Source organism: Clostridioides sp. LIBA-6622, from assembly GCF_056716095.1.
Genome location: NZ_CP196998.1, coordinates 824,900 through 882,570, shown reverse-complemented (window position 1 = coordinate 882,570; position 57,671 = coordinate 824,900). Strand labels below are relative to the sequence as shown.

The following is a 57,671-nucleotide window of genomic DNA, read 5'->3' as shown; positions in this document are numbered from 1 at the left end:
TTTCTAATTCTTTAATACCAGCGTTAACAAGACCATCAATAATTTTTAGTTTTTTATCTGTATCTAGGAATTCTTTCAGATTTTGAAATCCATCTCTTGGACCAACTTCAAGTATATTTATTTTACTCATCTCTTTGCCCCCTTTATTTACAGTAACATAACAAGCTAGCATTGTTATGTTATTGCTTAACTTTGCTTAATATTCACTTATTATAAGCTTATTTAAGCACATTATAATCTTATATGTTCAGTTTTGTCAACACAATAAACACATTTTAATATTTATTTATTTTCACTTATTAGGATTTGTATATTGTAGAATATTGTTCTTTGATTAGATGTATGCTAAGATAATAAATGTAAGCAAGTTTAAGCAACTATTCAAGGAGGATTTTTATTATGGCAACAATCAAAGATATTGCAAAAGATTGTGGTCTTTCTTCAGCAACAGTCTCCTATGTTTTAAGTGGTAAAGGAAATGAACGAAGAATTCCACTACATACACAAGATATAGTTTTAAATTCAGCAGATAAGCTCGGATATAAACGCTCTACTCCTAAAGCTCATAATCATATTCAAATAGCGTTTTATTGGCAAGATGCTGGTTTTGAATTGGCCTCAACGAATATATTTCAAGCAATAAACCATGTCATTTCTTTAGAACATTTAGATGTAAACATTATAATACGACCTTATACTGTTGGTCATTTATGTGATGACGAATATCTTTTTTCAAATAATTATTATGATGGTGTTGTTTTGACAGGTATCAATGCTGATGATATAGAATACCTATTGAAAAATAAACCCAAAATTCCTGTAGTTGTTGTAAATCGTGAAATAGAAGGTTTTTCAAGTGTATCTATTGATAATGAAGAGACTGGTCGCATAGCAGCCCTACATGCTATTAAAAATGGGAAAAATGACATAGCTGTTGTATTTAATCCATCTTCATTTACATGTATGACTTTACGAGGTAAATCCTTTTTAAATACATGTGAAGAACATGGAATATATTTACCAGATTCCATATATTATTGTTCTAATAAAATAGATAGTGGATATGATATCGCTCAAAAAATGATTGCAAGAAACTCAATAAAAAAAGTAATCTTTTGTAACCATGATGTAGTCGCTCTTGGTATGATGAACGCATTTAATGAATCAGGAATTGCAATTGGAAATGATGTTCAGATATTTGCAGCAAGCAATGGGCCTTCAAGACTAATGGCAAGAAGTACACCACCATTAACAGTTATAGACTTAAAAATGGAGGAAACAGCAGAACGTAGTCTTCGAATGATTATTGATATTGTTACTGGCAGAATAAGTGGTATTCAACGTCAAGTAATATACCCATCAATCATCTATAGACAATCAAGTCCTGTTCAAGACCTATTATAATATTATTAGTTTTGCAAGATATATTTTTAGTATTTGTAAAACAGTTTTTATAAATATAAAAACACCTCTAAACCATATTTACATATTATTATGCAAACGTGGTTTAGAGGTGTATACATTTCTAAGGCATTAGAATATTTACTCTTCTATTTCCCAGTTATGATATATATCTTGAACATCATCATCTTCTTCAAGCATATCAACTAATTTATTCATCATTTTTAAATGTGCTTCTTCAGTTAATACAGTTGTAGTTTGAGGTATCATCTTTACATCAGCAGATATAAACTCATACCCTTTAGCTTTCAACTCATCACGAACACTAGAAAAATCTTCTGGTGTAGTTATTATTTCATAACCATCTTCTTCTGTTATAAAATCTTCAGCTCCTGCTTCTAATGCAATATCCATCAATTCTTCTTCTGAAATTCCATCTCCTGAACCAACTAATATCTGTCCCTTTTTATCAAACATAAAAGACACACATCCACTAGTTCCTAAGTTTCCTCCATTTTTGTCGAAGTAATATCTTACATTACCAGCAGTTCTGTTTTTGTTGTCAGTTAAAGTTTCTACTATAACTGCAACTCCACCAGGACCATAACCTTCATAAACTATAGTTTCATAGTCATCACCAGCACCTGCTCCAGCACCTTTAGCGATAGCTCTATCTATATTATCATTTGGCATATTATCTGCCTTAGCTTTTTCTATAGCTGTCTTTAAAGCTGCATTATACTCTGGGTCTGCTCCACTTTCTTTAGCAGCAACTGCTATTGCTCTAGCATGTTTAGTAAATATTTTTGCTCTTTGAGCATCTTGTTTACCTTTTCTATTAATTATATTACCTATACGTCCCATATTTCCACTCCTTAATACGTACAATTAGTTATTCTAATTTTTATCACTTGTAAATTTTATCACAAATCTTTAAAATAGTAAATTAGAACTTAGGAGGTTGTGCAGGCGTTTTTCTCTTATGTTCACTTATTCTATGAAGTCTTTCAATTATCTCTTGGTCTCTTTGAGGAACTTCATCTAATTTCCCTTGTAATACAGCATCTATCATATTGTAAGTAGTTCCCATTTCGTTTTCATCTGTTTGACCTTCCCAAAGACCTGCAGAAGGAGCTTTATTTATTAAATCTTCATGAACACCAAGTTCTTTTGCCCAGTCATACACTTCTCCTTTAGTTAAATTTGCAATTGGTAAAATATCAACTCCACCATCACCAAATTTAGTAAAGTATCCTGTGTGTATTTCTGCAGCATTATCTGTACCAACAACTAGATATCCTAGATTGTTAGCAATTGTATAAATAGTACTCATTCTTACTCTGGCTCTTAAATTTGCATCTGTCATCTTTAAATATTCTGCTCTATATAAATGTTTCTCTTTTAAATTTCCTACTACCATGTCTAATATAGCACTTTGTGGCTCTATAAGGTCTAAGTCAAGATATTCTATATCACAACCTTCTATAACCTTAAGTGCATCTTCTCTATCTTGAGGATTACTTTTTATGCTCATTATAACTCCCATAGAGTTTTCTGGAAATGCCTTTTTAATTAAATTAGCAACTACTGCTGAATCAATTCCCCCAGATACACCGACAATTAATCCTTTTGCATTTGCCTCATTAACCTTATTTATAAGCCATTCTACAGTTTTGTCTATTTGTATTTTTATATTTGACATTGTTATCTCCTCTCAAATTTGCTACTTTGTTTTAATATATTATACCATATATTAATATGTTGTTTTAATATGTTTTTTTTTATGCAAAATTAAGTAAACATGAAATATTATATTTAATCTTATTTTATATAAATATAATTTGCCTGTTTTGGTAAAACTATTTCAGAAGGTGATTTTTATGAAAAAAACTGATGATTTAAAGAAAAAATATTTTGATTTTAATTTAAAAAATACGATAATTGGAGTTTTTACAGGATTTATAAATGGAGTTTTTGGTTCTGGAGGAGGTACTCTTTTGGTTCCAATATTAAATGACATCGTTAAGGTAGAAGAACATAAATCTCATGCAACTGCTCTTTCTATAATAATTTTCTTAACGACAGCAAGTTCTGTTTTATATGTATCTAAAGGTACTTATGACGTTAATTTGACAATAAAAGTTGCAGTTGGAAGCATTCTTGGTGGTATCATAGGAGCAAAACTACTAAATAAGGTTACTGGAAAGTTTCTTAGAATTTCTTTTGGAATAATCATGATAATTGCAGCATTAAGGATGGTGTTCTAATGTTATTTGCTTTAATTGGATTTTTTGCAGGGATTATTGGAGGAATGGGAATGGGTGGAGGAACCATCCTTATACCTGCACTCGTTTTACTTGCTGGTATAGACACCAAAATAGCTCAAAGTGTAAATTTACTTTCATCTATACCTATGACACTTATAGCATTGGCTATACATATAAAAAATAAAAATGTAGTTTTTAAATTAGTTATACCCATAGCTGTATTTGGGGTCTTAGGTGCTATATTTGGTTCATTATTAGCTAATTATCTATCTTCAGATATATTAAAAAGAATATTTGGGATATTTCTGCTTTTAGTTGGATTATTTGAAGTAAAAAAAGGATTCTGTGCAAAATCTAATAAAAAGCCATTAAATTGATTTAGATTAAAACAATTTAATGGCTTTTCATTTTAGGATTTCATTTTAAAATAAAAATTTACTATTTAATATAATTCACTCTTTTAATAGTTTTAGATTACAATAAGATTGCTCCATTTTGTTCAGACAAATAAAATTCTTCTCCTAAAATTATTTTTCCTGTTCCATTTGTTATATCAATCATTTTTTCTGATAAGTTTTCCACATCTTCTAACTTTGAATATACTATTATCTCAACATTATCTTCATATATGGTATCTTTTATAAAATACCCCAAATTCATTAATTCATTTTGTACTTTTCCAAGTTGAGTGTAATCTATTTTAATCTTAACTTCTTGATACATTACCTTATAAATTATCTTCCCTGCTTCCAATCCCAACTTAGCACCTTTTGTATAAGCTCTAACTAGACCACCTGCACCTAATTTTGTGCCTCCAAAATACCTGGTAACAACAACTGCTACATCTCTTAAATCTTCTTTTTTTATAACCTCTAGTGTAGGTATACCTGCTGTTCCTTGTGGTTCTCCATCATCACTGTATCTTTGTATATTCATATTTTGACCAACTGTATAAGCCCATACATTATGAGTTGCGTCTTTATGCTTTTTCTTTATTTCATTTATAAATTCTAATGCTTCCTCTTCACTCTTTATAGGCTTAGCATATCCAATAAAAACAGACTTTTCAATTGTTATTTCGTCAGTTCCAAATTCATGTAATGTCCTGTAATTGCTCATTATAATTCCTCCTATTTTAATCATTTTCTAAGAAATACATCAAATATGTATTTATATATAAAATTGCTCTACTAAAAAACAAATAGATTTTTATCATTTCTTTAATCAACATTATAAAACAATTATATAATAAAATTGTACAATTTTTAATTTTTATTTCAAATATAAGTTACTAATTTTAGATATAAAGCACTAAAAATTTAGATTTTTAAATCACAATCTAAACAAACCATATAATTCATGTTTAAAATATTTTCAATTAAAAAAGGAAGGGGCTAACCCTTCCTCAGAATTCTCTAAATTCACTATTAATTTGCTGGAACATCATCGCCCTCTGAAACTAATTTTTTTAATTCTTTAAACTTTTTATAAGATACTTCTACTAAAGCTTGTTCTTTGTGATGTGACAACATTTCTAAAGCATCCTTTACTTTATAAAATCCACCTTCTTGGAATTCAGGAGCAAGTACACAATCAGTGTTACAAGCTTCCATAACATACCACATTATTGCATTACAAACCTCTTGTTGTCTACTTCTTGAGAAAAATTCATACATAGTATCGCCAGCTACATCTATCATTTTAGCATCTATGCCAGTTTCTACTTTAACTCTTTGAACAGCACTCTCATATGGAAGTCCTCCTCCAAGTATCTTTCCTTTTGGAAGTGTCCATTCACCTCTATCATTTTTTACAATAAGTACTTTATTAGCATAAAAAACTACTCCACCTGCACAACGTCTTACTATCATTTGAAACCCCTCCCATTAATTTATTTATTACCTTGTTAAACTCTAGAAATACATCATTAAGTAAACAAATTGCTTTAATAAAAAATTACTTTTTCAAATTTTTCGCATCTTCCAATGCTTTAATGGCTTCGTCATAAGCTCTAAGCACATACTCTTTTTCAAAATTCTTATTCTTGTCTTTCAACTGCTGTAAAATCTTTAAACTGTTTTTATCTCCTAATTTTGAAAGAGCTTTTGCACAATACTGCCTAGTTTGTGCATTTTTATCGTAGAGACCCTTTTGTAATACTTCTCTACTAATTGGTGATTCAATCTTTCTGATTGCTGAATAAGTTATCCTTCTAATATCTGAGTGTCTGTGGTTTGTGAGCTGATGAAGTAGCTTTAAGAATCTATCATCCTTTAGCTCACCTGTCGCCCAGATTAAAACAATTAAATCTTCAGCATTTTTTTCCACAAGGATTCTTTTGAAAACCTTTCTCTTAAAGTATACCATTTTTTCGTCATCTAAGCTATCCATAAAATCAAGTCTCTTAATTTTATCTAACTCTAAAAATTTATCCAAAATATCCTTAGATGCCTCAAAATCCTCTTTTTGCATTTCTTTTATTTTCAATTTTGCTTGTATAAGTTGTTCGCTTGCTTCAGTATTTGAAATATTTCTAATCTTACTAATTTGAGATACTGTTTTAGATTCTTTATAAAGAAGATAGGTTATAAAATAATCTTCGAGATTATCTATATTTTCCCAATTAATATCCATATTCAACCTATTTTTCTAATATGTACTCTCTATAGATATTAAAATCTTCTTCATCTAAGTCTACATCTAATGCTATACCATTTTCCCCATACTCAAAATTCTCTACATTATATTTATCTTTTATTCTACTAAATATATCACCTCTCTCATAAGGTAACATTAAGCTTACTGAATAAGTATTTTCCATTAAGGCACTTTCTATCAGATTTAATAGCTTATCCATATTTATGCCTTGTTTAGCAGAAATATACACAATATCTTCTTGACTTTTAGGATATATATCCAATTCCAGCTTATCGACCTTATTATATACAAGTATATGTTTTTTATCATTTGCACCAAGTTCTTTTAACACACCTTCAGTTGTGCTTTTTTGCAGTTCATAACTAGTATTTGTTGCATCAATTACATGCAGAATTAAATCTGCATACTGTACTTCTTCCAGTGTTGCTTTAAATGCTTCTACTAAATCATGGGGAAGTTTACTCACAAATCCAACAGTATCTACTACTAAAAATTCCTTTTTATTTGGCAAAAGTGCCTTTCTTAAAGTTACATCTAAAGTTGCAAAAAGCATATCTTTTACAAAAACTTCTTTTTCTTGTTCATAATCCTTGTGTGTCTTTATTAATTCGTTTAGTAGAGTGGATTTTCCTGCATTTGTATACCCAACAAGTGCTACAATTGGTATATTTGATTTTAAACGCTTAACTCTCTGTGTTTCTCTGTTCTTTTTTACTTCTCTAAGTTCACGTCTTATATCTGCTGCTTTATTAAGTATATGTCTTTTATCTATTTCTAGTTTTTGTTCTCCAGGACCTCTCGTTCCAATCCCTGCACCTGTTCTACTCATTTCACCACCCATTCCATAAAGTCGTGGTAATCTGTATTTTAATTGAGCTAATTCAACCTGCAATTTACCTTCTTTACTAAGTGCTCTTTGAGCAAATATATCTAGAATCAAGGTAGTTCTATCTATTACTTTTATTCCAACAACATTCTCTATATTTCTGATTTGAGCACCAGATAGTTCGTCATTGAAAATTACTAAAGTAGCATCTAATGAGTCACTGTATGCCCTTATTTCTTCTACCTTCCCTTTTCCTATATAATAAGCTGCATCTATGGAGTGCTTATTTTGAATTAAGCTACCTACAACTTCTGCACCAGCAGCTTTTGTTAATTCCTTTAATTCTTCCATGGATTCACTCGTGTCTATATCATCACTTTTTTTCACTATTGTCGTCAAATTAAGACCTACAAGAAGTGCTCTCTCTTGAATTTCTTTCACTTAATCACCTCATTTTTGTTATAAAACATATTATAATTTCAAAATATATTTACATTATTTTTCTGTTGACTAATTATACCATTAATACTATGATTAATAGTACTATATTATCAACTATTAATAAAAATATTTAGTATAATTATATTATCACCAAAATCTTATATAGTTATAAAAGATTTAAATTTTATTTAATTTAATTTAGGAGGAAAATATGGGCGAAAATTATAAGTTTTTTAATCACAAAGATTGTGAATTTTTCCCTTGTCATAAAACTAATAAACCAGAAGAATTTAATTGTTTATTTTGCTATTGTCCTTTATATGCTTTAGGAGAAAACTGTGGTGGAAACTTCAAGTATACAGATAAAGGTATTAAAGATTGCAGTAGTTGCATGCTCCCTCATAAAAAAGATAATTATAATTATATTATGGGGAAATTTCAAGATTTAGTTAAAATTACTAGTAAAAAATAATTTCTCATTATAAATAGCTATGCACAAATATTTATTAACTACTCTTAGCCTAAATATTGTTACATAGCTATTTTTATTGTATAACTTTAATCTATCTTATTTTTAATTTAGTTGACTTACATAACTTATACATTACAAAAAGTAATACACTTACTAATAAAATCAGCATTAAAATCATCACACCAGCATGAAAAAAGAATTCTTCTGGCAACATATTTATAACTGGGTCTAAATCTGGACTAAATATCCAATAATCATTTCTAAATAATAACTTATGGAAAATAACAAATGATTTTTCAAAGTTCAATAAAACTGGAACTGCCAACAATAATGGCATAATTATAAGCGTTATTGATATAGTTTTTAAAATTTTTATATTTTTATTTTTTGCATTCAATATAATTCCTATTAAAGATACTATCATTAGTACTTTAGCTAGTTTATTGATATTTTGAAATATATTTCTCACTTCTTCAAAATGTATCTTTCCCTGTGGAGAAGATTTTAATGTGGGCAACTTAAACTCAGCCACATTATTATTTAGATTATAATCAATCAGATAATCGTAGTTTAACTTTATATCATCTTTAGATAAACCAGATAGTTCCGATATATTTAGATAATCAATATCAAAATAATATAGTTGTTTAAACCCAACAGTAAAATTAATAATTCCTACTATTATAACTACACTTATACATACTGAAAAAAGTATATTTAGAAATTTTTTCATGAAATCCCCCCAGTAATAAATTAAAGCACTACACTATTTTAGTTGTAAAATCTTCTATATTCCATACATCATCAACAATGTCTGAATAGAATTCTGGTTCATGACATACCAAAAGAACTGTTCCCTTAAATTCTTTTATGGCTTTCTTCAATTCATCTTTTGCTTCAACATCTAAGTGATTTGTAGGCTCATCTAGTACTAAGAAATTTATATTTTTTAGCATTACTTTACAAAGTCTAACCTTTGCAGCTTCTCCACCACTTAGCACTCTCATTTGACTAGTTATATGCTCATTTGTAAGTCCACATTTTGCAAGAGCTTGTCTAACTTCAAAGTTTGTAAGTCCTGGGAATTCACTCCAAATTTCATCCATAGGTGTATTACTATTTTCTTTTGAACTCTCTTGTTCAAAATATCCAACTTCTAAATAGTCACCTAATTTAACACTTCCTTCAAATGGTTTTATTATCCCAAGTAAAGTCTTTAATAAAGTAGATTTTCCAATACCATTCATTCCTTTTAAAGCTATCTTCTTTCCTCTTTCTAAATGGAAATTAAGTGGCTTTGTCAGTGCTTCATCATACCCTAAAATTAAACTTTCTGTTTCAAAAATTATCTTACTTGCTGCTCTAGCATCTTTGAAAGAAAAAGTAGGCTTTATCTTTTCTTTTGGTCTTTCTAATATTTCCATCTTATCAAGTTGTTTTTGTCTACTGTTAGCCATTCCTCTAGTTGCTACTCTAGCCTTATTTCTAGCTACAAAATCCTCTAATCTTTTTCTTTCTTCAACTTGTTTATCATAAGCTTGTTCTTCTTGACGTTTCTTTATATCATTAAGTCTTACGAATTCATCATAATTTCCTTTATATCTATTTAGTTCTCCATTTTCCATATGATATATTACATTACAAGTATTATTTATGAATTCAATATCATGAGAAACTAGGACAAAACTATTTTCATACTCTTGAAGATATCTAGTAAGCCATGTTATATGTTCTTCATCTAAATAGTTTGTAGGCTCATCTAATATAAGAATAGTAGGATTTTCAAGTAGAAGTTTAGTAAGAAGTACTTTCGTTCTCTGTCCTCCACTTAGGTCAGTTACATCTTTGTCAAGACCAATCTCTCCAAGACCAAGACCATTTGCAACCTCTTGTATCTTAGCATCTATCATATAAAAACCACTATTTTCAAGTATAGTTTGTATTTCAGCTGTTTCTTCAAGAAGCTTACTCATCTCATCATCATTAGCTTCTCCCATTTTGTCATACATAGCAATCATTTCTTGCTCTAAATCAAACATGTGCTTAAAAGCTTCTCTAAGCACTTCTCTTATCGTTTTACCTTTACTTAGAACTGTATGTTGGTCTAAATAACCTACTGTAGCTCTTGAAGACCATTTTATATTTCCAGCATCTGGCATAAGCTTTTTTGTTATTATATTTAAAAAACTTGATTTTCCTTCTCCATTAGCGCCAACTAGTGCAATATGTTCACCTTTTCTAAGCCTAAAAGATACATTTTCTAATATTGTTCTAGCACCAAATCCATGACTCACGTTTTCTACTACTAGCATTCTAACACCTCTCAAAAAAATTTTACACATTCTATACTATAATATATTCTTTTTAAACTTAAATCAAGTGTTACCAATATTTTTAGTTATATTTACAACAATTTAACCTAGAATAAATTTTATCATTGTATTATGTACAATAAAAAATAGAGATAAAAATTAGTAAAATAATATCAATTCTAATTTTCTCTCTATTTATACTCTATTTAAAATACTCATCTAATCCATCTGCTACACATTGCATCATTTTTCTTTGATATTCTGGATTTGACATCATTTGGTCTTCATTGTAATTACTCATAAATCCCATTTCTACTAATACAGCTGGTACTTTTGACCAGTTAAATCCAGTCAAGTCTCCTCTTTGAACTATTCCGTTGATTTGTATTCCAGCTTGTTCCATATTCTGTTTAATAAATTCAGCACATTTATTACTGTCTTCATATATAGGAGCTGTATATTTTCCATCCTTTTCAGGAATTAATATGGATGCACCAGTTTTTGAAGAATTATTTAAACTATCTGCATGTATTCTTACAACCATATCTGCTTTTTTATCATTAGCAAGTATCGCTCTTTCTGAATTACTTATATTTATATCGTGAGTCTCTCTAGTCATTATTACATTATAACCTTTAGATTCTAAAATATGTTTTAAAACAAGAGATGCTTCTAAGTTTAAAACATATTCTGGTTTTTTTGTAGCAATACCCTCTGTTCCTGAAGATACCCTCGCTTTTTGAGAGGAAGAACCTGGAGCTACTGGTTCTAGGTTACTATCTCCTTTTCCTTGATGTCCTGGGTCTATACAAATTAAAAACTTTTTATTTTTTTGAGTTTCATTTTTATTATCTGATGATTTATCTTCTGATGACTTTTCTTTATTGCTTTTTGAATTTGATTTGTCTTCATCTTTATCTTTTGTATTTTTATTTGAGTTTTTATCTTTATCTGCTTTTTCATTTGTAGTAGTTCCTGAACTAATTAAATTTGTAGTCTTGTAAAAATTGCTAACAGGATTTGATGTTCCTATAATTATAATTCCCATGGCAATTATGCAAGTAACTAACAATCTATATTTTTTCATGTTTTGCTCCTTTCTAATGATAGACAGTTATTATTTATTTTAATTTATATGAATATGTATCTATTTTATCATATACACTCTTTATTTTATTTATTTTTATGAAAACTAAGGTGTTATTGAGTCAGTTTTCCAAGCATTAAAAACTAATTCTTGCACAACATAATATAGAACCAGCAAGAAAACTTCAATTCTACTATTAAAATAATTTAATAAGAAAGAGGTGTTTTATGCAACTTAAAAATTTTCACTTTAAAGATAAAGCTTTAAATAAAAGAACTAACTTAGCTAAGTCTAAATTTACAATTGTTTTAACTTTTTTATTTTTATTATATTTTTTCTCAAATAATTTAATTTATGCACAAAATTTACAAAAAAGTGAACCTGAATATTTAATACCAATTGGAAATGTACTTCAAATCGATGCAGAACTAAAAAATATTATTGTTAGAAATCCTGGTGAAGCATCTCCACTTAGATTAGGTGATGCTATAGTAAAAGTAAATAATGCTGAAGTTGATGGATATAGTGACTTTGTAAATACTTTAAATGCTCTACCAGAAGAAAAACCAGTATCTATTTTATTAAATAGAGGTGGTCAACTTATAACAATGAAAACTACTAAGCATATATTAGAAAAAATTAGTTTTAATAATTTGCTTTCTGGATTTGCTACTTTGACATATATTAATCCAGAAACATCAGAATTTGGTGCTGTAGGTCATCCAATAAGTGTTGGTAGTGCAAGAAAAATACCTATTAAATCAGGTTCAATTTCTACAACCAAGCATCTTAATATAGAAAAATCTTATAAAGGTAGTGTTGGATGTATAAATGCAAAAAGAGAAAATATTATTGGTAGTTTTACAGAAAATACTGACTTTGGAATAAGAGGTCAAATTAACAACTTTGATATTGCGAATTTAAAAAAATATAAAGTAGCTTCTTTAGATGAAGTTAAAACAGGAAAAGCTCAAATAATTTTACAAGATAACTTTAATGAATGTAAAAAATATAATATCGAAATTATAGATATAGAAAACCAAAAACATCCAGAAAGTAAAAGTTTTAAAATCAAAATCACAGACAAAAAACTTTTATCTCAAACTGGTGGTATCGTACAAGGTATGAGTGGTACTCCAATAGTTCAGGGTGATAAAATAATTGGAGCAGTATCTCATGCTATTGAAAATGACCCAGCTGTAGGTTATGGTGTATTTATTAAATGGATGTTGTAAATAATATAAATAAAGAACAATTTAAATATTAAATATATAATAATATATTTGGTCTAAAGGTATATCGACTTACACTATAGACCAAATATATTAAATATTTTACATAGTATAAAATACAATTTTTTATTGAAATTATATTAATATTATTGACAAAATTTTTATTTATAAACTACTTTTTCAAATTTATTTAAAAATATAGAAATTTATATTACTTATTAGCATTCTTTCCAGTGTTAGGTAAAACATTTCCTAGATTTTTTTCTGGTATATTTACATAACTTTCTGGAACATCGCCTACTATTATAGTTTCACAAATAGGTATTTGTGCTTTAATTTGCTTTGTTGAAGTTATAAGTGGTATTACTACTTTAACTTGTGTCTGAGCTTCTAGATATATTCTGTGCCTTGTTTGATTTATACCTGACGATTCAAATTCCGTTTTAAAGTTCACGGATACCGTTCCTATGGGTTCAATAGAAACTTCCAGTCTAGGACCGTATTTGGCTAATATAGGACTTCCTAATGCTGTTCCTATAGGTATGTAAGAACTTGCTGTTTTAGCTTTTTTTAATTCATCCTGTATTTCTAAGGCTATTGCAGAGGCAATCTCATTCATCATTATAGTATTTGCTTGTATCATAGTTATTTTACCATTATTATCAAGCTGTATATCCATTAAATCTTCATAGTTTATTTTTCCTTCTACCATTTCAGCAACAGCTTTATTTATGGACCTATTTGCTAATTCAAGAGCTTTAGTTTCTGCCAATACTGTTATTGTGGGTCTTAAAGTTTTATCTATATATATAAAACTGCCTATAAATACAGACAAGAAAAGAATTAACAAAAAAATAGCTACAATTTTTCTAAATTCATTTTTCTTTTTTCTATCTACTATTCTATTCAAAATTATCCCCTCCTATTTATTTATATGTAGCTTTAGCATAATTTTTATAATATTTGTCAAAAATAAATAAAATAAAAATATAGACTTTTTAATACATTATGTTTATACATATTTACAATGTACAGAATATTATAGCAAATTCATTTTTTCTATTAATTACAAAACTACTCCTATTTGTGTTATAATATTGCATTAAGTAAGGAGGTTAAAATCTTATGAATAACGATAATGATAAAAATGGAAATAAAATTAGAAGAAAAAAAGTTAGCTCCTCTAGTAATACAAATAAACCAATTAATAGAAGTTCAGCTAACAAAACTCGTTCAACAAAAAACAAGAAAAAATCCAAAAAAAGCGATAAATTTAGAAAACTAAGAGTATTTGGGATAGTATTTTTAGTTTTACTAGTTGTTGGTACTGCTGGTACTGCTGGTTTAGTATTTGCATCACTAAGAGATGTCTCTCCAGTTACAGAAGCTGTCTTGGACAAACAGACAAACCAAACAACTACAATTAAATACGCTAATGGAAAGACATTATCTACAGCTCCAAGTGTAAATAAAAAGACACCAGTTCCATTAGATAAGATTTCAAAACATCTTCAACATGCTGTAATTGCAATAGAAGATGAGCGTTTTTATGAACATAAAGGTGTCGACATTAAAGGTTTATTTAGGTCAGTATTAAAGACTCTTACAGGTACTAAACAAGGTGGTAGTACTATTCCTATGCAGGTATCCAAAATGTTGTTAACAACTGAACAACAGACTCTACCTCGTAAAATAAAGGATATTTACTATGCATATGAAATGAGTAAAACAGTAAGTAAAGATAAAATACTAGAAACTTATTTAAATAACTTTTTCGTTGGTAGAGGTCTAGCAGGTGCTGAGGCTGGTGCACGTGGTTATTTTGATAAATCTGCATCTGACCTTACTATAGCTGAGTCAGCACTTCTTGCTGGTTCAACTAAAAATCCATCTAAATTTTCAGCTTATAAAACTTCTAAATTAGATGGAAGTGAAGCTAAGGGTGATTTAGAAAATAAATTATTATTTTTTGTTAACACAACTGATGATGATTTAGATGACCCTACAAAAGTAGACTTTGATATGATTGAAAAAATAAAGTCTTGGGAACTTATATCTAATGATACTTATAGACAATTAAAAGCAGGTACATTAGTTGTCAGAAAAGCTGTAAGTAACCCAGAAGCTAAGAAAAGACAAGAAGTTGTTCTAAAGAAAATGTTAGAATTAGGATATATAAAACAAAGTGAATATGATGAAGCAATTAAAGCTAAGATAGAAATAAAATTACCTAAATCGTCAGACAAAGTTTCTTCATCTGTAGAAGACCTTATTGAAAGTGAAGTTATAAATGCTTTAATGGAACAAGGACATACAAATGATGAAGCTCAAAACTTATTCTACAATGGAGGTCTAATTGTAAATACAACTATAGACCCTAAAATGCAAGATGCTTTAGAAGAAGAATATGATAAAAATAGCAATTTCCCAGGACATATGGTTGGTCCTGACGGAGTTAGTCAACCGCAATCTGCAATGGTAATCTTAGATTATAAAAATGGTGAAATAAGGGCACTAGCTGGAGGAAGAAACATAAGTGGTAGAAAAACTTTAAACCGTTCAACTAACCCTCATCAACCAGGTTCTGCTATAAAACCTCTTGCAATTTATACACCAGCTATTGATACATTAAAAATCACACAATCAACTTCTCTAAGTGATGCTAGAGGAGGATATAAGTTTGAAGAGAATACCAAATGGAACCCAAGAACTACTACTGCTGGTCATGGTTCTATGAGTTTACGTAGAGCACTTGCTAAATCTTCAAATACAATAGCTGTAAAAACTGCTGAGATGCTTGGAGATTCTTATGATGAATGTATAGATATAATGATGGACTACTTAAAGAACTTTGGTATAACTACTGTGAAGAATAGTCAATCAGGAGCAACTGATAGACAATTCCCTTCATTAACATTAGGTGGTATGGCAAATGGTATTACTCCACTTCAGATGGCTGCTGCTTATGGTACATTAGCAAATCAAGGAGTGTATGTAGAACCATCAATTTTCACTACTATAACTACTTTTGATGGTCAATTATTAGTTAAAAATGCTCCTGAAGAACATAAAGTTGTAGAACCTGAAGTAGCTTATGTTGTTACAGATATGTTGGAAAGTGTAATTACTGAAGGTACTGGTGGTATTGCAACACTTCCAAATGGAATGCCTGTAGCAGGTAAAACTGGTACTACAAATAGTGCATACGACGCTTGGTTTGTTGGTTACACTCCTTATTATGTTGGAGCAACATATATTGGAGATGATGCTGGAAGAAAAGATGATTCTGGTAACACTATAAAACGTAGAGAAGTTCCACATGGAAGTACTAGTACTGCAAAATTATGGGAAAAAATCATGGCAAAGATACATGCTAACTTAACAGTAACTGAATTTGAAGTTCCTAAAAATGTATATTTCACAAAAATTAATTTAGATGATGGAGGAAAGCAGTCTTCTGGCTCTAAAGCAGCATTTATTGAAGGTACTGCTCCTACTAAAGTAAGTTCTCAACCATCATCTGAAGATACAAAGAAACCAGATAATAATCAACAGGAAGAAGATAATAACAACAACAACAATAATTCAGGTAATAATGGTGGTGGCTCTACTCCTCCTGATAATGGTGGAAACAATAATGGCGGTTCTACTCCCCCTCCTGATAATGGTGGAAACAACAATGGTGGTTCTACTCCCCCTCCTGATAACGGTGGAAATAATAATAGTGGTGGCTCTACTCCTCCTGATAGTGGTGGAAATAACAATAGTGGTGGCTCTACTAATACACCTGATGGTGGTGGTACACCTGCAACTTAAGTTAACAAAAACTAAAATATAAATAAAAATATAAGGAGTGTTTCATAGATGATTTTTTAAATTATCTATGAAACACTCCTTTTTATAATTACATCATATAATTTATTCATAGTTGTTAAAATATCCCATACAGTTATATCACAAATTTATAGACTTAATTCCATTCTAATTACTGTATGCCAAATGTCTGAAATTTATTTAATTTACCATATTTTTTAATAAGCACTTCCCATTCTTCTCTATCGTAGAAATCACACTTATTTTTACCAAATAGCTTGGCAACTTCTATTGCAAACCTACCTGCTGAGTCTAAATCACTAAAATTGGTTGCACCTGTAGCACATCCAGCAACAGGCATCTCTGTAGTAATTGCTACTCCTACTACTGGTGCATCTGTAGCAACTGCTGGTTGTAAAATACTATTTAAATGATATAAATTGTTTCCATATGGTGTTATATCTTGAATTGATAGTGGGAATACAAACGGAGCTTTTCCAGTAACAGTCTGCATAATATCCAAAAGATTGTCACTAGTTTTTAATATGTAACCTTCCTTAACAGTTGGTGATATTGCAAAACCTCTATTATTGATTACTCTATTTCCTTTAGTCGTATCTATTGAAAGTATTGCATCACAACTATTATCAACTTCATTTTCATTCATAGTCATCATATCTATTGGTGAATCCATAAAAGGTGTAGGGTGATGCTCTCTAGTTGGTGCATCTGGGCAAATATGAGTTGATATTATAACATCCCCATCTAATATGTCTCCCTTTTGTTGCATATCCAAAAGTCTTGCAGCAACTGCAATCGCTACTAATGCTCCATCACCATCTGATACAAATCCTGTTACCTCTGGTCTTGCTCCAATCCCACCTAATCTACCTAAAATTCCAAGAGTAGGTGCATCTCCACCATTTGATTTTCCATTCTTACCAGGTATTGTAAGTTTGACTAAATCTGTTGAACCTTTACTTGAAGACAATTCTTTGACTGTTACATCTACTTCACCATAAGATTGCAAATAAGACTTTACTTCTTCTCCATTAGCGGTTGCTTTATCTAAAATGTCATAAACCTCTATTACTTGTTTTAATATCATGTCTAATCTAATTTCCTTTCTTATATATATTTTAAAATTATATATTATTTACTTATATAAAACATCTACTCCACACATTGCTAGTACTTTAATTGCTTTTATAAGTGCTACTTTGCCTTCTTCACCACCAGCTGCAACAGCAAATTCATCTGTATGAGTTGCAGTATCTTCTTTTAATTTAATATATGCTTGTATTGCAGGTATCTCATGAGTTAAATTTCCAGTATCAGTTGACCCAATACCCTGACTTAAATCTCTTTCAACATAATTCTCACCTAACACTTCAAAATTATTTCTAACTATATTCACTAATTCTGAGTCATTTTTAATTTCTTTGTATACTTCATCTAATTGAACTACCTCTACATTAGTTCCAGTAGAAATTGCTGCTCCTTTAGCACAATTTTTAAGCATATCACAAATCTCATTTAAGTACTCTATACTTAAAGCTCGTACATTAAATATAGCTGTAGATTTTTCAGGAATTATATTATGTATGCTACCTCCATTAGTTATAATCCCATGTACCCTTGCATAATCTTTAAGATGCAATCTCATGCTATTTACACTGTTAAACAATGCTATTACTCCACTTAAGGCACTTTTCCCTTCCCAAGGGTAAGCAGCTGCATGAGATGCCTTTCCAATAAAATCAAATTTTAAATTAACTTGAGCAAATGATATGTCATCAGGCATTGAAGCATCACTTGGGTGTAAGATTAATGCAGCATCTACATCTTTGAATACACCTTCTTTAATCATAGTTATTTTTCCGCCTACTCTTTCCTCTGCAGGTGTTCCAAATACTTTTACAGTTCCCTCTATATTGTGTTTTTTCATTATTTCTTTTAATATGATACCAGCACCAACAGAACTTGTACCTATAATATTATGCCCACATGCATGTCCCATCCCTGGAAGTGCATCATACTCAGCTAAAAAAGCTACTGTTTTTCCAGTCCCATTTGAATAGATAGCTTCAAAAGATGTCTCCAATCCTCCTACGCCTTTAGTTACATCGAATCCATTTTCTTCTAATAAATCACATAATGCTTTTTGTGACTTATATTCTTCAAATGCCAATTCTGGATTTGCAAATAAGTAATCAGATACCTTTTCAAATGATGTCTTTTTTTCTTCAGATAATACCTTTATTTCCTCTTTGATTTTTAATTTTAATTCATTCATGTTTACCTACCTCCTTAAAGCATTCCATTTAATCTTAAAACTGTTTGAGATATAAAAGCAGAACCAAAGTAAGTAGATGTCATAACTATAAATGATATAACTACTAACTTCCAGCTCAAAGTTTTTAATATATCCAATTGGTTCCCTACAGAAATTCCTGCAAAGGCTAACAGTGGTGTTACTGTAGACATAAAATTGATTTTACCTACATTAGTTGCTATAATATCTCCCACTGGTGATATTGGAAGTGATAAAACGAATGCAACCAAAGTAGCCCATGCAAAACCTGGTAAATTAGGTTTTTTAACAAAGTTCTTAATTATAATAGCAACTATAACTAACAAAAAACCAAATATACTTCCAATTAATAAATCCTTCGCCTGAGTCTTAAGTGCTATCATTTGTCCAAAGCAAATAATAATATATATAAACAGTACTATTTTTATCTGTTCTATAATAGTCTTAAAAGTCTTTTCCATACATACACCCTCCTTTATAAGTCATTACTTGTTTTTGTTTTTCTTCCTCTAAATCTTTCAATAATTGGTGCTACTTTACTATAATAATAATTGGCTACTGGTAAAGATAAAAATAACTCTATATATATTCCAGTAACAGCTGTAATTAAACCACTAGTTGCTGAGTATGCTAAAATCTGTTCCGACATCTGTGGAACCGTATTCATTAATGAAGCTGTTGCAGCTCCCATCATCGAACCACTACCCATTCCTGATGCCATTGCTAAAGCATATGGATGAAATCCTAAAAGTACACCTACTGGTGCTAAAAATGAGAATAATAATGTTCCAAATATACTACCACTTATGTAAGTTCCTAATGTTCCTATACCTTCTGGTGAATTTAATCCATACTTATCTCCAATAATTCCTAGTGCTGTGTCACGACATAATGAAAAAGTACCTCCTAATGCACTTCTTCCAAGACCTAGTGCAACTCCAACAGGTAATGCAATCAACATTGTACCCATATGACCAAATTCTTGTAATAAAAGTGCTGGTCCTGCTTGAAGTAATATACCAACTTTAGGACCTGCATTGATTCCAAACATTATTCCTAATGGATATAGTGTTAAAGATAATAAATATGGAGACACATTTATTTCATTATCTCCTATAAACTTTTTTAGAGCTGGTATAACTCGTCCTAATAAATGAGGTGAAACAGCCATCCCTATGAAGATAGCCCATAGTATACTAAGTAAAGTTATATTAATCCCCATAACTTTAAATGAAATAGGACCGATTAATTCCGCCAATATTGTGATTATAAAGGCAGCTATTATGGCATTTCTAATCCCTGATTTTTCTTTCATTTCTATACCTCCTTGTAATTTTTATAATTTTCTTATAATATAATTGTTAGTGATTTTATTATATAACCTATTATTGATAATGTATAATATATATTATTCATCATTTTTATATACTTTTAGTTATGAATCAAAATAAGACATTACAGATTCATGATATAAAACACAAATAATTTATTAACTTATATTATCTAGATAGTAAATTATCAACTAATTTAACAGAATCTTATGATAATTTTATGGAAACGTTCTAAATAAATAAAGGAGTACAATGTACTGATATACACTGACTCCTTTTAATCTCAATTCATATTATTTTTTAGATTAATTTGTACAAATTATAATACTTCTAATACATTTGTAATACTTAAAATTTTACTATTTTATTCTTTTAACACTATTTCGTATTATTAATCTTGGATATAGTTTTCTTGGAATATGTTCTGTTCCTTTTTTATTTATTATATTCACTAGACTGTCTACTCCATTTTTTATAACTTGTTCTCTTGGGTCATCTATTGTTGATAAATGAGACCTAAAATATGATATTAATTCAATATTATTATATCCTATTATAGAAATGTCTTCTGGTACATTTATACCATAAGTAGTTTTTAATTCTTGTATTATAGAAATTGCTGGTACATCTTGTTGTACAAATATAGCTGATGCTTTTTTTATTTTATCAATATGTTTTTCTAACAACTCAACTTGAGATTCAAAGTCCATTTTAGATTCAATAACCTCAGTCTTTAAATTTGCCTCTTCCATAGCATTCAAATATCCCTTTGTTCTATCTTCATGCATTTTTGAATTTTTATCATCTGAAGTTATTGTTATTATATCTTTATGACCATGGTCAATTAAGTGCTTCGTAGCTATATAACCACCATACACGTTATCATCCCAAAAAAAATTATCTACTTCTCCTACAAAAGATGGTTTAAAATATATAAATACATGTGGAAAATTATTATCTTTTAAAAATTCATACTCTTCTTTTTTTATTGATTGAGACACAATTACCAATCCATCTACCATTTGTCCATTAACCATTTTATATACATTACTGTCGCCACTAATGTTATTATTAGGTTGTATTATAAAGTCATATTTATTAGTCTCAATAGAATTTATAGAACTGTCCATTATATCACTAAAAAACTTTCTAGTATCTTGGTGATTAAAATTATTTGAAAAGATTACCCCGATTCTATTTGTTTCTTTTTTTGCTAGATTTCTTGCATTTACATTAAAATGGAACCCTAGTCTATTAGCCTCTTCTACTACTTTCTTTTTTGTTTTTTCAGATACATTAGGATTATTGTTTAAGCACCTAGAAACGGTTGAATAACTGATACCTAGATTCCTTGCAATATCTTTAATAGTTACCATCTTTATCCCCTACTTCACTTCATTTTATTTTGATAATATAATACTACACCATGTTGTAAATAATTGTCAACTTCAATTATGTAAACGTTTCTTTATATAAAAAATAGGTAGAATCCAAAAGATATCTACCCATTTTATAAAAAACTATTATTTTAAATTTTATTATTTCTTTAAGTGATATTTATGGTTTCGCTTTTGGTGTAAATACTACTGACATAATGTATCCAAAGAATATAGCAGCTGCTATTCCACCAGCTGTAGCAGTTGTCCCACCTAAGAAAATACCTAAAAAACCATCACTTTGAATTGACTTTATTACCCCTGTAGCAAGTGAATATCCAAATCCTATTATAGGAACTGTTGCACCTGCTGCTGCAAACTTAACTAATGGTTCGTAAAGACCTAGAAAAGTTAAAACTACACCAGATGTTACATATGTTACCATAACATATGGGGTTTGCATTTTAAAATAATCCATCATTACTTGGGCTATTAAACATATAATTCCACCTACAATAAATACTCTTACATAGTCCATTAACATATATATCACTTCCTACTCATTTACTATTACTACTGCATGTGCAACACATGGTATTGTCTGCTTTTGTAATGTACTTGTTGGTGAAAGTAATGCTCCAGTTGATACTAGCATTACTTTGTTAAATTCTTTTTTTCTTAACTTATCATATATATATCCTGCAAACACTGTAGCTGAGCATCCACATCCACTTCCACCACAGTGAACATCTTGCTCTTTAAGGTTAAACATTTCTATACCGCAGTCAGTATAACACTTTGATATGTCTACACCTTTTTCTTTCAAAAAGTCTTCAGTTATCTGCTTTCCAAGAGTACCTAAATCTCCAGTAGCAATTATATCAAAGCTATTTGGGTCATCATTAGTATCTTCAAAATAAGAATATATTGTATCTATTGCTGCTGGAGCCATAGCTGGTCCCATATTATTACCATCATCAATACCTTCATCTATTACTTTACCAACCGTAACATATTTTACCTTAGGACCATCTCCATCAGGAGCTAATAATACACTTCCTGCTCCTGTAACTGTCCATTGAGCTGTCATTGGTTTCTGATTTCCAAGTTCTAGAGGAAATCTAAACTGTCTTTCTGCTGTACAATAATGACTTGATGTACCTGATAATACTAAGTCTGCAAAACCACCATCTATAAGCATAGAACCTATACAAAGACCTTCTGCCATTGTAGAACAAGCTCCATATATACCTAAAAATGGAATTGCCAATTCCCTTGCTGCAAATGATGCTGGTACTATTTGATTTATCAAATCTCCACCTAACATGTAATTTACATCTGTTAGCTTTTTTCCTGCCTTTTGTATAGCTTTTTGAGATGCAGTCTCTACCATCTTACTTTCAGCTAATTCCCAAGTTTTTTCACCATATAAATCATCAGTCATAACTATATCAAAATAGTCCTTTAGTGGCCCTTCACCTTCTTTAGAGCCTACTATAGTTCCAGTTGATATTATTGTTGGTTTATTTTCTAATTTTACTGTTCTTTTTCCAATTCTTTTATTTTTCATATTTTCACACCTTTTTAATTTTGCATTTTAATATTTAATTTTTTAATATCAATTGAAATCTTCATAACTATTTTCTAACTAACAAGCTTCATAGTTAATTTTCAACTTTCATAGCTATTTTGCAATTAATAGAGTTTAAATTAAATAAAAACCATCTAAAACATCTTAAAAATATAATAAATAATCCCACATAAAATAGAAGAACCTATTCCATAAACTAAAACGGGCCCTGCAATTTTAAATAAGTTTGCACCTACACCTAATACATAACCTTCTCTTTTATACTCCATAGCTGGAGATACTATTGAGTTTGCAAAACCTGTTATTGGAATTATAGAACCAGCTCCAGCTCTTTTTCCGATTAAGTCATAAACTCCTAATCCAGTTAAAAATGCCCCTATAAATATTAGTGTTATTGATGTTGCAGAACTGGCACCTAATTTATCAAGACCTCCAACTTTCATGTATAAATCATTTATTGCTTGCCCTATCATACAAATAATTCCACCTACAATAAATGCAAGTGTATAGTTTTTTAAATATGTAGGTTTTGGGCTTATTTGGTCTACATATTTTTTATAATTTTTATCCATACTAAACACCTCTCTAAAGTATTATTTGTTAAATTTTAAAAAATAAACCTATTATTTATTTTGACAGTTCAAAGTTTTATCAAAAAATAAAAAAGATGCCTAATAAAGAAAATAATTTATTTTCTTTCATAAAGACACCTTATTTTTTAATATTTTTTGTTCTAACTTAGATATTTTTAATAATAGTTTAAAAATCTAATATCAAAAGCTATTACAGTTTATTTGAGTAATATTTTTATTATCTTTTGTTATTTTATATATCATAAGTATTCTCATGATATATATTCTTTTAATTTAGATAACACTTTTTTCTCTATCCTAGACACTTGAACTTGTGATATATTGAGCATTTCTCCTATTTCACTTTGAGTCATATCTTCAAAATATCTGAGAACTATTATTTGACGTTCTCTCTTATCTAATTTTCCAAGTATGTCTTTTAACAGTATATTATCTACTACTTTTTCTTCTTCACTTTCTCCTTTCATGCTTATTTTATCAATAAGACATATTGGAGAACCTTCCTCTTCATGAATAACACCTTGCAAATACTCAACGTTGAAATTAGCTTCCATAGCCATTACTAAATCTTCTTTTTCTACATCAATTGCTTTAGACAGTTCTTCTATACTCGGTTCTCTACCTAACTTTTTGGTCAACGACTCACTTTCCATCTTGGCCTTTACAGCTATTTGTTTTAATGACCTTGATACTTTTATCATACCGTCATCTCTTAAATACCTCTTTATTTCACCTAAAATCATAGGTACTGCATAAGTAGAGAATTTTACATTAAATTTTGGGTCAAATTTATATATTGATTTTATTAAGCCTATAGAACCTAACTGAAATAAATCCTCTCTATCATATCCTATATTTAAAAATCTAGACACAACGCTCCTAACTAGACCTAAATTGCTTGATATTAATATTTCTTTTGCCTCTTCATCTCCATTTTGAACTTTATCAATAAGTTCTAGAGTCTCCTCATGACTAAGAAGAGGTTTTTTTTCTTCTCTGGCAACAGTTACTTCCATAATAAAACCTCACTTTTGGACTTTATTTAGGCACATTTATTTTTTTAGTCATTTCAATTCTAGTACCATTATCTTTTACAGAACTTACCTCTACATCGTCCATAAAGCTTTTCATTACTGTGAATCCCATTCCTGATCTATCAAGTTCTGGTTTTGATGTATAAAGTGGTTCCATTGCCTTCTCCACATTTTCTATTCCATACCCTTCATCTTCAACTATAATTTTTATAGTATTTCCCTCTATCTCACATCTTAAAAAAACAAACTTGGAACTGTCTTCTTCATATCCATGTATTATAGCATTTGTAACAGCCTCAGAGACAGCAGTTTTTATATCCACTAATTCATCTACTGTTGGGTCTAATTTAGCTGCAAAGGATGCTACTATAACTCTTGCTAAACTTTCATTTTCAGATATTGCCGAAAATTTAACTTCCATAATATTATTCATCACATACTCCTCCCTACAAAGAACTTAGAGCTTCTTCATACGTATCATAAATGCCAATAATTTTATTTAACCCAGATAAATCAAAAATTTTCTTAACTCGTGAACTTATATTAATTACTGAAACTCGTCCCCCTTCATTAGAAATCTTTTTATATCTACCTATGATGACACCTATACCTGAAGAATCCATAAAATTAATATTTTCAAAATTAAATACAACATTTCTAACTTGATTTACACTTAATAAGTTATCTATTTCTTCCCTTATTTCATTGGCTACATGGTGGTCTAGTTCTGAGCACATAAATTCTATGTATAGATTCTTATGTTCTAAGGAATAATTTACCATCAAAATCCCTCCTTCAATAGTTTTGTAAAAATAGTAACTTTTAATCAATTCTATAATTGTATTTTTATTCCTTCAATGAAATTTAACTAGTTTTGTCGTATTATTTCTACCATACTTTCATTATATGTTACCTGACCACCAAAGTCTGATATACCAGAGTCTGTCAAACTGTTTGGATTTCCATGTTTCTTCCACCAACCAACATACATTTTTACTATATAATTACCTACTCCATCATCTATATTTATTTGTACATCTATTTTTGTTTTTTTTGAACTTAGAGTCACAATATCTTTAGCCTTAATACCTAATTTTTTAGCCATACTTTCATTTATATATGCTTGTGATATAGAAGTCTTGTCCATAAAGTGTTGACTAAACAAAGTATCTGCATGATGATTGGTCAATAATCTAAAATGACTACTTTCATTTTTTTCTTTTATATTTTTAGACTTATGACTTATATACATTGGTATTGGACTTATTCCCAAACTTTTTATTCGTTCTGAATAAAGCTCATATTTTCCAGATGGAGTCTCAAATTTCTTATCTTCCCAAGCAATAGGACTATGTATAGTAAAGTAGCTATTTTTAAGTTTTTCTATATCTAAATTTTTATCAAACTGTCTGAGTGGCTCAATCACTTTCTCTAGATATTCACTCTTTTTCACAAATGGATAATCTTTAATTCCCATATTTTTAGCTAACTCCATAAAGAAATAGTATTCATCCATCAATTTATGTTTTGGTTTTACTGCTCTTTCATTATAAGTTATATAGGGATTAGTCATTGAACTATAAATTATATCTTCACTTTCTAGTGTATTTGTACAAGGTATAAACAAATCGCATAACGTGGCTGTATCAGTCATAAACATATCAAAACATACTTTAAATTCAATCTTTGAAAATACTTTCTCTAGCTCTACTAAATCTGGCAATTGATTCATCAGATTGCTTTTAGTTATAACAGCCATCTTTATAGGAACATTAGTTTTTATTGATTTATTTGATAAGTTATTTAATTCACTTGATACAAGATTTGCTTTATTATCTTTATCATCAAGCTCATTTGATGTATATTTTAGAGATTCTTCTATAAATTCGCTAATATTGCTTACATAAAACTCCCTATCTTCTCCATACAATTGGCTATTATAAGGGTCAGAATTTATAATGTTTGGATAAACCTTATTTGCATAGTTTACTCCTCCACCACTAAAACCTATCTGACCTGTTATAGCTCCTAAAGCATCTATAGCTCTTATTGTATTTCCTCCATTTTTATATTTCTGAAGTCCATACCCAAGGTTTATAGTTGAATATTTGTTGGTATATAAATCAACTAGTTCTCTTATATCCTTCTCTTTAACTCCACATTCATTAATTAGAAAACTTAATTCTAATGAATGTAAATATTTTTTGTACTCCTCAAAACCGATAACGTATGAATTTATGTATTCTTCATTGTACAAGTTTTCTTCTACTATAATTTTTGCCATAGCTATAGCTAAAGCTCCATCTGTTCCAGGACTTACTTTTATATATTTATCTGCTATTTGAGCTGTCTTTGTATATATGGGGTCAATTACTACTATCTTTATCCCTTTATCTTTAGCCTTTTTAATTACTTGCATAGTATGAATTGTAGTATATGCTGGATTTTTTCCCCATACAAATATGCTTTTACTATTTAACATGTCTTCTATCGCGTGACTTTTAGCTTCTCCAAAATCATATTTTTGAGCATGCATTCCTGCACTCCAACATGGACCACCCTTATGTCTGCTAACTCCTCCATAAAAATTAAAAAATATATCTCCTATGTATTTTAATACAGACCCACTTCCATATTGGTCATAATGCATAACAGACTTTGATGTGTACTTTTCTTTATAGTCTATAAGCTTTTTTGCCATTATCTCTATAGCTTCATCAAAAGAGATTTTCTTCCATTCTCCATCAACTTTAAGCATTGGAGTCTCTATCCTATCTTTATGATTTAGCCTATCAAAATGAGCTAAGCCTTTTTTACATATAAAACCCTTTGTGTAAGGATGATTTTTATCTCCTTCAATTTTTATTATATTATTTCCTTTAATATAAACATTAAATTTACAACAATCATGGCAATCTAGTGTACAACCATGACTTAATTTTTTTATTATATCCATAAAGTATCCTTCTTTCCTTATTAAAGACTAGCATATTTCCTATAATTTATTAATTTTTATATACTCAAAACTACTTTATATAAAACATAAATACATTTTATCAAATTAGATTTAAAAATACTTCATAAATATAAAAATAACCTCTCAATTATAATATATCTTTAATATACATAAATTGAAAGGTTATAAAAATTTTACATAACTTGCCCACCAGTAATATTTATAGATTGACCTGTACAGTATTCAGCTTCCTTAGAAGCATAAAATGTAAGCATATTTGCAACATCTATGAATCTACAACCCCTTTTTAGAGGGACTTTATCTATATAAACTTGCTTGACTTCTGATTCAGGTATCCCCAATTTTACCGCATATTGAGGAATTAAACTTTCAAACATATCAGAATCAAGTAAATTTCCAAGCATCAATGAATTTACAGTTATCTTATGCTCTGCCAAATCTAGTGCTAAACTTTGAGTAAGACCTACTCCAGCAAATTTACCTGCTGAATATCCTGAATTGTGCTTACTTCCTACTCTACCTGATTTTGAATTTATCTGTATTATTCTACCTTCAATACCTTTTGATATCATGACCTTAGATACTTCTCTTGCAAATAGAAAATACCCATTTAAATTTACATCTACAATAAATTTAAAATCTCTATACCCAAAGTCAGTTATTTTTTTACTTACAGCTACCCCCGCATTGTATACCAACAAATCAATCCTATCAAAATCACTTTCAATCTTTTTAACAGTACTTATAACTTGTTCTTCATCAGTAGCATTGCAACCATATCCTATAGATTTGCAATCAAATTCTGTCTCTATTTCTTCAGCTACTTTTTTTGCATTGTCTTCATTTAAATCTGCAATAGCAACTTCATAACCTACTTTAGCTAGATGTTTAGATAAAAATTCACCTAAACTTCTTCCTCCTCCAACTACTAAAGCTACTTTTCTCATTTTCATTTCCCCTTTTATATCACATTAAAAGTTAACTTGATTAGTTAAATTGACTTTTATCTATAATTTACTTATAATATGATTAGATTAGTTTTAAGTTTTATTTTCTAATTATTTTTAGTATAGTACCTACGCCAATAGGTGCTATTTCTTTTTTTTCAAGATATAAGGTCCCTCCAATTGCACCATCTTTTTCTCCTGTAAACTTAAATGTTATATGACCTAATTCTGAAAGATTTTGATTTACTAACTCACCAACAGAAGTAATTTTATAATCAATATTATTTATTGATAACACATCATCCGTAAGTATTTCTTTTACTAAATTATTTTCAGAATGTATATAACAGTAATTTTCTAATTCTTGAGGAGCATTATCCTTGAAAGTTACAAACATATTATGTTCTAAAAATTCATTTGCATTGTCTCCTATTTTGTTTATTTGGGTACTGTATATTAATTCCATATCAACTGAACCTCTCTCTAATTATTTATAAAGTATTCTTTTATTTATATAATCCAAAGCTTGCTAACCATGCTAACAGAACAGTTGGTGCACCTGTTAAAAATCTAGAATATAAAACTGATGGAACTCCTACTTGAACTGTATCAGGTTCAGCCTCTGCAAGACCAAGACCTACTGGTATAAAGTCACATGCTGCTTGTGAATTTATTGCAAATAATGCTGGTAATGCTAGACTTGGTGGAATATTTCCTTTTCCTATTTCTGTCCCAACCAATACCCCTACTATCTGAGCTATAACAGCTCCTGGTCCAAGAAATGGAGATAGCAATGGAAATGAACATATTATTGATAAAACAACCAACCCTCCAACATTTCCTATTAATGGAGTAAGCAGGTTAGCTACCCAATTTCCTACACCTGATTGATTTATTATACCTATTAATACTGCAACAAAAGCCATAAAAGGCAATATTGTATGTATTAATGTATCTATAGTATCTCTACCAGCTTGAAAAAGAGTACTTGTCACATTACCTAGTGCTATACCTATTTTGGCAACAATTCCTTGACTCTGTTCACTTATCTTTTTTTTAGTATCATAAGCCATATTTTTTCCCTCCTACATCCACAATTATAATTGCTCTACATTATTTGGTTTTACACCTGAAACATATATATCTTCTTTTATAAACATTGCTAATGGTCCACTTTTACCTGTCTTCATTATATTTATAGTTGGTATTTTCTTTTGAGGATATATACCACATCTTAATGTACCACCACAATTTATTATTACACATGCAATTTCATCATCTTTAACTCCTCGTGAAAACCCATCTATTAATTCACATCCTGTAAGTTCAGCTATTTTTACTGCTGTTTCTGGTCTTACTCCTCCAGTTACATATACTACCTTATTTTTCTTTTCTGTTGGCTCTATTATTAATGGACCACCCCATCCACCAGAACCTTTTACTATTTTAACTTTATTAAATGACATACAAACTCTCCTCCTATAGATACTATTTTTTAAGTTATTCTCTTTATTCTAATTCCATCTATTTCTTTTTTGATTCTCTTACTTTAAGTACTTTAATACTATTATTTATTTTCTTGCATCTCAGGCTAACTTTCTGCTTTCTTATATGTAACGTCCTTATCTTAATTTGTTCAGGTATAACTCAAAACAATTTACTTATTATCTAAGATAATTTACTCCCACTTAGAATAAATTTATTTATATCTTAAAGTAATTATCCAATATTTATATCTGAGTTTAATGCTATTCCTTGTTGCTTCTCTACAAATTTTGTTGTATAGTCAGTAACCACACCTTTAATGAAGTTTGCAATTATACCAACTAATAAATATCTAACCGCCAAATCTGCTGTTGAAAATCCTAAAGTTGTTATACCATTTGCAATTCCTAGATATATAAATAGCTCTCCTGGGTTAATGTGTGGAAATAATCCATTCATTGTATGGCATGAAAAACTTGCTGCTGCAAAATAACTAGGTTTAAACTTCTCTGGTAAAAATCTTCCAAGTGATAATGTCATTGGATTCGCAAATACAAATGTACCAAGTACTGGTAATATTAAATATCTAGTAAATATATTTGCAGAACATTTTTTTGCTAATTTCTCGACTCTATCTGTACCTATAAAGTTGATAATTGCATTCATTGTAACCAATAAAGCTACTAAAAGTGGAACTATATCTGTTACAAATCCTACAAATTGTTGACCACCTGCCCTAAATAAATTCATAAAACTGTCTGCACCACTTGCTAATACTTGAAAAAATTGCGTCATATTAACTCCTCCTTATAAATATATATTTTTAAACTACTTCCACATTACATTCTTCATCAGCGCTAATGCTATTTGCACTCTCACATTTATTTTTTTCAAATGTTATGTACTGTTTAACTGCATCTAGTATTGCTTTTTTAAGTAGTTTATTATAACCAACTAAATCTGATTTTTTTATGTCCCCTAAGTTTTTTCCTATTAATCCCTCAAATAATTTTACCCTTGCTAATACTGTAACACCTTGCATTTTCCTAGTTTCAAGAATAACTCCATCTTCATCTATGAGTATTAGAACAATTGTACCTGATGATATTCTTCCTTTTTTTCTACCTATTGCAACTCTACCATTTCTTTTTAGTTCAATATAATTTTTATTAAAATCTTTAAGTTGTAAGTACCCAAGGAAAATATTTAATAAATAAACTATAATAAGTGATACTATAATAAAAATTACTGGGTCCATATTATTACCTCCTCTTGGTAATTATTTTATAAAATTCATCAAATGATTTTACTTTAGCAAGTGCTTCTACCATTTTTTTATCTCTCCCTACTTCAAGTACTTCTTCATAACTTTTTATTATCAAGTCTGTACTTTCTACATTCTTATCTGGAATTATCATCAATATTATTATTCTAATTTCTTTTGTATCCCAAATTACTGGATTTTCTAATATACCAAATGCCAGATAAAGATTTTCTCCTTTAGAACTAACTGAATGAGGTAATGCTATGTAATTATCTAGTGCGGTAGAAGACTTTTTTTCTCTTTTTAATACATTTTCCTTAAACTCCAAATCAATAATTCCTTTATGTACTAGCTTTACTAACATTTCTTCTAAATTTTCCATAAATGTATCCTTATTCAGTATAAAAAACTTATCTTCCTCAACCAACTTACCTATAAAGGGAATATTCTTTTCAATATGCTTTATAGATTTAAGATTTATACTATTTTTTAAGAGTATTGCATTCTCTATTTCTTTTTTTATACTTTCTTCATTAAATAAGGCATTTACTCTAAAAATTGGAACATCTAAATCCATCTTAAAATCTACTGTTGTAAATACTAAGTCATAATACTTTAATAACTCCAAATTGGCCTTAGCTTCTATGTCAGAAAAAGTATTTACTTCAACACTTTCTCCAAGAATCTTTCCTATTTTTATCCTAATGAGTTGTGCAGTCCCAAGACCAGTTCCACAAACAACTGCTACTCTATTTACATTTAGAATTTTTCTTGAACTTTTTTCAAAATAGCTTCCAAAATGTAATGCTATATATCCTATTTCGTGTTCACATATCTTTAAGTCAAACTTTTCTTCAATTATCATTGCAGCTATTTTTGCAACACTATATGGAAATGTATATCTCTCCTTTATTTCTTGCAATAATGGATTTTTTACTCTTATGTTAAATCTCATTCTATTAAGTGCAAAATACAAATGATATTCTAGATTTTCTATAAGCTTCTTATCTTCTTTAAAATCAATTCCAGATGTTTCCAATAAAAAACTGGTTACTTCATCTACAACCTCTTTTACACTATCATTTATCTTTATACTGCTAAGTGCTAACTTTGTACTAGGAGCTTTTCTACCTATTAATGGCATTGTCAAAAATATAGTTTCTTTTTCATTTAAAACTATATTAAATATCTTTTCTAATGAAGATTTAAGTTTTAATCCTAAAAGATATTCATCTGAACATCTTATGACTTCAAATCTCTTATCTATCTTTTCAAATTTATATCCATTTATATTTCTTAAGACAGATATTATTATATATCTTTCAACATCCATTAAGACTTGCTCCGTTATATAGAGTTCTTCTTGATTAAACAACTTTTTTAATTCGTCTCTAAGGCATTCAATATCACTCTTTTTAATAACTCTTATGTGATTAACGTTTTCCAGTATATCAATATAATTTTCATATAATCTATCAAGGACTAGCAACCTTATATCCATTTCTTCACCAACTAAAATCATACCTATATTTGGCTTTCTTTTTAGCTCCAAATCGTAATCAGCTAAAATCTTATCTGCCTTTTTTAAATCTTTTATTAATGTTGTTCTCCCTATACATATCTCTTCAGCCAAATCATCTATAGTAATTGGATTGTTAGTCATAGTTAAAATATCAAGAACATAATTTATTCTTTCGTCAGGTAAATTTAAATTTATAAAGTTTGATGCCTTTCCTCTATTGAAGTTTACAATCTCAATTAATTTACTTTCGTCTTCAATTCTTATACTATATGTACCTTTTTCATTCTTAACTATTTTAGCAATACCATCTTTTAATTCTCGATTAATCTGGTTTATATAATTTCTGATAGTCCTAGTACTAACACCTAGAACGCTTGAAAATTGTTCTAGAGTATTTGTGTCTTCTTTCAACACCATTTCTAAAATCAAAAAAACCCTAGGGTCCATATAAGTCATTGACATCTTTTTCTCCCCTTTGTTATCTTACATTTTTTATTATAATCCAAACCGTATAGATAATTAATATTCTCTTTTTCAAATCAGATTTGAAAAAGAGGAACTAATATACATTTTTTCACACCAATATGGAAAAGTGTATATTAATATGTTAAATTCTATTCTCAAATGAAAATCATATATTAATTTTTATTTTGTTATACATTTTAATTTATTTCTTATACCTACTACGCCAAGTTATAAATTAATTTTAAAATACTCCTCATAATATTATTATATAAAACAATAAAAGCCTTATGTTGTTAACTATTACAGATTCTATACTATCTGTTTTGAAAACACATTAGGCTTTTTAAATATTCAATATATTATTTTATATATTCTCTAATTATATTTTTATGCTATAAATTATTTTTTCTTTTTATTTGCTTTTTCTATATTAATCTTATTACCTTTTATCTTAATATCTTTCATCTTTTCAATTACTGTTTTAGCATCTTTTTTAGGTATTTCAACAAAAGTATACTTATCATATATATCTATAGTTCCTACTACTTTACCTGGGATTCCAACTTCTCCAGCTATAGCACCAACTATATCTTTGGCTTGTACTCTTTGATTTCTACCAATATTGATAAATAATCTAATCATACCATCTTTAGCTCCAGTACCACCTTTTCTATCTCCTCGTTCTCCACGCTCTCTTCTAGGTTTTTCTTCTATTATTTCTTCTTTCATTTCTTCACCTAGAGATAACTTCACAAGTGCAGCAGCTATATCAACCATTGCATAGTCTTCATCATTACAGAAGCTTTCTAACCATTGTAATTGTTTAGTTAAATGTCCTTCTTCAATAGTTTGTTTAACTTGTGCAAAGAAAGTACCTACTTTTTTCTCTTCAACATCAGTTATTGTTGGTATGTTATGTTTTATCAATTTAGATTTAGTATATCTTTCTATATCTTTCATCTTTCTCATTTCTTTTCCAAATACAAAAGTAAATGACATACCTTCTCTACCAGCACGACCAGTTCTACCAATTCTATGAACATAATACTCTTCATCTTGTGGTAAATCGTAATTGAATACACATTCAACATCATCAACATCTATACCTCTAGCTGCAACATCAGTAGCAACAAGTATATCTATTGTACCATTTCTAAACTTATCCATTACTATATCTCTTTGAGTCTGCTTTAAATCACCATGTAAAGCATCTGCAAAGTATCCTCTTGCTTGTAAATCTCCTACTAATTCATCTGCTTTTCTTTTAGTGTTACAGAAAACAACAGATAACTTAGGGTCATATACATCAACTAATCTACATAATACTTCTAATTTATTTGATGACCTAGTTTCTATATAGTATTGCTTTGTATTTGAAACTGTAAGTTCTTTTCTAACAACTTTTATGTGTTCTGGGTCTTTTTGATATCTCTTAGTTAATTCCAAAATTCCTCTTGGCATAGTAGCTGAGAAGAAAGTTGTTTGTCTTTCCTCAGGAATCTTACTTAAAATCATTTCTATATCTTCTCTAAATCCCATATCTAGCATTTCGTCTGCTTCATCTAATATAATCATTTTTACATTGTCCATTTTTAATGTCTTACGATTGATATGGTCTATTGTACGTCCTGGTGTACCTATTACAACTTGTACTCCACCTTTAAGAGATTTTATTTGTCTATCTATTGGTTGACCACCATATATAGGCAATGTCTTTATTCCGTGCGAATATTTAGCTAATTTTCTTATTTCTGTTGATACTTGTATTGCAAGTTCTCTTGTTGGACAAAGTACCACAGCTTGTAGGCTTCTGTTATTTGGGTCTATTGTTTCTAGTATAGGTATACTAAAAGCAGCTGTTTTTCCCGTACCAGTTTGAGCTTGTCCTATAACGTCTTTACCTGACAAAATCGCAGGTATAGACTGTGCTTGTATAGGAGATGGTTCTTCAAACCCCATTTCAGCTATAGCTTTTTTTATTCCTTCACTTATTGGTAAATCTTCAAACTTTGTTATATTCATATATTATTCCTCTCCGTTATCAATTAATCTTAACCTATCCATTATATACTTTTTTAGGATATTCTGCAATTAATATTTTTAACAGTATAGTTAAATAATATACATGAAATACAAAATTGATATGTATAGAAAATATGTAAATAACATCAATATACCTTGTATTCTGCTAAGTCTGTTTGATTTAAGAGTTGGAACTATTACTATTAATAATAATAATATCATAAATGGTATATCCAATTGTCTATTTTGAGATAGTATTGGTATGTTATTTGGTATTGCTGATACAGCTATTACTGACACTATATTCAATATGTTTGCACCTAAAATATTTCCTACTGATATTTCATGATGATTTTTTCTTATAGCAGTAATTGATGAAACTATCTCTGGCAAAGAAGTTCCAAGTGCTATTATAGTTAAACTTACTATACCTTGAGGTATATTTAAAAAACTAGCTATTCTTATCCCACTCTCTATAAGAATCTGTGAACCAATTATCATCATTATCAAACCTGTAGCAAAAAGTGCTAGTATTTTTAAAATTTCTACTACAGAAAAACCTTTAAAACTCTTACTCTTTTTAGTAGGTATGTCTTTAATAGTACTATTTTTAATATTTCTATTTTTAGTAGATTTTCCAACTACACTTCTATAATTATTAACCATATAAAAGATTAATATTATTATAAGTAATAATGAATCTCCTCTTGTTATAACTCCATCTAAACCCAATAAAATTAAAACTATAACAGATACTATTAATAGTAAAGACTTAGAAAAAAACATTTTTTTATCTACATTATATGGACTTATAAAAACAACTAATCCTAATGCTAACCCTGTATTACATATTATAGAACCAACTGCATTTCCTAAACTCATAGTAGTGTGGCCATCAATAGAAGCAAGTAAAGACACTGTAAATTCAGGTAATGTTGTCGCAAAACTGACGATAGTTGCTCCAAGTATGATTTCTGATATGTTTGTTTTTCTACCTATCTCTACAGTACAATTTATAAAGATATCTGCGCCTTTAGTAATTAATAGGAAACCTACTAAAAATAATATCACTGTGATAAACAATATATCACCTCCCCCTATTAAATAAATATTCAAATTGTGAAGATGTATGCTTTTCTTTTTTTCATAATAAAATTTATTTATTTCAAATTTGCGATTTGAAAAATATATTATTGTTAATTAATCATTTATATGTTTCATTTTATTTATATATGGGTATAATTTCATCACATTAATAACATATAATTTGTTTTATACTTTAAAACGACAATTTTTGTTTTTTTGTGTATACAGGATACGGATAATATGTTATTATTATATTAGAAAATATATTTTTTAAAAAATATATAAAATAAATTAAGTATATAAAAATTAATTTTAATAGTATTATTTATCATTTAAATCTAAGGAGGAAATACTTAATGAATGCATGGCAAGGATTTAAAACAGGAAGATGGACTAAAGAAGTAAATGTTAGAGAGTTTATACAATTAAACTATTCTCCATATGAAGGAAATGACTCTTTCTTGGCTGGTGCTACTGAAAACACTAAAAACCTATGGGATAAAGCAATGGTCTTATTTAAAAAAGAAAGAGAAAATGGTGGTACTTTAGATGTTGATACAAAAACTGTTTCTGGAATAGCTGCATATGCTCCAGGATATTTAGATAAAGGATTAGAAACAATAGTTGGGTTACAAACGGATGCCCCTTTAAAAAGAGCTGTTATGCCATATGGTGGTGTAAAAATGGTTGAGAATTCATGCGATGCTTTTGGATATGAATTAGACTCAGAAATAAAAGATATATTCACTAAATACAGAAAAACACACAACCAAGGAGTTTTTGATGTTTACACTCCAGAAATGAGAGCTGCTAGAAAATCTGGTATAATAACAGGTCTTCCAGATGCTTATGGTAGAGGTAGAATAATTGGTGACTATAGAAGAGTTGCTCTATACGGTGTTGATGCCTTGATAGAAGATAAAAATAAGCAAAAGGAATCATTAGAAGTTTCTTGCATGGATGAAGAAGTTATCAGATTAAGAGAAGAAATAACTGAGCAAATATCAGCTTTAAATGAACTTAAAAAGATGGCTCAGTCTTATGGATTTGACATATCAAAACCAGCAACTAACTCAAAAGAAGCTGTACAGTGGTTATACTTTGGTTATTTAGGTGCTGTTAAAGACCAAAATGGTGCTGCAATGTCTTTAGGTAGAACATCTACTTTCTTAGATATATACTTTGAAAGAGATTTAAAAGCTGGAATAGTAACAGAAGAAGAATTACAAGAATATATGGACCATTTTGTTATGAAATTAAGAATGGTTAAATTCCTAAGAACTCCTGATTACAATAATCTATTCTCTGGAGACCCAACTTGGGTAACTGAGTGTATAGGTGGTATGGGAATAGATGGTAGGACATTAGTTACTAAAAACTCATTTAGAATGTTAAATACACTATATACATTAGGACCTTCTCCAGAACCAAACTTAACAGTTCTATGGTCAACTAAGTTGCCTCAAGGATTCAAAGATTTCTGCTCTAAAGTATCTATAGATACAAGTTCAGTGCAGTATGAAAATGATGATTTAATGAGAGCATACTGGGGAGATGATTACGGTATAGCTTGTTGTGTATCTGCAATGAAAATTGGTAAACAAATGCAGTTCTTTGGAGCTAGAGTTAACTTAGCAAAAACTTTATTATATGCTATAAATGGTGGTATAGATGAGAAATCTGGTGTTCAAGTTGGACCAAGATTTGAGCCTATAACTTCTGAGTACTTAAATTATGATGAAGTTATAAGTAAATTTGAACCATTTACTGATTGGTTAGCAAATTTATATGTAAATACTTTAAATGTAATACACTACATGCATGATAAGTATTCTTATGAAGCATTAGAGATGGCATTACATGATAGAGATATATTTAGAACTATGGCTTGTGGTATGGCTGGATTATCAGTTTGTGCAGACTCATTATCTGCTATAAAACATGCTAAAGTTAAAACTATTAGAAATGAGCAAGGAATAGCTGTTGATTTCGAAATAGAAGGAGATTATCCAAAATACGGAAACAATGATGACAGAGTTGATAGTATAGCTGTAGAGTTAGTTGAAAGCTTCATGAATAAAATAAGAAAAAATAAAACTTATAGAAATTCTTATCCTACTCAATCTATACTTACAATAACTTCAAATGTTGTTTATGGTAAGAAAACTGGTAATACGCCAGACGGTAGAAGAGCTGGTGCTCCATTTGCTCCTGGTGCTAACCCAATGCATGGTAGAGATACTAATGGTGCCTTAGCTTCATTATCTTCAGTTGCTAAATTACCATATGAGCATGCTCAAGATGGTATATCTAATACTTTCTCTATAGTACCAGCTGCTTTAGGAAAAGATATGAATGAAAGAATAAACAATCTTTCTGCAATGATGGATGGATACTTCTCTCAAAATGCTCATCACTTAAATGTAAATGTATTTGATAGAGCTACTTTAGAAGATGCTATGGAACATCCAGAAGAATATCCACAATTAACTATAAGAGTATCTGGATATGCTGTTAATTTCATAAAATTAACAAAAGAACAACAATTAGATGTTATAAACAGAACATTCCACGGTAAAATGGCTTAGTCTTTAAATTTTTATACTTTAGCTAAGATTACTACTGTGTAGAAAATAAAAATAAAAGGCTGTCTTATATTTGAATTATTTCTGGTATAGGATGGCCTTTTTTAGACAAATATTATAACTGTTAATAAAGCCATTAAAATATATTGTGAGGTGAACTCTATGATTAAGGGAAAAATACACTCTATAGAAACGTTTGGTACTGTAGATGGACCAGGAATAAGATATATATTATTTTTTCAGGGATGTCCACTTAGATGCAAATACTGCCATAACAGAGATACATGGGACACTAAGTCAGGGAAAGAGTATACAGTTGATGAAATAATAACTGATGCTCTTAAGTATACTTCTTTCATGAAATTTTCTGGTGGTGGAATAACTGCTTCTGGTGGAGAATCTACTCTTCAGCCAGAATTTTTAAGTGAATTATTTAAAAAAGCAAAAGAAAATGATATACACACTTGCTTGGATACATCTGGATTTGTAGATATAAAAACTATAGACCCAATTCTAGATAATACTGATTTAGTTTTACTTGATTTAAAACATATGGTTGAAGAAAAATCCATTGATTTGACTGGGGTTGGTATGGATAAAGCTTTAAAACTTGCTAGACACTTAGACTCAAGAAATATTCCTGTATGGATAAGACATGTTTTAGTTCCTGGTATTACTGATGATAAAGATAATCTAGAAAAACTAGGTCAATTTGTTGCTACATTAAAAAATGTGGAAAGATTTGAATTACTACCATACCATTCTATGGGAATACACAAATGGGAGAATCTAGGTATTGATTATGAACTAAAAGATGTCCCTGATGCTACTAAAGAAGATATTAAAAAAGCTAGTGAAATAATATCTAAATTTGGAGTGAAAGTATATAATAGTTAATATATATTGACATCTATAGATAACACAATAAAATAGGGTAAAGTATAAGCTTTTTTAAAATTTATACTTTACCCTATTTTAATATACTGTCACATTATTTTATATATATCATATTTTGTGTATTACTTTGATAATTGAAGTTTATAAAACTCAGATGCACTTACAGGTCTTCCAAATAAAAATCCTTGAATAATATCTACACCTAGACTCTTTACTATATCATATTCTTCATAAGACTCTATACCTTCAACACAAACTTTTAAGTTGATAATATGAGCCAATTTAATAATATATTCAAGGAAAGTATGTTCATAACTATTATATGTAATATTCTTAACAAAACTTCTTTCAATTTTTATTATATTAACAGACAGTTCTTTAAGGTAATTTAAAGATGAATATCCTGTACCAAAATCATCTATTGCAATATGTACTCCTATACCCTTTAAGCTAATAAACTTATCATTCAGTAAATTTATATCTGGTATCCAACAATTCTCTGTTAACTCTAAAATTAAGAATTCAGGTCTTAATTGATATTCTATTAGGCATTCAACTATAAAATCTCTAAAAAAATCTTCTTTTAATTGAATGTACGATACATTTACAGATATTTTAAAATCTGGATTTATTTTATGCCATTCTTTACACTGCTTTACAGCCTCTTTTATAATCCACTTCCCCACTGGTATAATCAGATTGCTTTGCTCTAAGATTGGTATAAATTCAATAGGAGATACTTCTCCATAAGCGCTTGAATGCCATCTTAAAAGTGCTTCTGCTCCTATTACTTCTCTTGTGGCAGCATCTATTTGTGGTTGAAAAAATAATTCAAGGTCATTAAAGTCATTTTCAATACTTTCTCTTAGCTTATGTTGCATTGAAATTACCTTTAGCTTATTTTCATATAGCTCTGGCGAAAAAAACTTAATCCTATTTTTCCCATTTATTTTTGCTATATCTAATGCGATATCAGCATGTTTGAATAAATCCAAATAAGTATCCCCATCCTTTGGATACATAGCAACCCCCGCAGTTACTGTGCAATAGTACTTATTTGATTCAATCTCATGTTGAGTATTGGTATACATCTGTATCTTTTCATATATCTTATTTATAGTTTCTTTAGTACACAAAGGATAAAAAAATGCAAATTCATCTCCATCTAATCTATACAATCGAACATCTTTTGGTAAATATTCTAACACTTCAGTAGCAATTGCACGCAGTACCTTGTCACCATAAGAGTGTCCATATTTTTCATTTATATTTTTGAAATTATCTATATCCATAATAAATATGGCTCCACTTTCATAGGTTTTATCTTTTATGATATAATTCATCCAGTACTCAAATTGTTCTCTATTCCATGTTCCTGTAATAGAATCAAACTTATTTTTTTCACCAATATTCTTTATTCTTCCAACCATAACTATAGTTTTTTGCTCTTCTGATATTTGGGCCTTCCCTCTACAAGAAATCCATACTACTTCTCCATATCTATTAATCAGTCTATACTCTAGATTATGTTCATCTTTTTCTCCATCTATCAACGCTTGTATATCATCTTTCCACACTTGAACGTCATCAGGATAAATAATTTTACTCCAACAATTTACTACATCAGAATCTACATCTCTACTTAAGTCAAATTCATTAAAAATTGCTGAAGAAATTTTAAATTTATTCCTATTTATGTCCCAAAAAAATATATAATCTTCTGTACTTTGAGACAAAAGTTCAAAGAAAATTTCTATATGATTTAAATTTAAAGAGCTCGATTCTTCTCTCATTTTTTCCCCCTACAATATAAGTAATATAGTAATATTATAACCCTACTTATAATAAAAATAATTTTAAAGTAGGGTTATATTTTACAGTTGGTGTAATTTATCAATAAAATATTATTATCTAAATTATTCTATTTTACTATTTTTTTATCCTCATTATTTCTACAGTAAATACTTTCATAAGCTCTTATAATAGTATGACATATATTATGTATTTCTAAATAATTCTAGTAAACATATTATTTAAATCGAATTTATATGTTCTAAGATACTTACTCTTAATTATTATTTATTCCTATTGATTTAATAAAATATATTTAAGTATATATTTATACAAGATATTCAACATATCAATGTTTTTTAATCAAAAATTATTTTTCATTATAATTACCATTATTTTTTACTTCCAATAGTTTCCATTTATTATAAAAGGGTTTTTTTTTATGCTGGGAAAAATCTAAAAATTTTACACTTAAAAACCAATCTAAAAAATTTTTCATTTCTAATAAACAAATATACATCAAAAAAATAAAATCAAACCTAAAAACAGTAAAATATTTATAAATTTGATTGTTAATGAAGAACATTTTCTTTTAAAAATTCTGTATAAAATGTAAAAAAAGTGCCAATTTTTCGAATAGTAACTTTTTTATAATTAAGGGTTACTTTCATTTTATTTTAACATTCTTTTTTCTTCATTTCAACTTTTTGCTATTTATTTCCAAAATATTATAAATCATTTATTTATACTTATCGACTTTATAATTTTTATTTTATATGCTCAAACTAACAGATTTACCTTACCTTTTTTTCATTTATAAATATAAAATAATAAAAAACAAGACTAAAAATAAATAAATTTTTATTTTCAGCCTTATGTTATTTTTTTTAATTATATAAATTTATATAGTAATTTAATTAATCAAATGTTTTAAACTCTAGAAACTTTATAAACAACATCTCTAGCTTTTGGTAGATTTCCATCTGGTACCCCTATAGCAATGCCAAAAGGTACAGAATACCCTTCAGGTATATTCAATAATTCCCTATATTTTTTATTTGTATCAAACATCATCTTTATTGAATCTGATTCTTTTACATCATTATCATCTAGTACACTCACGAGACCTACTATATCCCCTTGTTCAACAGGTGTAAATAATCCTCTAACCATTCCTATTATACAACTACCTAGCCCTAACGCTTGTGCAGCTGTAGTTACATTTCCTGTAAGTATTCCTACATCATATGGAGCCCATGAATTTTCTTCATCATAAGAAATAAATAAAACAGTTGGTGCACCATAAAATAGTTTAAAATTCTTATTTATCTCAACATTACTAACTTCATGAATTCTAGATAAGGTATCATCACTAATCTCTTTTAAAAGTTTTTGGTCTTGAACAACACTTATATGCCAAGGTTGTTTATTGCATCCTGAAGGTGCTGCAAATGCACAATGTAACAATGTGTCTAGTTGTTCATTTGTAATTTGCTCTTTTGTAAATTTTCGTATACTTCTACGACTTTGTATTAAGTTTATTGTTTGGTTATCTTGTAAATTATTCATATATCTATTCCCCTTTTATGTATTTCTTAGTATGAATACTAAATCTTCAGAAAATTAACCTTATAATTAAATTTCTTTATACTCTTATTATAATTATTTTTAGTTTACATGTGAAGGATTTAAAATAGTAAATATTCAGTAATCATCCTATATTAATAAAATATTTAAAATAAAATCTGGTATTAACTAACCATGGAGAATATTATTCTATAGTTAATTAATACCAGTAATATATGCTATATTAATTTAAAGGAGCCCAGCCAGATTTAGTATGGATTTCTTCCTTTAAATCTTCCCATGTTTTATTTGCTACAGAAATACCACCTTTACCTTTATACCATTTAGCTTCATCATAATCATAAATTAAAGAAGCATACCAATTACCTTTAGTTGAAGTATTTGCAAATACAACTACACTAGCTTCATTTGTATTAGGCTTATTTGCATATGGTTGTATATACAGTGGCTCTTTTCCTAAATCATACTTTTTCTTAAATTCATCTGGAATTGTAGGCCAGCCATTCTTATACTTATTATCCAACAAATAGTTTCTAAAGTCATCATTATTTTTTGAATTTCCTGGTATTATAGAAGAGTCTTCTGCAAATGATGCAATTAAATCTCTCATACTTTGATATACATCCCTAGCCATTTCAACACCATCTGGATGTTCTGTACAAGTAACATAAACTTTTGCAATACTTTCATCACCAGTTATTCCATCATAACCATCATCAAATTCTGCTGAATATGTTCCACCTGATTTACACTTTGGCTCTGTTTCAAAGTATTTTCCATCTTTATTTTTTAATACATCTTTTATAATTTCATTCTTGTCTTTACTTGGTTCCTCAGCCATTGCAATAACAATTTGAGTCTTTATATTCTCTCTATTTGAAAGACATGTAACCGCCTTACTTTTTTCTATATTTCTAAATAGTGCTGGAACTGCGACTATAACTAAAATTCCTATTATAGATATAACTACCAATAATTCAATTAGTGTAAAACCCTTTTTATTCATAATAATCATTCCCATTAAATAAAATTATAGTATTTACTTTAAAATACTACATATTAACAAATTGTCTACATAAAGTTCTTCCAACAAAAACTCCTAAAATACTTAATGTTAAATTTAAGAATATATTTAACCCAAATAACATATAATTGCCACTATCAAAAAACTTTACATTCTCAAAACTAAAAGTAGAAAATGTAGTAAGTCCTCCCATTAGACCAGTTACTAAAAACAATTTTAAATTATCAGAAATATAATCTGTTCTTGTACTCATTTCCATGATAAAACCAATTAAAACTCCACCCATAACATTGACAATTAGAGTCCCAAATGGAAACTTAGCTCCTGCAAATCTTAAAGATATTAAATATCTTAATATAGCACCAGAAAATCCACCAATACCAACACACAATATTTGCATCACATATAACACCTCCCCCAAGAAGGTAAATCACTTGTACATTAAAACTCTATATCTTCAACCTCTATTTTATCAAGTGCATCCTGTACTAATCTATCAATATCAAGTGCTGTTTCAGATTTTTCTATTTTCTCTAACCTAGGTTTAGTAACAGGCTTTCTAGGAGAAAATACACTACAACAATCTTCTTCAGGAATTATAGATGTTTCAAAAGTTCCTATTTTTTTGGCTATATCGACTATATCTGATTTATCCATCGCTATAAGTGGTCTAAAGACTGGTAAATCTACAACAGCATTAGTACAAGTAAGACCTTGTATAGTTTGAGATGCAACCTGACCAATACTTTCACCTGTAATTAAAGCATCACAATGTCTTTTTTCAGAAAGTCTCTGTGCTATTCTCATCATAAATCTTCTTGAAAGAATAGTAGCTTCTTCTTCATTACAATTCTCGCCAATTGCTTTTTGTATTTCTAATATGTTAACTTTATGAAGTCTTACTCTACCACAATACTTTGCCAATATTTTAGCTAAGTCTTTAACTTTTTCTTGTGACCTTTCGCTTGTAAATGGATAACTATGGAAGTGTACTGCTTCTACTTCCATTCCTCTTTTTGCGACCATCCATGTTGCTACTGGACTATCTATACCTCCTGATAAAAGAGACATAGCTCTACCATTTGTTCCAAGTGGTAACCCTCCATATCCAGGTATAGTATCACTATAGACCATAGTATGGAATTCTCTGTATTCACATTTTATTTTAACTTCTGGATTTCTTACATCAACATTAATCTTATCTCCTACCTTTGATAATAAGTATCCACCTATATCCATACTCATTTCTTGAGAAGTCAATCTAAAAGATTTATCTCCTCTTCTTGACTCTACTTTGAATGTTTTATACCCAGCTTCTATTTTTTCCTCTAACATTGTTAAAGCTATTTCTTTTAATGTATCATAATCTTTTTTAGCTCTTACTCCAGGGCATACACCCACTATTCCAAATACTTTTCTAACTTCTTCAATTACTTCTTCATAATCATAATCTTCTAAATCAACATATATTCTTCCATATTCTTTATATACATTAAATTTGCCAATTGGCTTTAACATATTTCTTATATTTCTTATAAGTCTATTTTCAAATATATATCTATTTTTTCCTTTTACTCCAATTTCTCCATACTTTACTATTAATATATTATACACCATTTCACCTCTTAAACTAATTTATTCTCATTATTTATACTGTATTCTTTACTTTCTTTTCATTATTGACCTTAAGTCACAAATTGATTCTTTCAATACTTCTACAGCTTCTGATATTTCTTCTTCTGTATTCATATCAGATAAACTAAATCTTATTGTCCCATTTATTTCTTCATTTGTAAGACCTATGGCATTTAATACATGTCTCCCTTTCTTCTTAGAAGAACATGCAGAGCCAGTTGATACATAAATACCTTTTTGCTCTAAGTAATGAAGTAACACTTCTCCTTTTGTACCTCTAAATGATATATTCAATATATGACATACACCATCTTCTGGAGAATTAATTTTTATGTCTTCTATATTACCAACTATTTTATTTTTAAATACATCTTTTAAATTATTTACTTTTGAAATAACTGCATCTAAATCTTTATTCAGTATTCTGACCGCTTCTCCAAGCCCATATATACCAGGTACATTTTCTGTTCCAGACCTAATTCCAATTTCCTGTCCTCCACCTGTTAACATAGGTTTAAGACGATTATTTTCCTTTATATACATAAATCCAATTCCTTTTGGACCATGAAATTTATGTGCACTCACGCTCATAAAATCTATATTGTATTTAGATGGTCTAAAATTAATTTTTCCGTATGATTGAATAGCATCCACATGAAAATATATCTTTTCTTTTAAAGACTTCAAATACTTTCCAACCTCATCTATTGGTTGTATAGTTCCTATTTCATTGTTAACATGCATCATACTTACTAAACATGTAGTTGACTTTATTGCATTTTTTAAATCTTCTATATTTATCTTTCCATCTTTTCCGACCTCTAAGTAAGTTATTTCAAAACCATCTTCTTCTAAATCTTTCAATGTATTTAAAACAGAAGGATGTTCTATATTAGTAGATATTATATGATTTTTTCGCTTTTTATTTAAATTTGCAATTCCTCTTATTATAGTATTATTGCATTCTGTACCACCTGATGTAAAATAAATCTCCTTTTCTTTCGCTCCTAGAGATTTAGCTATAACCTGTCTTACTTCTTTTATCCCTTTTTCAACTTCTACACCTTTTCTATGAACAGAAGAAGGATTTCCATAATCCGTACTAAGTGCATAAACCATTTTATCTATAACTTCTTGATAAGGTTTTGTAGTTGCGCTATTGTCTAAGTATATTTCCAACTTAATTACACCTACCTTTATTTAAAATCTTCAACTCTAACTATTATACCACTAATTATAGTATTTTTTTTGTTAATCTTTATTAAAAAGACAATCTTAAATTTACAAAATATTCTTTCATAAAAAATTAGTTTTTTCACTTTATCATAAAGTTTTATAGTAAAATACAATATACTTATACTATATCCTACAAAAATACGTTATAAAATACAATATATGATAAAATAATATATTATATAAAATAAATATATTATATTATACATATGCTTATTTTTACTATAAAAGTTGATTTTATAAGTTTACTTGTTATAAAAATAACTTTTATAATTTATATCAAAAAAAATATTGATTTTTGTGTCGCATTTTGTTATAATAAATTAAGGTTATCCCCCTGGTAACCCTAGTTAGTTAATATATCTATTCCCAATACCCTTTCATAAGGATATATTTTATATTTATTAAAAATCGGATTGATAACGGAAATTGATTCGGTGGAAAAAAAGAGCTTACCCCGAGCTCTTTTTTTCTGCAAAAATTTAGTAAAATAAGATTAATATAATTTAAAATTACATTAATCATCATAAAAAAAGGATGTATTGAATTTCTAATATCAATAACATCCTTTTTTATATACTATAATACTTTTGCTAAGAATGATTTAGTTCTTTCATGTTTCGGATTTCCGAAAACTTCTTCTGGAGTATTATCTTCTAGTACGCTTCCTCCATCTATAAAAATAACTCTATCTGCAACTTCTTTCGCAAATCCCATCTCATGCGTTACAATTGCCATCGTCATACCTTCTTTTGCAAGCTCTTTTATAACATCTAAAACCTCGTTTACCATTTCTGGGTCAAGAGCAGATGTTGGCTCATCGAACAACATCATATCTGGTTCCATAGCAAGAGCTCTAGCTATTGCTATTCTTTGCTTTTGTCCTCCAGATAATTGTGATGGATAGGAATCTTTTTTATCTAAAAGACCAACTCTACTTAACAAACCTTCTGCTTTCTTTTCTGCTTGTTCTTTTGTCATCTTTTTTAATTTAATTGGTGCTAATGTTATATTATCTAAAATAGTCTTATGTGGGAACAAATTAAAGTTTTGAAACACCATACCTATATTTTGTCTAATTTCATCAATATTAGTTTTTTTATCAACCAAATTTTTTCCTTCAAATATTATATCTCCACCTGTAGGTACTTCTAGTAAATTCATACATCTAAGAAGTGTACTTTTACCAGAACCACTAGGCCCTACTATAACCATTATTTCGCCTTTAGCGATTTCTAAGTCTATATTTTTTAATACATTTAAATCTCCAAAAGATTTACTTAAATTTTTTATTGTAATCATATTATCACTTTCCTTTTTACTATTCTATGTTTTCCCTAAATGCTAAACACGCTCTCATCTAGTTAGACACAGATAGTTTCTTTTCTAATAATCCAACTAATCTTGATAGAGTAAATGTTATAACAAAGTAAATTACCGCTGCTACTATTAATGGCTCTAATGCTTTGAATGCTGCATTTTTTACTATATCAGCAGTACGCATTATTTCAACAACTCCTATTACAGAGATTATTGAGGATTCTTTTACAAGTGTAATAAATTCATTTGCTAATGAAGGTAGTATATTTTTTATAGCCTGAGGTATTATTATATATCTCATAGTTGACCAGTAATTTAATCCTAATGATCTACTTGCTTCCATTTGTCCATTATCAACTGATTGTATACCTGATCTAAGTATCTCTGCTACATATGCTCCAGAGTTTACTGATAATGCAAATGCACTAGCTATAAATTCACTTGGTATACCAAATAACATAGGGAATCTTATTCCTAATTGAGGTAATCCAAACCATACTATATATATCTGTACTAATAATGGTGTCCCTCTTAAAATCTCAATATATATTGATGATATTGCTCTTAATACTTTGCTCTTGGATATTTTTGCCATACAGATAATTATACCTATTATAAATCCAAAGCATAATGCCACAAGAGAAATTCCTACTGTCACACCTGTTCCTTCCAGAAAAGAAGTTCCAAATCTACTTAAAAAACTAAAATCTAAACTCATAATTTCATCTCCCACATAACTTTCTTACTAATTTGAAGCAGCTTCAGTAGATGCTTCATTTAAAAATTCTTCTATTTTTTTACCATCTTGTAATTCTTTTATCTTTTTATTTAGTAATTCTATAAAGTCTTTATTGTTATCAGCTTTTTTGATTGCTGCTGCCATACCTTCTGTTACATCTTTACCAACTTCAGTATTTGCCATTTTGATTCCATCATATTTTTTAACATTTATTAAAGAAACTGCTTCATTAGTAACAACTGCATCTATGTTTCCATTTTTTAATTCTGTAATTAAGTCAGGTATTGCTTTTAAAGATTTAGTAGTTGTCATTTTTAGAGTATTAACTACATATTCTTCTTGGATACTTCCTGCTTGTACTCCAACTTTAAGTTTCTTTAAATCATCTTCAGTTTTTACTTTATCTATATCTGCATCTTTAACTATAACTGCATTTCTACTTAAATAATATAACTCAGAGAAATCAACACTCTTTTCTCTTTCTGGTGTTGGTGACATACCTGCAAGAACTATGTCAACTTGGTCTGCATTTAAAGCACCTATTAATCCATCAAATGACATATCTTTAATTTCAACTTTTACACCAAGCTCCTTTGCAAATTCTTCAGCTAACATTACATCGAATCCTTTTATTGAATCTTTACCATCTACTACTTTATGGAATTCAAATGGTGGGAATTCTGCACTAGTACCTACTACTAATTTTCCACTTTCTTTTATTTGCTCTAATTTTGTTTTCTCTTCTCCACCACTACATCCTACTAGTGATAAAGTTAATCCTAATACTAATCCTAAACTTAATAATTTTTTAAATACTTTCATTTTAATTACCCCTCTCTTTTAATTATAATTTCCCTCAAATTTTACTACTTTAATGTTTCAAGTTACAAAAAAAGTCTCTCAGTCTTTAATGACTAAGAGACGACTTTACCGCGTTACCACTCTTATTGATAAATACTTTTACAACTTTCAAAATTTGTGAATGTTAGCTTTTAAGCTATATGGATATTTTGATTTTTAAATCAAAAAAGTCCCTTAGCTTTACAGCTAAGAGACGAATTATATCCGCGTTACCACTCTTTTTGATAAGTAAGTACTTATCCTCTCAATCCCTTAAGGCGGGCAAACCAATTATCATACTAAAACTTCTGATAATCTCCTCCAGAGCTCTCTTCACATAGATTTCATTGCTAGGCTTACACCAATCCCTAACTCGCTGTAAATCCATATATGCTACTTTCTCTATCACTGGATTTGTTTCCTTAAATTGTTAATACAATTGTACTTCCTTATAATATTTTTGTCAATAAGTTTTTTATTTTTTTAATAATTTTATTTATAAATTACTTAAACTCTACTACATATATTTAGTGATACTCCTTAGATAACCATAAATAACATCTTTCATATCTATTTATATTCTTTGTATAATCATAAATAACATTTTTCATATTTTAAGCTATTTTTTTAATAATATATTTAATCTTTATTACTCTTTTTTAATACTTATAAATAATATATTTTATATCTATATTTTTGCTTTTATCATACATAAATAATATAATTATTACTAACTAATACCTCTAATAATATATTTTCTGTCTATCTAAGTTTTAATTTTAAATTAAATAATATACATTATGTTCTTCAATAAGCAAGTTTTCAAGTCTAAAATTCGTTCCCTATCTTTAAACTTTATTGTAGACATAATTCCATCTTTTTTAATTATTTCTCCTTCATGAAATTTTTTATGATATACTTTGTCACCTACACCAATACTGTCAATTTCTTTTTTAGTTGGAGATTTTATATCATTGATAAACAGTGATTTATCAACTTTTTTACCATATTTATTTAAGGTAGAGCTTATACATAATTTTTCTTCAGCTCTTGTAATAGCAACATACATAAGTCGTCTTTCTTCTTCTAATTGTTCTTCTTTCTTCTCTTCCTTACAAATATCATATGACTTTTCATGAGGTATTGTTCCTTCATTTACACCTATAATATAAACATTTCTAAATTCTAATCCTTTTGCACTATGCATAGTTGTAAATATGACACCATCAGTCTGCTTATTCTTATTATTTTCCATTAACTCAGTCTTTACTCTATCAATATGCTCTAAAAACTCTGTTACAGTATTAAAGTTTGTAGCTGAACTTTCAAGTTCATTCAATATCTCTACAAGACCATTTGTCTTTATTTTTCTATTACTACAATAATCTAAGACATATCTATCATAATCAAGACTAGTTCTAATATAAGATATTGCATTTTTAGGATTTAAAGTATTTAAATAACTTAAGTCTATTTCTAAATCAGTTATTGTTTTGATTTGTTTAGGATGAAGATTACATTTGTTTATTAGTGCTGTTATAAAATCTTTTTCATCCTTAACCATATTTACACTATCTTTAGATATATATCTAAATGGCTTATTTATAATTCTCAACCAATCTTTATTTGAATTTGGATTAATACCTATTCTTAAATATGCTAGTATATCCTGACTTGCCCAATGGTCATATATTGTGATTACTGAATCTTTCACTACAAAAGGAATCCTCATATCCATAAATACATCCACTAATGCTCTTGACTGTATATTGGTTCTATAAATTACTGCAAAGTCTGAATATTCTACATAATCTTTTTTTATTTCGTCAATTATTTCCTTGGCAATATGTAAAGCTTCCTCCTCTGAATCATGTGGACAAATATAGCTCACACTTCCTCCACTACCCTGACTACACTTAATGATTTTTTCATATCTATTTTTATTTTTTTCTATAAGTCTATTTGCAGTATGTACTATCTCACTTTTAGACCTATAATTTACATCTAATATTATTTTTTTAGTATTATTGAAATATCTTTCAAATTCCAACAAAAAGTCTGGTCTTGCTCCTCTAAAACCATATATACTTTGGTCTTCATCTCCAACAGCAAATATATTGTTTAAAGGATTAGAAATTAACTTTAAAACTTCAAACTGTACTTTATTTATATCTTGAAATTCATCTATCAGTATATATTTATATACATTCCTAACCATCTCTAATGCAGACTTATTGTTTAAAAGCAAATAATAAGTTTTTATAAGCATATCATCAAAATCAATTTTATTAACTTTAGATTTTTGTTCTTCATATAAATTATACACCTTCAAAAACTCATCTTTTGTCAGTACCTCTGAATTAAAGTCATTTTTATCCATAAGTTCATTTTTTACATAAGAAATTTCATTTATAACTTGCCCTACATTCTCATCATCATCAGCATTTTCTATATTTAAACTCTTTAGTATTGCCTTGATTGTTATTCGCTTTGCTTTCTCATCAAATATGCTATCTAAATTGTACCTTTCAAAGTACCTTAGAATCTTAAAAAATACAGAGTGAAAAGTACCATAAGTTACCTTATTAAGCCTTATATCATCACTTAAACTTAAAGCTCTATTTTTCATCTCTATTGAAGATGCTTTGGTAAAACTTATTGCTAAGATTCTTGTTGGTGCTATGTTCTTGTTTACTACCATATTGGCTATTCTATATGTAATTACTCTTGTCTTACCTGAACCAGGCCCTGCAAGTATCATGCAAGGCCCATCTATATGTTCAACTGCTTCTAATTGATTTTCATTTAATTTTCTTATATCTATATTTGTTGTGATTATTAGCTCCACCACCCTAATTTATAATTATATTATTTTCTTTTTAATTATAAACCAAAAGTTCATAAAAATACATGTAATTTTTCCTCTATTAAATCACACTATTCCTATTTTCATGACACATTTTGAGCTCTTTTTTAATTTCATCACTTATATCTTCAGGTACGAATGATGGTTTACTAATATAATATCCCTGCATATAATCTGTTCCAAGATTAATTAATGTCTCCATCTCACTTTTAGTCTCTACACCTTCCGCTATTACTTTAATATTTCTTTCATTAGAGTATGAAATAAGATTTTTTAGTATTTTCTGTCTGTCTTCATCCTTATCAATACCTCTTACAATAGACATATCAATCTTTACGTAATTTGGCATTATATATAATAATACGGCCTCTCCATTGTAACCTGTTCCAAAGTCATCCAAAGCAATCTCTATATTCCAATGATTTATATAAGATTTCTTTTTCTCAATAAAATCTTCATTAATTTTATCATTTTCTGTTATTTCTAATACAACTCTATTTAAATAATCGCCATATAAATCCTCAATTTCTTCAAAATCAACTTTTGATAGGTTATTATTTGGAATAGAATTTAAAAATAATTTACAATCTCCAAACTTCTCTTTGTATCTTTTAAATGATTTAAGTGCTTTAAACCATGTAATACGCTCAATTTGATACAACTTAGATTGTGAACGAGCCAATCTAATAACATCCACTGGAGAACTAAAAGTTTTTATTTTAGGTCTCATAAGTGCTTCATATGCAAAAACTTTTCCTTCACAACCTACAATAGCTTGAAATGCATATTCAACAAGTTGTCCATCAATCAATTTATTTAACTCTTCTCTATTACTCAATAAGAATGAATCCTTATTATATATATTAATATCAAATTCACTGACTTCACCCTTGATTGTATTTTTAATTTGATACATAGCAAAATCTGCATATCTCATTAATTCGTCATAATTACTTGAATCATAAGGATACCAAGAAATTCCAGCTGATGCCCTTATTTTAAATTCTGTTCCATCATGAAGTTTTAATAATGTATTACTCATTTGTATCTTAACAGAATTAATAATATCTCTTATACTATCTTTACTTTCATATCCATATAGAAATACATAAAACTCGTCACCTGAAAGCCTAGAAACTATACCATTCCATGATATAAACTTTTTAAGTATACCTGCTGCACATCTAATGTATTCATCACCAGCATCATGTCCATATGTATCATTAATATATTTTAAATTATCTAAGTCCCACATAACAAAGGCTGCTACCTTAAGTTCATCTTTGTTTTTAAATTTTTCTTGTATCTGTGAGTAAAATGCTCTTCTATTTAAAAGATTAGTTAAAATATCAAAATCTCTTTCATATTCTATTTTCCTTTTCTCAACAAATTCTTTTGTGACATCAACAACAACACCGAGAACTTTTATCTCATCTTCAACAATATTTAGTCTTACCCACTTAGACTTTTTATCTTCAGATTCAAATTTATATATATATGTATTTTCCGTTTCATAACTTTCTTGTAAATATGTATCTAGCTTTTTCAATTTTTTAAGGAACTTATCTTTTCTCATATAACCATATTCTCGAAATCCTTTTTCTGTAATAAATACATTAAAAAATCCTTTTGTACAAAAAACATTATCTGTATTTTTATATAATTCAAAAGCTCCAATAGGCATATCTACCATCTCAATAATCTGTGACAATTTTGAGGAAGAGTCTGCCACATTAGCACTGAGTAGCTCTATAGCAGAAGATAATTCGTCTATTTCAGATATATTTATTTTATCAAGATTTACTGGTTTTGATGGGTTACTATTTCTAACCTTTTTAGCCAGAAGAACAATTGGTTTTGTAAATAAACTTGACGCTATATAAATACCTACAAGTCCTATTGCTAAAGAAATTGCAATAGAAATTATAACCAACCTCTCAACTCTTTTTGAAAAAGACAAAAGACTTTTTTCTTCAATAATTCCCAAAAGAGCCCAACGTTCATTTTCAAATGGAGTATTAGAATTATATAAATCTAGATATTGTACACTAGCATAAATATTGCCAACACTACAATTTTCATCTTCATCTTTGATTTTATATATATTCTTATAAGATTCTTTCTGCTCTAAATTAGAATGTAAACCATCCCAAAACTTTTCTTTTAATGAATATCCATTTGAAACTACATTTTCAAATGCCATGTCATCATTTCTATCCACACCTAAAATATAATTACCTTTTTTATTTCCATTTATCTCTGCATATGGTAATAATTCACTCATATAGTTTATACTTAAATCTATTCCAAGTACTCCATACACAGTTCCATCTTCATAAATAAGAGGAACTGAATATGTCATAACCTTATCACCTGCATTTGTTAATAGAAACTGGCTTCCCCAATATCCTAAATTAGAACTTGATACATTTGGATTATCCAGTGCTGCTCTAAATGGCTTATAAAAAAAATTATCTCTTTCCTGCTTATTTTCACTTTTAAATGAAAATTTTGGAGCCCAATAACTATCCATAGATATTCCAAAATTTCTTGCTATATCTGATGACCCTCTCTCAATTAACAAATCAGAATTATCATTTGGACTAAATTTAGGGTCTAAATCTCTTATGTACAATCCAGTCTTACTTGTTTCACCTTTACTATTAATAGAATCATCTTTAATGTTTTTATTACTTAAAACTATAAAAGAACCTGTAACAGAATTTTTTCTCAAAAGATATATCAAATTGCTTGATATATTTTTTATAATCTCTTTGTCAATTTCTTCATTGTCACCTACATCCTTGATTGAAGCATTATTTTCACCCAAGACTTTTTTTACAGACGAATTAATTGCGGATTCCGTTTCACTTGTTTTTGACCATCTTTGTAACATCTCATTTTGTATATAGTTTTTTCGATTAATTACTCTTTCATTTAAAATGTCAAATGAATTGTCATTTAACTTCTTAATAGTTCCTCCCCATAAAATTGTGGCACAAAATAAACTTGTTTGAATTAGCATAACAATAATTAGGGGAAATATCATCTTTTTCATTATTGAATTATTTTTTTTTAGATTGTTTTCCATACTTATTCCACCTATACCTTTGTGCATGTCGACACACTAACCGCCAATTCACCTACTCTTTTGTAACATTTTCAAGCTCAGCCTTAAAGTCTTTAAACCAAGTTTCAAAATTCTTATCATTATTAAATTGTGCTACTGCATCCTTTTTAGAAGTTCCATTTTTTATTAATTCATTTATTTTATTTAAATCTTCTTTAGCTTTGTCAAGCATTGAATATTCAAGAACTTGTCTAGCTTTAGTTCCACCATCAAAGGCTTTATTAGTATATAAATTACAACTATTAATTTGTTCAATAGATGAAACTAATGAGCCTTCAACTTTATTTGATACCTTTAAATCATCTTCTTTCATAACTTCTTTTATAATATCTAAATCATTTGTTTTTTTCTTTACTGGCAAGTATCCAGAAGCAATAGAGAATTTTATATTAGGCTCTTTATCTGTAAACCATTTTAAGAATTCCACTGATGCATATTCTTCTTCTTTAGTAGATTTTGTTACAGCCATTCCTGCACCTTGTTGTACAGCGTATTTTTCTTTATCTTTAAAACGTGGAGCTTGAAAAATGGATGTTTCAATATTATAACTCTCATTGTCATTTAACATTACTCTATCTGGGAAGTATGCTGCTCCTGAGCTAGAACCAACAAGAGCCAGTATATCTCCTGTTTTTGCATCATCAGAACGAAACTTACCATAAGATGCAAAATATCCATTTATATATGGTACATAGAAATTATCCCATAATTTCCTCATAACTTTTTCATCAACATTTAATGTAACCTTTCCATCTTTAACAGAAAAAAGTTCTACTCCTAATTGCTTACTTCCTATAATAATATAATTTGCTAAAGCATCTCTTCCAAAAAATGCTTTACCATCGTTAGGCTCTTTTGTTAAACTATCTGTCCATTCATAATATTTTTTTGATATTTCTGTTAATCCCTCTATTGTTTTTATATCATCTATATTTGAATTTGTAGCTTTGGCGAATTTATCCCAATCAGTCTTATTTATCATCAAAATCTCGGTTGATTTTGCAATTGGAAAAAGTTTAAACTCATCATTAGGGTTTATTCTACCCTCTTCTACATATTCTTCTATATACTCATTTAGTTCATCTTTACTTATATATTGGTCCATATCCACTAGTAATCCTAATTTGTCCATTTCATAGGCAGTATCTGAGTATGCTGCAAATATATTTGGTACCTCTTCAGAACCAACCTTTTTATTCGCAGAATCTAAAACCTTTTCTGACAAATCAACCACATTACCTTGACTAAACGCTTCAACAATAATTCCTTTTTCAGCACCTATAGTGTCATTAAATTCCTTAACAAGCTTATCAAAAGCCATTTTTTGCTGTCCATTATAATAATGCCAAATTTCTATTGATGTTGGATTCTCTGGGTCTAGCTTATAATTATCTTCCTTTTTTAAACTACATCCTGTAAGTAATAAAACAATCATTGATGTGATAATTAATTTTGCAAACTTACACCTATTCATAAAATCTACTCCTTCAAATTTATAAAATTTATAA

At 28.7% G+C, this 57,671-nt stretch carries 51 protein-coding genes, 1 pseudogene and 1 other annotated feature (1 of these 53 cut by a window edge); of the genes and pseudogenes, 8 read left to right on the top strand and 44 right to left on the bottom strand.

Annotated elements, in window-relative coordinates; all coding sequences use genetic code 11:
• Positions 1-130, bottom strand: the 5' portion of a protein-coding gene (locus ACTG47_RS04340; RefSeq protein ID WP_479926245.1) for a hydroxymethylglutaryl-CoA lyase. It extends 776 nt beyond the left edge of the window; the window shows 130 of its 906 coding nt (coding positions 1-130); the start codon lies at positions 128-130; its stop codon lies beyond the left edge, outside the window.
• Positions 131-399: 269 nt separating this feature from the next.
• Between ACTG47_RS04340 and ACTG47_RS04335 the strand changes: the two genes are divergently transcribed.
• Positions 400-1,404, top strand: coding sequence for a substrate-binding domain-containing protein (locus ACTG47_RS04335; RefSeq protein ID WP_479926244.1), 1,005 nt, complete (start codon positions 400-402; stop codon positions 1,402-1,404).
• A gap of 138 nt (positions 1,405-1,542) precedes the next feature.
• Here the strand turns inward: ACTG47_RS04335 and ACTG47_RS04330 are convergent, their stop codons facing one another.
• Both ACTG47_RS04330 and nadE read right to left on the bottom strand, forming a co-directional pair.
• Positions 1,543-2,265 carry a YebC/PmpR family DNA-binding transcriptional regulator gene (locus ACTG47_RS04330; RefSeq protein WP_169468681.1) on the bottom strand — a complete coding sequence of 241 codons (723 nt, stop codon included), beginning with the start codon at positions 2,263-2,265 and terminating at the stop codon, positions 1,543-1,545.
• 82 nt (positions 2,266-2,347) lie between these two features.
• Complete coding sequence (gene nadE / locus ACTG47_RS04325; RefSeq protein ID WP_479926243.1) at positions 2,348-3,103, bottom strand: NAD(+) synthase; 756 nt, start codon at positions 3,101-3,103, stop codon at positions 2,348-2,350.
• A gap of 178 nt (positions 3,104-3,281) precedes the next feature.
• Between nadE and ACTG47_RS04320 the strand changes: the two genes are divergently transcribed.
• A complete protein-coding gene (locus ACTG47_RS04320) occupies positions 3,282-3,668 on the top strand; it encodes a sulfite exporter TauE/SafE family protein (RefSeq protein ID WP_003437532.1) in 387 nt (128 codons plus the stop codon).
• Positions 3,668-4,045 carry a sulfite exporter TauE/SafE family protein gene (locus ACTG47_RS04315; RefSeq protein ID WP_054269430.1) on the top strand — a complete coding sequence of 126 codons (378 nt, stop codon included), beginning with the start codon at positions 3,668-3,670 and terminating at the stop codon, positions 4,043-4,045. The genes ACTG47_RS04320 and ACTG47_RS04315 overlap by 1 nt, the downstream gene beginning before the upstream one ends.
• A 97-nt stretch (positions 4,046-4,142) precedes the next feature.
• On the opposite strand, the gene ACTG47_RS04310 is transcribed toward ACTG47_RS04315, so the two are convergent.
• The 4 genes from ACTG47_RS04310 to hflX all read right to left on the bottom strand — a co-directional run bounded on the left by ACTG47_RS04310 (position 4,143) and on the right by hflX (position 7,593).
• A complete protein-coding gene (locus tag ACTG47_RS04310; protein WP_479926242.1) occupies positions 4,143-4,787 on the bottom strand; it encodes a YigZ family protein in 645 nt (214 codons plus the stop codon).
• A 308-nt stretch (positions 4,788-5,095) separates the two neighbouring features.
• On the bottom strand, positions 5,096-5,539 hold the full coding sequence (locus ACTG47_RS04305) for an NUDIX domain-containing protein (protein ID WP_003437525.1): 444 nt from the start codon (positions 5,537-5,539) through the stop codon (positions 5,096-5,098).
• Between the two features lie 85 nt (positions 5,540-5,624).
• On the bottom strand, positions 5,625-6,302 hold the full coding sequence (locus ACTG47_RS04300; RefSeq protein WP_479926241.1) for a HEAT repeat domain-containing protein: 678 nt from the start codon (positions 6,300-6,302) through the stop codon (positions 5,625-5,627).
• A 7-nt stretch (positions 6,303-6,309) separates the two neighbouring features.
• Complete coding sequence (gene hflX, locus ACTG47_RS04295; protein ID WP_479926240.1) at positions 6,310-7,593, bottom strand: GTPase HflX; 1,284 nt, start codon at positions 7,591-7,593, stop codon at positions 6,310-6,312.
• 211 nt (positions 7,594-7,804) lie between these two features.
• On the opposite strand from hflX, the gene ACTG47_RS04290 reads away from it, so the two are divergent.
• Entirely contained in the window at positions 7,805-8,065 is a 261-nt protein-coding gene (locus tag ACTG47_RS04290) for a cysteine-rich small domain-containing protein (protein ID WP_003418451.1), read from the top strand.
• A 91-nt stretch (positions 8,066-8,156) separates the two neighbouring features.
• Here the strand turns inward: ACTG47_RS04290 and ACTG47_RS04285 are convergent, their stop codons facing one another.
• The 3 genes from ACTG47_RS04285 to ACTG47_RS04275 all read right to left on the bottom strand — a co-directional run bounded on the left by ACTG47_RS04285 (position 8,157) and on the right by ACTG47_RS04275 (position 11,464).
• Positions 8,157-8,798, bottom strand: coding sequence for a TIGR01906 family membrane protein (locus ACTG47_RS04285; RefSeq protein WP_479926239.1), 642 nt, complete (start codon positions 8,796-8,798; stop codon positions 8,157-8,159).
• Between the two features lie 28 nt (positions 8,799-8,826).
• Complete coding sequence (locus tag ACTG47_RS04280) at positions 8,827-10,377, bottom strand: ABC-F family ATP-binding cassette domain-containing protein (protein WP_054269425.1); 1,551 nt, start codon at positions 10,375-10,377, stop codon at positions 8,827-8,829.
• A 202-nt stretch (positions 10,378-10,579) separates the two neighbouring features.
• A complete protein-coding gene (locus tag ACTG47_RS04275) occupies positions 10,580-11,464 on the bottom strand; it encodes an N-acetylmuramoyl-L-alanine amidase (RefSeq protein ID WP_479926238.1) in 885 nt (294 codons plus the stop codon).
• Between the two features lie 227 nt (positions 11,465-11,691).
• On the opposite strand from ACTG47_RS04275, the gene ACTG47_RS04270 reads away from it, so the two are divergent.
• A complete protein-coding gene (locus ACTG47_RS04270; RefSeq protein ID WP_479926237.1) occupies positions 11,692-12,699 on the top strand; it encodes a SpoIVB peptidase S55 domain-containing protein in 1,008 nt (335 codons plus the stop codon).
• Positions 12,700-12,907: 208 nt separating this feature from the next.
• Here the strand turns inward: ACTG47_RS04270 and yunB are convergent, their stop codons facing one another.
• Positions 12,908-13,606, bottom strand: a complete 699-nt coding sequence (gene yunB, locus ACTG47_RS04265; RefSeq protein ID WP_054269422.1) for a sporulation protein YunB — start codon at positions 13,604-13,606, stop codon at positions 12,908-12,910.
• Between the two features lie 215 nt (positions 13,607-13,821).
• Here yunB and ACTG47_RS04260 point away from each other — a divergent pair, with 215 nt between their 5' ends.
• Positions 13,822-16,512, top strand: coding sequence for a transglycosylase domain-containing protein (locus tag ACTG47_RS04260; protein ID WP_479926236.1), 2,691 nt, complete (start codon positions 13,822-13,824; stop codon positions 16,510-16,512).
• Positions 16,513-16,681: 169 nt separating this feature from the next.
• Here the strand turns inward: ACTG47_RS04260 and ACTG47_RS04255 are convergent, their stop codons facing one another.
• From ACTG47_RS04255 to ACTG47_RS04155, 21 genes and pseudogenes are all read right to left on the bottom strand, one after another.
• Positions 16,682-17,617, bottom strand: a complete 936-nt coding sequence (locus ACTG47_RS04255; protein ID WP_479926235.1) for a DUF1177 domain-containing protein — start codon at positions 17,615-17,617, stop codon at positions 16,682-16,684.
• A 48-nt stretch (positions 17,618-17,665) separates the two neighbouring features.
• A complete protein-coding gene (locus ACTG47_RS04250) occupies positions 17,666-18,805 on the bottom strand; it encodes a M20 family metallopeptidase (RefSeq protein ID WP_479926234.1) in 1,140 nt (379 codons plus the stop codon).
• A gap of 14 nt (positions 18,806-18,819) precedes the next feature.
• Complete coding sequence (locus ACTG47_RS04245; RefSeq protein ID WP_169468700.1) at positions 18,820-19,284, bottom strand: hypothetical protein; 465 nt, start codon at positions 19,282-19,284, stop codon at positions 18,820-18,822.
• A gap of 14 nt (positions 19,285-19,298) precedes the next feature.
• Complete coding sequence (locus ACTG47_RS04240; protein WP_479926233.1) at positions 19,299-20,138, bottom strand: DUF3100 domain-containing protein; 840 nt, start codon at positions 20,136-20,138, stop codon at positions 19,299-19,301.
• Positions 20,139-20,513: 375 nt separating this feature from the next.
• Positions 20,514-21,530, bottom strand: a complete 1,017-nt coding sequence (locus tag ACTG47_RS04235) for a LacI family DNA-binding transcriptional regulator (RefSeq protein ID WP_169468702.1) — start codon at positions 21,528-21,530, stop codon at positions 20,514-20,516.
• 181 nt (positions 21,531-21,711) lie between these two features.
• Positions 21,712-22,074, bottom strand: coding sequence for a stage V sporulation protein AE (gene spoVAE, locus ACTG47_RS04230; RefSeq protein WP_169468704.1), 363 nt, complete (start codon positions 22,072-22,074; stop codon positions 21,712-21,714).
• Between the two features lie 12 nt (positions 22,075-22,086).
• Entirely contained in the window at positions 22,087-23,100 is a 1,014-nt protein-coding gene (spoVAD, locus tag ACTG47_RS04225; RefSeq protein ID WP_479926232.1) for a stage V sporulation protein AD, read from the bottom strand.
• A gap of 155 nt (positions 23,101-23,255) precedes the next feature.
• Positions 23,256-23,693, bottom strand: a complete 438-nt coding sequence (gene spoVAC / locus ACTG47_RS04220) for a stage V sporulation protein AC (protein ID WP_003418420.1) — start codon at positions 23,691-23,693, stop codon at positions 23,256-23,258.
• A 272-nt stretch (positions 23,694-23,965) separates the two neighbouring features.
• Positions 23,966-24,730 (bottom strand): RNA polymerase sporulation sigma factor SigF, encoded by a 765-nt coding sequence (gene sigF, locus ACTG47_RS04215; protein WP_169468709.1) that lies wholly within the window; start codon positions 24,728-24,730, stop codon positions 23,966-23,968.
• A 22-nt stretch (positions 24,731-24,752) separates the two neighbouring features.
• Positions 24,753-25,181: an anti-sigma F factor gene (gene spoIIAB / locus ACTG47_RS04210; RefSeq protein ID WP_003418415.1), complete on the bottom strand. Its 429-nt coding sequence runs from the start codon at positions 25,179-25,181 to the stop codon at positions 24,753-24,755.
• Positions 25,182-25,194: 13 nt separating this feature from the next.
• Positions 25,195-25,530 (bottom strand): anti-sigma F factor antagonist, encoded by a 336-nt coding sequence (spoIIAA, locus tag ACTG47_RS04205; protein ID WP_054269412.1) that lies wholly within the window; start codon positions 25,528-25,530, stop codon positions 25,195-25,197.
• Positions 25,531-25,616: 86 nt separating this feature from the next.
• Positions 25,617-27,704, bottom strand: a complete 2,088-nt coding sequence (locus tag ACTG47_RS04200; RefSeq protein ID WP_479926231.1) for a molybdopterin-dependent oxidoreductase — start codon at positions 27,702-27,704, stop codon at positions 25,617-25,619.
• 194 nt (positions 27,705-27,898) lie between these two features.
• Complete coding sequence (gene srlD / locus ACTG47_RS04195) at positions 27,899-28,672, bottom strand: sorbitol-6-phosphate dehydrogenase (protein WP_169468713.1); 774 nt, start codon at positions 28,670-28,672, stop codon at positions 27,899-27,901.
• 100 nt (positions 28,673-28,772) lie between these two features.
• Positions 28,773-29,138, bottom strand: coding sequence for a PTS glucitol/sorbitol transporter subunit IIA (locus tag ACTG47_RS04190; protein ID WP_479926230.1), 366 nt, complete (start codon positions 29,136-29,138; stop codon positions 28,773-28,775).
• A 40-nt stretch (positions 29,139-29,178) separates the two neighbouring features.
• A complete protein-coding gene (locus ACTG47_RS04185; protein ID WP_407813854.1) occupies positions 29,179-29,598 on the bottom strand; it encodes a PTS glucitol/sorbitol transporter subunit IIB in 420 nt (139 codons plus the stop codon).
• Positions 29,599-29,637: 39 nt separating this feature from the next.
• A pseudogene (locus tag ACTG47_RS04180) lies at positions 29,638-30,138 on the bottom strand (PTS glucitol/sorbitol transporter subunit IIB); the annotation flags it as partial.
• Between the two features lie 253 nt (positions 30,139-30,391).
• Entirely contained in the window at positions 30,392-30,952 is a 561-nt protein-coding gene (srlA, locus tag ACTG47_RS04175) for a PTS glucitol/sorbitol transporter subunit IIC (RefSeq protein ID WP_169468718.1), read from the bottom strand.
• Positions 30,953-30,980: 28 nt separating this feature from the next.
• Positions 30,981-31,415, bottom strand: a complete 435-nt coding sequence (locus ACTG47_RS04170) for a transcriptional regulator GutM (RefSeq protein ID WP_479926229.1) — start codon at positions 31,413-31,415, stop codon at positions 30,981-30,983.
• A 4-nt stretch (positions 31,416-31,419) separates the two neighbouring features.
• Positions 31,420-33,405, bottom strand: coding sequence for a BglG family transcription antiterminator (locus ACTG47_RS04165; RefSeq protein ID WP_479926228.1), 1,986 nt, complete (start codon positions 33,403-33,405; stop codon positions 31,420-31,422).
• 402 nt (positions 33,406-33,807) lie between these two features.
• Positions 33,808-35,430 carry a DEAD/DEAH box helicase gene (locus ACTG47_RS04160; RefSeq protein ID WP_479926227.1) on the bottom strand — a complete coding sequence of 541 codons (1,623 nt, stop codon included), beginning with the start codon at positions 35,428-35,430 and terminating at the stop codon, positions 33,808-33,810.
• Positions 35,431-35,520: 90 nt separating this feature from the next.
• Positions 35,521-36,513 carry a calcium/sodium antiporter gene (locus ACTG47_RS04155; protein WP_169468726.1) on the bottom strand — a complete coding sequence of 331 codons (993 nt, stop codon included), beginning with the start codon at positions 36,511-36,513 and terminating at the stop codon, positions 35,521-35,523.
• 359 nt (positions 36,514-36,872) lie between these two features.
• Here ACTG47_RS04155 and pflB point away from each other — a divergent pair, with 359 nt between their 5' ends.
• Both pflB and pflA read left to right on the top strand, forming a co-directional pair.
• The gene (gene pflB, locus ACTG47_RS04150; RefSeq protein WP_169468728.1) at positions 36,873-39,104 is read left to right on the top strand and encodes a formate C-acetyltransferase; all 2,232 of its coding nucleotides are present in this window, start codon (positions 36,873-36,875) and stop codon (positions 39,102-39,104) included.
• Between the two features lie 159 nt (positions 39,105-39,263).
• The gene (gene pflA, locus ACTG47_RS04145; RefSeq protein ID WP_479926226.1) at positions 39,264-39,998 is read left to right on the top strand and encodes a pyruvate formate-lyase-activating protein; all 735 of its coding nucleotides are present in this window, start codon (positions 39,264-39,266) and stop codon (positions 39,996-39,998) included.
• Positions 39,999-40,120: 122 nt separating this feature from the next.
• Here pflA and ACTG47_RS04140 read toward each other — a convergent pair whose 3' ends face one another.
• The 12 genes from ACTG47_RS04140 to ACTG47_RS04085 form a co-directional block, all read right to left on the bottom strand.
• Positions 40,121-41,791 carry a bifunctional diguanylate cyclase/phosphodiesterase gene (locus tag ACTG47_RS04140; RefSeq protein WP_479926225.1) on the bottom strand — a complete coding sequence of 557 codons (1,671 nt, stop codon included), beginning with the start codon at positions 41,789-41,791 and terminating at the stop codon, positions 40,121-40,123.
• Positions 41,792-42,719: 928 nt separating this feature from the next.
• Positions 42,720-43,358, bottom strand: coding sequence for a nitroreductase (locus tag ACTG47_RS04135; RefSeq protein WP_479926224.1), 639 nt, complete (start codon positions 43,356-43,358; stop codon positions 42,720-42,722).
• 241 nt (positions 43,359-43,599) lie between these two features.
• A complete protein-coding gene (locus tag ACTG47_RS04130) occupies positions 43,600-44,382 on the bottom strand; it encodes a prepilin-type N-terminal cleavage/methylation domain-containing protein (protein ID WP_169469518.1) in 783 nt (260 codons plus the stop codon).
• A 46-nt stretch (positions 44,383-44,428) separates the two neighbouring features.
• Positions 44,429-44,800 (bottom strand): fluoride efflux transporter CrcB, encoded by a 372-nt coding sequence (gene crcB / locus ACTG47_RS04125; protein ID WP_207716280.1) that lies wholly within the window; start codon positions 44,798-44,800, stop codon positions 44,429-44,431.
• A gap of 41 nt (positions 44,801-44,841) precedes the next feature.
• Positions 44,842-46,014, bottom strand: a complete 1,173-nt coding sequence (thiI, locus tag ACTG47_RS04120) for a tRNA uracil 4-sulfurtransferase ThiI (protein ID WP_479926223.1) — start codon at positions 46,012-46,014, stop codon at positions 44,842-44,844.
• Positions 46,015-46,062: 48 nt separating this feature from the next.
• Positions 46,063-47,214 carry a cysteine desulfurase family protein gene (locus tag ACTG47_RS04115; RefSeq protein ID WP_479926222.1) on the bottom strand — a complete coding sequence of 384 codons (1,152 nt, stop codon included), beginning with the start codon at positions 47,212-47,214 and terminating at the stop codon, positions 46,063-46,065.
• Between the two features lie 633 nt (positions 47,215-47,847).
• The gene (locus ACTG47_RS04110; protein ID WP_479926221.1) at positions 47,848-48,570 is read right to left on the bottom strand and encodes an amino acid ABC transporter ATP-binding protein; all 723 of its coding nucleotides are present in this window, start codon (positions 48,568-48,570) and stop codon (positions 47,848-47,850) included.
• 58 nt (positions 48,571-48,628) lie between these two features.
• Positions 48,629-49,306 carry an amino acid ABC transporter permease gene (locus ACTG47_RS04105; RefSeq protein WP_169469528.1) on the bottom strand — a complete coding sequence of 226 codons (678 nt, stop codon included), beginning with the start codon at positions 49,304-49,306 and terminating at the stop codon, positions 48,629-48,631.
• 27 nt (positions 49,307-49,333) lie between these two features.
• Positions 49,334-50,149 (bottom strand): transporter substrate-binding domain-containing protein, encoded by an 816-nt coding sequence (locus ACTG47_RS04100; protein ID WP_169469530.1) that lies wholly within the window; start codon positions 50,147-50,149, stop codon positions 49,334-49,336.
• A 225-nt stretch (positions 50,150-50,374) separates the two neighbouring features.
• Positions 50,375-50,585 (bottom strand) — a binding site (T-box leader).
• A gap of 366 nt (positions 50,586-50,951) precedes the next feature.
• Positions 50,952-53,018: an ATP-dependent helicase gene (locus tag ACTG47_RS04095; protein ID WP_479926220.1), complete on the bottom strand. Its 2,067-nt coding sequence runs from the start codon at positions 53,016-53,018 to the stop codon at positions 50,952-50,954.
• A gap of 76 nt (positions 53,019-53,094) precedes the next feature.
• Positions 53,095-56,124 carry an EAL domain-containing protein gene (locus ACTG47_RS04090; RefSeq protein ID WP_479926219.1) on the bottom strand — a complete coding sequence of 1,010 codons (3,030 nt, stop codon included), beginning with the start codon at positions 56,122-56,124 and terminating at the stop codon, positions 53,095-53,097.
• A gap of 52 nt (positions 56,125-56,176) precedes the next feature.
• The gene (locus ACTG47_RS04085) at positions 56,177-57,637 is read right to left on the bottom strand and encodes an extracellular solute-binding protein (RefSeq protein ID WP_479926218.1); all 1,461 of its coding nucleotides are present in this window, start codon (positions 57,635-57,637) and stop codon (positions 56,177-56,179) included.
• Between the last annotated feature and the right edge of the window lie 34 nt (positions 57,638-57,671).

Excerpts from the sequence above, each read along its gene's own strand:
- ACTG47_RS04250 (WP_479926234.1), bottom strand. The coding sequence starts at position 18,805 with ATGAATGAATTAAAATTAAAAATCAAAGAGGAAATAAAGGTATTATCT.
- ACTG47_RS04255 (WP_479926235.1), bottom strand. The coding sequence starts at position 17,617 with ATGATATTAAAACAAGTAATAGAGGTTTATGACATTTTAGATAAAGCA.
- srlD (WP_169468713.1), bottom strand. The coding sequence starts at position 28,672 with ATGAGAAAAGTAGCTTTAGTAGTTGGAGGAGGAAGAAGTTTAGGTGAA.
- spoVAD (WP_479926232.1), bottom strand. The coding sequence starts at position 23,100 with ATGAAAAATAAAAGAATTGGAAAAAGAACAGTAAAATTAGAAAATAAA.
- pflB (WP_169468728.1), top strand. The coding sequence starts at position 36,873 with ATGAATGCATGGCAAGGATTTAAAACAGGAAGATGGACTAAAGAAGTA.
- ACTG47_RS04285 (WP_479926239.1), bottom strand. The coding sequence starts at position 8,798 with ATGAAAAAATTTCTAAATATACTTTTTTCAGTATGTATAAGTGTAGTT.
- ACTG47_RS04235 (WP_169468702.1), bottom strand. The coding sequence starts at position 21,530 with ATGGTAACTATTAAAGATATTGCAAGGAATCTAGGTATCAGTTATTCA.
- ACTG47_RS04165 (WP_479926228.1), bottom strand. The coding sequence starts at position 33,405 with ATGTCAATGACTTATATGGACCCTAGGGTTTTTTTGATTTTAGAAATG.
- spoVAC (WP_003418420.1), bottom strand. The coding sequence starts at position 23,693 with ATGGATAAAAATTATAAAAAATATGTAGACCAAATAAGCCCAAAACCT.
- ACTG47_RS04185 (WP_407813854.1), bottom strand. The coding sequence starts at position 29,598 with ATGGCTTTTGTTGCAGTATTAATAGGTATAATAAATCAATCAGGTGTA.
- ACTG47_RS04190 (WP_479926230.1), bottom strand. The coding sequence starts at position 29,138 with ATGGAATTAATATACAGTACCCAAATAAACAAAATAGGAGACAATGCA.
- ACTG47_RS04135 (WP_479926224.1), bottom strand. The coding sequence starts at position 43,358 with ATGAATAATTTACAAGATAACCAAACAATAAACTTAATACAAAGTCGT.
- ACTG47_RS04275 (WP_479926238.1), bottom strand. The coding sequence starts at position 11,464 with ATGAAAAAATATAGATTGTTAGTTACTTGCATAATTGCCATGGGAATT.
- ACTG47_RS04085 (WP_479926218.1), bottom strand. The coding sequence starts at position 57,637 with ATGAATAGGTGTAAGTTTGCAAAATTAATTATCACATCAATGATTGTT.
- pflA (WP_479926226.1), top strand. The coding sequence starts at position 39,264 with ATGATTAAGGGAAAAATACACTCTATAGAAACGTTTGGTACTGTAGAT.
- spoIIAB (WP_003418415.1), bottom strand. The coding sequence starts at position 25,181 with ATGAATAATATTATGGAAGTTAAATTTTCGGCAATATCTGAAAATGAA.
- ACTG47_RS04260 (WP_479926236.1), top strand. The coding sequence starts at position 13,822 with ATGAATAACGATAATGATAAAAATGGAAATAAAATTAGAAGAAAAAAA.
- spoVAE (WP_169468704.1), bottom strand. The coding sequence starts at position 22,074 with ATGTTAATGGACTATGTAAGAGTATTTATTGTAGGTGGAATTATATGT.
- ACTG47_RS04300 (WP_479926241.1), bottom strand. The coding sequence starts at position 6,302 with ATGGATATTAATTGGGAAAATATAGATAATCTCGAAGATTATTTTATA.
- nadE (WP_479926243.1), bottom strand. The coding sequence starts at position 3,103 with ATGTCAAATATAAAAATACAAATAGACAAAACTGTAGAATGGCTTATA.
- ACTG47_RS04110 (WP_479926221.1), bottom strand. The coding sequence starts at position 48,570 with ATGATTACAATAAAAAATTTAAGTAAATCTTTTGGAGATTTAAATGTA.
- ACTG47_RS04330 (WP_169468681.1), bottom strand. The coding sequence starts at position 2,265 with ATGGGACGTATAGGTAATATAATTAATAGAAAAGGTAAACAAGATGCT.
- ACTG47_RS04240 (WP_479926233.1), bottom strand. The coding sequence starts at position 20,138 with ATGAAAGAAAAATCAGGGATTAGAAATGCCATAATAGCTGCCTTTATA.
- ACTG47_RS04140 (WP_479926225.1), bottom strand. The coding sequence starts at position 41,791 with ATGAGAGAAGAATCGAGCTCTTTAAATTTAAATCATATAGAAATTTTC.
- ACTG47_RS04200 (WP_479926231.1), bottom strand. The coding sequence starts at position 27,704 with ATGGATATAATAAAAAAATTAAGTCATGGTTGTACACTAGATTGCCAT.
- ACTG47_RS04315 (WP_054269430.1), top strand. The coding sequence starts at position 3,668 with ATGTTATTTGCTTTAATTGGATTTTTTGCAGGGATTATTGGAGGAATG.
- ACTG47_RS04270 (WP_479926237.1), top strand. The coding sequence starts at position 11,692 with ATGCAACTTAAAAATTTTCACTTTAAAGATAAAGCTTTAAATAAAAGA.
- ACTG47_RS04290 (WP_003418451.1), top strand. The coding sequence starts at position 7,805 with ATGGGCGAAAATTATAAGTTTTTTAATCACAAAGATTGTGAATTTTTC.
- ACTG47_RS04280 (WP_054269425.1), bottom strand. The coding sequence starts at position 10,377 with ATGCTAGTAGTAGAAAACGTGAGTCATGGATTTGGTGCTAGAACAATA.
- ACTG47_RS04160 (WP_479926227.1), bottom strand. The coding sequence starts at position 35,430 with ATGAATATAACAAAGTTTGAAGATTTACCAATAAGTGAAGGAATAAAA.
- ACTG47_RS04170 (WP_479926229.1), bottom strand. The coding sequence starts at position 31,415 with ATGGACCCAGTAATTTTTATTATAGTATCACTTATTATAGTTTATTTA.
- ACTG47_RS04305 (WP_003437525.1), bottom strand. The coding sequence starts at position 5,539 with ATGATAGTAAGACGTTGTGCAGGTGGAGTAGTTTTTTATGCTAATAAA.
- spoIIAA (WP_054269412.1), bottom strand. The coding sequence starts at position 25,530 with ATGGTAAATTATTCCTTAGAACATAAGAATCTATACATAGAATTTATG.
- ACTG47_RS04090 (WP_479926219.1), bottom strand. The coding sequence starts at position 56,124 with ATGGAAAACAATCTAAAAAAAAATAATTCAATAATGAAAAAGATGATA.
- ACTG47_RS04105 (WP_169469528.1), bottom strand. The coding sequence starts at position 49,306 with ATGAGTTTAGATTTTAGTTTTTTAAGTAGATTTGGAACTTCTTTTCTG.
- ACTG47_RS04335 (WP_479926244.1), top strand. The coding sequence starts at position 400 with ATGGCAACAATCAAAGATATTGCAAAAGATTGTGGTCTTTCTTCAGCA.
- ACTG47_RS04130 (WP_169469518.1), bottom strand. The coding sequence starts at position 44,382 with ATGAATAAAAAGGGTTTTACACTAATTGAATTATTGGTAGTTATATCT.
- ACTG47_RS04245 (WP_169468700.1), bottom strand. The coding sequence starts at position 19,284 with ATGGAAAAGACTTTTAAGACTATTATAGAACAGATAAAAATAGTACTG.
- crcB (WP_207716280.1), bottom strand. The coding sequence starts at position 44,800 with ATGCAAATATTGTGTGTTGGTATTGGTGGATTTTCTGGTGCTATATTA.
- sigF (WP_169468709.1), bottom strand. The coding sequence starts at position 24,730 with ATGGAAGTAACTGTTGCCAGAGAAGAAAAAAAACCTCTTCTTAGTCAT.
- ACTG47_RS04320 (WP_003437532.1), top strand. The coding sequence starts at position 3,282 with ATGAAAAAAACTGATGATTTAAAGAAAAAATATTTTGATTTTAATTTA.
- ACTG47_RS04100 (WP_169469530.1), bottom strand. The coding sequence starts at position 50,149 with ATGAAAGTATTTAAAAAATTATTAAGTTTAGGATTAGTATTAGGATTA.
- ACTG47_RS04310 (WP_479926242.1), bottom strand. The coding sequence starts at position 4,787 with ATGAGCAATTACAGGACATTACATGAATTTGGAACTGACGAAATAACA.
- srlA (WP_169468718.1), bottom strand. The coding sequence starts at position 30,952 with ATGACGCAATTTTTTCAAGTATTAGCAAGTGGTGCAGACAGTTTTATG.